The sequence below is a fragment of the Flavobacterium selenitireducens genome (assembly GCF_014748335.1).
In the GTDB taxonomy this organism is placed as follows: Bacteria; Bacteroidota; Bacteroidia; order Flavobacteriales; family Flavobacteriaceae; genus Flavobacterium; species Flavobacterium selenitireducens.
Genome location: NZ_JAAVIY010000005.1, coordinates 115,343 through 173,013, shown reverse-complemented (window position 1 = coordinate 173,013; position 57,671 = coordinate 115,343). Strand labels below are relative to the sequence as shown.

The following is a 57,671-nucleotide window of genomic DNA, read 5'->3' as shown; positions in this document are numbered from 1 at the left end:
TGCTGAGAACCTTGAGCTCCGAAACAGGGAAATGCATTTTGTTTTCGACACACGATGTAGAAATGGCGATCCAGCTCAGCGACGAAATGATCGTGATGAACCGCGGCAACGTGATCCAGGACACTCCCGAGAATTTGATAAAAATGGGTGCATTTGACCGTCTTTTTGATGACGAAACGATTGTTTTCGACAAACAGAAGCAACGGTTTGTTTTCCGCGGATTTTGAGCTATATTTGAGATAGACTCGCTTTTGCCATGAAAAAACACCTGATTGCATTGTTATTGTTGTGCGCCCTCCCGGCCTTTTCCCAAATAAACCTCGAACTCCAGCCTCAGGGATTTCCTTCGGTCACGATAAAGCGCCCGCCGGTTCCCGAGGACAAACTCATTGAAGCCGTCCGCAACTGGGTGGCAACCTATAACGAAAAGAATCAGTACGGATACGACATCACAGAAGTTTCCAGTGCGGGAATGACCATAGACGCTTACAAACGCAATGCATTCTACTACCGCAATCGAGGGGAATTATACCAGCACCGCATTCGGTATACGATGCGTCTCGAGTTCGGCGAAACGATCAAGACCCAGTTTTCGGTGAAGGAAATTTACGCCCAAAAAAACCTCACGACGCTTCAGGTCGCTGACTTTTTCCTGCCGGACGGACGCCTCAAGGATGACTATCGCGATGCGAAACCCTCTCTCGAAAAGACCGCCAATGCCATCCTGAACAATTTCGCCGAGTTCATGACAAGGGTTTCGGAGTAAGCAAATCCGGGACTTCGCTCACGTTTCCCGGTTGAAGGTCGCCCAGTTCCACTTCGCCTATCCTGACGCGTACCAAACGCAAAGTTGGAAACCCGACGGCAGCGGTCATTTTGCGCACTTGCCGAAACTTGCCTTCCGTCAGCGTAAGGGAAACCCAACTTGTCGGGCCGTGGCGTTCATCGCGTATTTTGCGGTGTGGCAAATCCGGAGTCTCAATGAGGCGCGCCTTACAGTTTTTGGTAACGTACTTTGTTCCTTTGACGCCGATTTCCACACCATTCTCCAATAAATTGACGGCACTTTGATCGATTATGCCGTCGACCTGGGCAAAATATTCCTTTTCGAGCTGCTTTCCGCGCACAATTTCACTCATCATGCCGTCTGTGGTCAGGAAAAGCAACCCTTCCGAATCTTCATCGAGACGTCCTATCGCCATTGTATTTTTCGGGAAATCGAATAATTCGCCGAGTAATTTCTTACTGCGTTTTTTCTCATAGATGAACTGGCTCAAAAAGCCGAACGGTTTGTAAACGATAAAATGACGGTGATCCATGCGCCAAAGATAAAGCAATGTTAAAGCACTCGCAATCGGCAGCCGAAAGGCGTACTTTTCTATAAAACACAAGTATCATGGACACGACCCACAACAAAGATCTAGGCGATAAGACCTGGAATAACGAACAGAAAAAAGGCGATCTCAACGAAGGCTTCAGCGGTGAAAACGTGCCGGAAGATTACAATCCGGCCAAGCATGTCAAGGAAACCGAGACGGACTCCGACGGCAACAAAAAAACCGTCGACCGCGCTCGCAACGCCGAACGCACGACAGATGACGAAGGGAAATGGAAAGAATCCGGATCGCTTAAAAAAAGTGATTTGTCAGAAGAAAAAATCGAAGGAAGAGAGGATCACAACTACGATTCCCCTAACCGGAAATAATGCATGGACAAAACCACTTACACCAACCAGTTTTCTGAGGATGATGCCGTTGGATGGCTAGCGATAGACGATGCGCTTGACACGCTTTACTCCGGTGCGGAGCCTCGCCATTACGGGCCACTTTGCGGACTTCATTTTGTCGCAGGAGGAACGGATCCGATAGATGGCACCAGCATTTATGACGTCGGCAATCCTGAATTTCACCGCCATATCGTGACGTACGGCATGTCCGAATTGTATTACGACGCAGAAAAAGACGGAGGAGAATTCAGCAAATGGGGCTTCGAATTTACGATGCGCATAAGACCGTTCGCCGAAGACGAAACCGATCCCCTTTGGGCCGTGCAATTGATGAACAATCTCGCGCGCTACGTGTACGACAGCGGGAATTGGTTCGAGGAAAATCATTTTATACCTGCAAACGGCCCGATTCGCCTGAATACCGATACCCAAATTACGGGCGTCGTGTTTGCGCTCGATCCCAAACTCGGAAAGATTGTGACGCCCCACGGAGAGGTTTCATTTTTGCAACTTGTCGGGATAACCGAATCTGAAGTGCAACGGCTCAAAGCCAATCCGACGGCTCCCGAGGTAGCAAAACTTATCGAAGAATTAAGGTCGGACAATCCTTTGCTTATCACCGATCTCAACCGAACCTAAACAAAAAAAGGAACCGATCACTTGGGTTCCCTTGGTGTTCGGTTCTTTACAAACTATTCCATCTTTACGAACTGGATGTTCGCCGCGATCTTGACTTCTTCGCCCAGGACGAGCCCGCCGCCTTCGGTAATTCCGTCGTATACGATATCGAAATCGTGCCGTTTTATCGATCCGTTGACTTCAAAGCCGGCGCGGTAACGGCCGAAGCCATCTTTAAGTTCGCCTCCGAACAGCACTTGCAACGCGATGTTTTTCGTGGTTCCTTTGAGCGTCAGGTCGCCGTGGAGCACGTATTCGTCTCCCGATTTGTGTTGAAAAGACGTTGACCTGAACATGATCTCAGGAAATTGGTCGGCATCGAAAAATTCAGGTGATTTCAAATGTTCGTCCCGGTCGGTTTCATTGGTATCGATGCTATAGGTATCAATTACCAGGTCGATTTTCGCGTCGTTGAAATTTTCCTTGTCACTTGTTTGCAACGTTCCCTTGAACAGGCGGAATGCCCCGGTCACGGTAGAAATGACGAGGTGCTTGATCTTGAAATGTATTTCGGAATGAGCGGGATCGATTTCCCAGAATGTCGTCTTCATAAAAAAAGTTTCGCCTAAAGTTAGCTTCATTTCGCATCGCCTGCAAGTCATTTTTATAAAATTTGGGCATTGGCTTTGTCGCGTTTGACCCGTTCTTTTAACGCGAATTGCCGCATATTGGAAGCAGCGCACTCCGTAATTTTGTGTACCGGACTCGTTTCCGGCTGTTTAGACCGATTAAAAATTTCAATAGCGGTTCACCCATTTTGGATAAAACGATTATTTTTGTCGCTTATGCTTCGGACTATGATTGTTTCAGCCGTCCTCGTTTTTTAGCAAATCGGGACAATCCATACAGGCGAATTTCTACCACATCGCACGTCTGCGAAAGCCGGTTATATCTCATTTTTACAATCAATACAAATGTCACAGAAGACTTTTTCAGGCAAACTATCTGCCTTTGTTTCCATAATAAAACGCTCGCTTAATGGCGAATATATCGATCTCACGACAGGCGGGATCCGCGTTTCCGTAGTGTTGCTCGCCATTCCGATGATGCTCGAGATGATGATGGAATCCGTGTTCGCGCTTGTCGATCTTTACTTCGTCGGACACCTCGAACACAGCAGTTTCGCGATCCAGGCCGTCGGTTTGACCGAATCGGTTTTGACGATCATCTATTCACTCGCCATCGGGATCAGTATGGCCGCAACGGCCGTCGTGGCGAGGCGCGTAGGCGAAAAGAACCCGGAAGCCGCCTCAAGAGCGGGGATCCAGGCCGTCCTGATCGCTTTCGGAATCAACCTGTTCATCAGCATTTTCGGGATTATTTTCGCTACGGATATCCTGAAATTCATGGGCGCATCCAACGAAGCCGCACTTTACGGAACGACGTTCGTGCGCATCATGATGGGTTCGAGCCTTATCATCATTTGCCTGTTCCTTTTCAACGGGATTTTCCGCGGGGCCGGAAACGCCGCGATCGCCATGAAGAGTTTGTGGGTGGCTAACATCGCCAATATAATCTTATGTCCGATATTGATCAACGGCCTTGGCCCTATCCCGGCTCTCGGTCTCAACGGAGCGGCGATCGCGACGACGATAGGGCGCAGCTTAGGCGTTTGCTACCAGTTGTATCATTTGTTCAACGGAAAGGGCGTGATCGTGGTTTACCTGTCGTATTTCAGGCCGCACTGGGAACAGATCAAACACATTGCGAAAATTTCGGCTCCGGCTGTCGGACAATTCGTGATCGCTTCGTGCAGCTGGATTTTTCTGGCCCAGCTGGTGGCCACTACCGGGGGCGACGTCGGCTCGGCGGGTTACCAAACATCCCTAAGGCTAATGATGTTCTTCATGCTTCCCGCCTGGGGATTGAGCGGAGCGGCCGCAACGTTGGTCGGGCAAAATCTCGGCGCCAAACAGGTTGAGCGCGCCGAGCGATCTGTGTTGGTCACTGCCCGTTTCAATGCGATTTACATGGGCGCGGTGATGATTTTGTCGCTTGTAGGTGCTGAATGGCTTGCGGGCGTGTTCAGCAACGATCCGGCCGTTCGTGAAATCGGGACGCAAGCAGTCAGGATCATGGCGTGCGGCTACATTTTTTACGGGATCGGGATGGTGATGATCAACGCATTCAACGGTTCCGGCGATACCAAAACACCGACGTGGATCAACCTTTTCGGGTTTTGGTTTTTCCAGATTCCTCTCGCCTATTTGCTGGCCAAGACGTTTGAAATGGGACCCACAGGCGTTTTTATCGCGATTCCCGTCGCCGAAACCGCCATTACGATCGCAGGTGTCATCCTGTTCAAGCGTGGTCGCTGGAAAACAATTCAAGTATAGGTTCAGGCGAGTTAAATCAAAATAAAAACGAGGCCAGGAAACACCGTTTGTTCCTGGCCTTGCGTTTTGAGGAAGTCGACCGCGATTATTCCGGTTTGAATTCAGGGTTGTAGATCAATCCTATGATATTGCCCCAGGCGTCTTTCACCGATGCCACGACAATTTCCCCACCTACGTTCGTTGGCGGCTCGTGTTCGGTAGCGCCGAGGTCGATAAACCGTTTGTATTCCGATTCGATGTCGTCTACGCCCCAATAGGTCAGGACGCTCTCGATTTTTTTCGCCGAGGCATTTTCTTCAGGCTGGAGCCCAAGTTCGTAACCGGCAACGTTGAAACCAACATGAAAAGGTTCGTTGAAGTAGGGCTCGATTTGAAACGCTTTCGAATACCATTCCGTAGCGGCTTTGAGGTTGTCGACTTTGTAGATCGTGGTGCGGAGGCCGAGGATTTTTGACATTTGGATGATTATGTATTAGACGATGAAACAATTGGATTTCGATGACGATAAACTAAAATAGGAACTTAATTCGATATGTGGAAATTTGATGGCGCGCTTTGGGACAACGTCAAATCGATAATGATGCAGCGATGCCGAATGACGATTGTCGAGTCGCGAATGACCGATGTTTGATGGTTAGCCCGGATGGAAGCGGCCAGCTTTTTGAGGTTCGGGCGCATTTTTTGCCGAAGGTGGACGGCGACCGAAGGAAGCCCGGCCGACGAGTTGCAAAAAAGCGCCCGAACCGCGAAAACTAGTAGCGGACAGCCGGATGAGCTCCTGATAATTAACAATTTAAATCCAATACAAAATGTTAAAGTCAATAATGTAACTCTATCTTAAAATTATGTAAAAATTCTCGAGGGCCGAAAAAGTAATTTAGCATCAAGGAAAATGAAATGCTCCTATTCACTCATCGATAACCTAAAAACAAAGAGTCATGAAATCAGTATCACTCCTCATATCTGCCCTGGCACTGGTCGCGTCAACGTATTTTTTCGCGGTTGATTTCAGATTATCTTCAGAAAGCAATTACCTTATTTACATGGGCATGCTGCTCACGCTGATCTTTATTTCGATACTGGGCATCGTGATCAATTTGCCGCTTGCCAAGTTCAAGAGACCAAAGGCGCGCAGTTTTATGTACAATAGCTATTCTCGCGAGAGAATCAGGAATAAGAGTTTTGATTCCCAGTTCGGGATGTCGTAACATATAGAAATCTACCTATACGAATGGTTCGCAATTGCGGGCCATTTTTTTTATGGACAAGAGACTGGTCACACAGGCACCCGGCGACTTTTTCATTACCTTTACTTTTTAATCCACCCAACATGAATCCTTACCTGATCACCGCAATCGTTTTTTGCGTCGCGCTTGGCGTTGGCTACCTTATCGGAAAAACGATGGCGGCCGCGGATTCAAAAACGGCGACTACCGCTCTCGGAGAAAAACTGTTGTCGGCCAATTCGCAATTGGAGCTCATCCGGCAGCAGCAACAGTCGGAACGCATCCATTCGGAAAAATCGATGGAACGCCAGTTGTCGGAAATCCAGAATCTCAGGATAGAAAAAGAAGCGCTTGCGATCCAACTCACGAAAAAAGAGGCCGATTACGCGAACCTCTACGAAAAACATCGGGAACAGCGATCGGAAGTCGAGCAATTGCAGGAAAAATTCACGAAGGAATTTGAAAACCTCGCCAATAAGATCCTCGACGAAAAGTCGCTCAAATTTACCGAGCAGAACAGAGCCAACCTCGCCAACATTCTTTCGCCTTTACAGGAAAAAATCCAATTGTTCGAAAAGAAAGTCGAAGACACGCATAAGGAATCGATCGACTACCACGCCGCGTTGCGTCAACAAATCCTGGGCTTGCGCGAAATGAACGAACAGATGAGCCGCGAGACGGTAAACCTGACCAAAGCGCTCAAAGGCGATTCGAAAATGCAGGGCAACTGGGGCGAGCTGGTTTTGGAACGCGTGCTCGAAAAATCAGGTTTGGAAAAAGGTCGGGAGTACGAAGTTCAGCAAAGTTTCACGAACGAATTCGGCCAACGCGTCTTCCCGGACGTCGTGGTGAACCTGCCGGACGGAAAGAAAATGGTCATCGATTCGAAAGTGTCGCTTGTCGCTTACGAGAAATTCTGCAATGACGAAGATGACATGACCAAGACGTTGCACCTAAAGGAACACGTATCGTCTATTAAGCGCCATGTCGAACAGCTCGGCGAGAAGAACTACCACGATTTGTACCAGATGGAAAGCCCTGACTTTGTTTTGCTTTTTATCCCGATAGAACCCGCATTCGCGATTGCGCTTAACGAAGACCAGACGTTGTACAACCGGGCGTTCGAAAAGAACATCGTAATCGTGACGCCTTCTACGTTGCTGGCGACGCTTCGCACGATCGATTCGATGTGGACGAACCAGAAACAACAGGAAAACGCTTATGAAATTGCGCGTCAGGCGGGCGCTTTATACGACAAATTCCATGGGTTTGTTGACGACTTGGTCAAAATCGGGAATAAGATCAAGGACTCGAAAAACGAATACGACAACGCAATGAACAAACTTGTCGACGGGAAAGGAAACCTCATCACGAGCGTAGAACGCCTCAAAAAAATGGGAGCAAAAGCCAAGAAAGCGCTTCCCGAAAACATCCTTAGGAGAGCCGATGCCGAAATGGACAAACTACTCGAAGAATGATGGAATATAAATCGATAGAATCGTCTTACGTGACGATTTCGGAACTCATGTTGCCGAGCCACTCCAACTTTTCAGGTAAAATTCACGGCGGCTACATTTTGTCGCTCATGGACCAGATCGCGTTTGCCTGCGCGAGCAAATTCTCCGGCCATTATTGCGTGACGGCCTCCGTCGATACGGTCGACTTCCTGAATCCGATAGAAATCGGGGAACTCGTCACGGCCTCGGTAAACTATGTCGGAAAAAGCTCTATGGTGGTGGGCATTCGCGTCGATTCCGAAAACATTACGACAGGTGTTTCCAAACATTGCAATTCGTCCTATTTTACGATGGTCGCCAAGAATAAGGCAGGCGAAAATGTAATCGTTCCCGGACTTGTGCTAACGTGCGACGATGACTTAAGACGGTTTTTTAAGGCGCTGAGGCGGATTTCGGACAAAAAAGCGCATAAAAACCACGAGGAAACGTTCGATTATAAATCAATGGAAGCGATAGCGGAACTGGAGCTTTATAACGTGAAAATTTTGCGTTGAACGCGTTAGCGGAAATGCCGCTTGTACCTATTACAACATCTATAATCCGATTTTGAAATCCAAATGACATGAAAAAAATATTCCTATTCCTTTTTACCCTTTCGGCACTGGCAGTCCTGGCGCAGGAAGCTCCCGAAAAACCGGATTACGCCAGGATTGAAACCGCAATTTCGGATCCGTCTTCCGATTACCATTATCCCAAACTCATGCAAAAATTCCAAAAAGGAGACACGACGATGACGTTGGGACAGAAGCGCCATCTCTATTACGGATTTCGCTATCAGAAGCGCTATAATCCGTACGGCATTCCAAAGCAGATGGAGGAATTGCGTCCGATCCTGCAAAAGAAACCACTCTCTGATGCCGATGCCCTAAAAGTAGTTTCGCTTGGCAAAGCGGTGCTCGCCGACAACCCTTTCGACCTGAGAATGATGAACGTCATGCTTTACGCGAGCGAGCAGATCAAGGATATAACGCTGTTTCATACGACGTTAGGCCAAATGAAGATCACGGTGGACGCGCTCATGAGCTCAGGAGACGGCAAGTCGACGGCGACCGCCTTTTACGTAACCAGCGTCGGGGACGAGTACCAGTTGTTGAACATCCTGGGCTACCAACCCGCCGGAAAGCAATCATTGGTCGACGGTCATTACGATTTTCTGGAGGTAACCGAAAATCCCGATAAGATAAAAGGCTTGTATTTCGATGTTTCCGCGAGTATGGATTTTATGGAAAAGCAATTCGGCAAATAACGCAATCCACCCGTTGATTGTCGTTTTACCGAACCTTACCGTCTGGAAGTCTGTCTTATCTTTGCTTCATAACCACAAAGAAAACAATTATGGAAACTGCAAACCAAGCCGTCACGATCAAAGCCAACGTCAAAGCACCGATAGAAAAAGTCTGGAAATACTGGAACGATCCTGAGCATGTTGTCAAATGGAACAATGCTTCGGACGACTGGCACACGCCAAAAGCCCAAAACGATTTGACCGTCGGTGGAAAATTCATCTACACCATGGCCGCGAAAGATGGCTCGTTCAGTTTCGATTTTGCCGGAACGTATTCCGACGTGACGCCCAACAAATCACTTGCTTACGAATTGGAAGACGGACGGAAGGTCACGATTGCCTTCGAGCAGGATCAAGCCGAAGTGAACATCGTCGAAACGTTTGAAGCCGAAAACCAAAATCCGATCGAAATGCAGCGCGACGGCTGGCAGTCGATACTCGACAATTTTAAGCGATACACAGAAAACAATTGATTCGAGCCCCGTTGATACGGGGCTTTTTTATGCCCGAAAAACCCGTACCCTAAGAATAATAACCCAAGTCTCGGGAATAATCAAACCGTTAACGTTGTCTAAATGCTTCCTCTATCTTTGTTTCCAGATAAACTAACCGAAGCGCCGTGAAGAGCAACATACACATTCTGACAACCGTATTGGCCATAAGCGCCTCGGGCCTTGTGCAGTCCCAGCACACCGCGGCCGACAGCTTAAAGCGCATTGTCCGCGATACGAAAGTAGACACGGTACGCATAAACGCCTACAACCACCTGGCAAACTTCTATCGCGAAAGCAACCCGGATTCCACGTTGTTTTTTGCCGCAGAGGCCCAGCGATTGGCCCAAAGTTCCGATTACGATTTCGGCCTGGCCTCGGCTTACCAGAACCAGGGAAATGCGATGATCATCTCGGGTGAGTATAAAAAAGCCTTGGCTGTCATCGGGCAATCCCAGCAACTTTTTGAGGATTTGCTTTCCGACGACACCCGAAACAATACCGTCAAAAACGCATTGGGACGCGCCTACGCCAGCTCTGCAGTGGTTTTTTCGGAAGAAAGCGATTATGCAAGAGCATTGGCCGATTACCAAAAAGCCCTGACGTTGTTCACGCAAACGGCCAATAAGCCAATGATGTCGCGCGCTTACAACAACATCGGCATCGTGTACAAATCACAGGGCAACCAAAACAAAGCCCTGGAATATCTTCAGAAAGCCTTCGCATTACAGCAGGAGACCGGGGAACAGTCTGCCGGTGTGACGTTGCTCAATATCGGAACGATCTTCTTCGAGAAAGGAGAAACCGAAAAAGCCCGGAATCACTACGATCGCGCACAGTCGATACTCGTCGACAGCGGCAACCAACGCGGCATCGGACTGTTGCACAACCAACTTGGCGATTATTACCGAAAACTGGGCAACCTCGCCAAGGCAGATTTTGAATATCAGGAATCGATAAAAATTTACGAGGCGATGGGAAATAAATTTGGGGCTTCCCTGGCCTATTTCAACCTCGGGTTGTTGTATCGCGACCAGAATCAGCCGGAAAAAGCGCTCGGTTTTGCACAAAAGTCGCTTGAATACGCAACGTCCATCAATGCATTGAACCAGCAATACCACGCCGAGGAACTGCTCAGCGGGCTTTTCGAAGACGCCGGACAGCCTGGCAAGGCGCTCGAATTCTACAAAAAATACATCGCCTCTCGCGACAAGATCATCAACGAGGAGAACACTCGCAAATTCGCGTTGGCCGAGATGAATTTCGAATATCAGAAGAAAGAGGCGTTGCTCAAGGAACAAAACAAACGGCAGACGCAACTTATTTTGCTTTCCGCTTTGGTGCTGTTGCTGCTCATCGGGCTGATAGTGGCCATTTACAACCGTCGCCAGGTCAAACGCCGACTGACGCTTCAAAAAGAAGTAGCCGAATACGAGCAGAAAGCTTTGCATTTGCAGATGAACCCGCATTTTGTATTCAACTGCCTCGGATCGATCTCGAGTTTTATCGTCCAGAACGGCACGGATTCGGCGTTGCGCTATCTGTCGAAATTCTCGAAACTGATGCGTTTGACGCTCGAATATTCAAAAGGTTCGCTGATTCCGATAGACAAGGAAATCGAAAGCCTGCAAAACTACCTTGAGCTCGAGCAGTTGCGCTTTCACAATAAGTTCGATTTCGAAATCCGCTCAAGCGAAAAGGTCGAATTCAACATGGGATTACCACCGCTTCTCGTGCAACCCTTCGTGGAGAACGCCATCTTGCACGGCATGGTTCCCAAAGAAGGTTTCGGACACATCCTCGTGGATTTCGATGTCGAAAACGGACAGCTGCTTTGCACGATAAAGGACGACGGCATCGGCATTGCCCAATCCCAGTCGCTCAAGGAAAATTCGATGACCGCCCATAAATCGATGGCGCTCGAGATCACGAAAAAACGATTGGAGATCATGGAATCGAAGACGGCGAAATCAGCCCAGATCGATATCTCGGAAACCAACGATTACGGAAAACCAGGTACGAAGGTGGTGTTGCGCTTGCCGGTTCAATATGTTTCGTGATTAGATGATTAGATAATTAGCGAATTAGCGAATTAGCGAATTAGCGAATGTGTCGATTAGTGAATTAGCGAATGTGTCGATTAGCGAATTAGCGAATGTGTCAATTAGCGAATTAGCGAATGTGTCAATAGCGAGTTAGCGAATGCGTGAATTAGCGAATGATAAGTGTGAATAACGAGCGGAGGCGCAGACGAATCCTCAAATGAACCAATAACAATCAACGAATAAACGATAAACATGATCAAAGCCATACTCATAGACGACGACCACCACCTGCGCACCGGGCTCAAGGCCTTGCTCGAGCGCTATACCGACGACATCGCGATAATCGGCGAAGCGGAAAGCGTCAAGACCGGGATCGAAGCCGTACAGAAATACAAGCCTCAGGTGATTTTCCTTGACATCCATCTGAGCGACGGAACGGGTTTCGACATGCTTGAAAAATTGTCCGACCAGGGCAAAATCAAGGCACACATTGTCTTTATCACCGCCCACGAGCAATATGCGGTCAAGGCGTTCAAGTTTTCGGCTCTTGATTTTATCCTCAAACCCGTCGATTTCGAGGAACTACAGCACACGATTGGAAAGATCAAGGAAGTCGTGAACCAGAACAGTTCGTTCGAGCACATCGATTTGTTGTTGGAGAATATCCGCAAGAAAGTCGACAATTTCAAAAGAATCGCGCTTTCGACGAGCGACGGCATCCATTTGTTTGACGTGGCCGACATCATCCGTTGCGAGGCCAAAGTGAATTACACCCAGTTTTACATCAAAAACCACAAACCGGTGCTGATTTCGAGAACGCTGAAGGAATACGAGGAAATCCTCAGCGAGCACGGGTTTGAGCGCGTCCATCAGTCGCATTTGATCAACCTGTCGTACCTCAAGTCGTATATCAGGTCAGACGGTGGATACGTGATCATGTCGGACAACACCACTATTCCGATCGCACAAAGCAAAAAGGAAAAATTGCAGGAACTCATACGAACGTTATAGCGGGCGAACAAGTCATCACACCTGGAAAAAAATCAAAAACCGAACATTAATAAACGAATCATGAAACAAATACTACTCTTTTTGCTGATGATTACCGCCATGGTAAACGCCCAGCTCGTAGATATCCCCGATCCTCAGTTCAAGGCAAACCTGCTGGAGGCGAGCCCTACGGAACAGATCGCCAAGAATTTCAACGACGATTGGATCGCGATCGATGCCAATAGCGACGGCCAGATCCAGGTTAGCGAAGCGCAAGCCGTTAAATATCTGATAATCAAAAATTACGCTGTTACCGGAATTACCGGGATAGGGAGTTTCAGCAATCTTGAAACGCTGCATATCAGGACAAATCAAATGGCATCGGCCGAATTTCCCGCTATGCCCAATCTTAAAACGCTGATTTTACTGGATCTGCAATACATGACCACGTTGGATATCGGCAGTTTGTCCGGTTTGACGACTTTCCAGTGCATCTCGATGTACAGCCTGACATCTATCGATTTTACCGCATTGACCAATCTTGAGCATATCTCATGCAGCTTTTCGTCGCTCACCAGCGTCAACGTAAACGGTCTTCAGAATCTATTGACACTGAACCTTTTCGGAAATTTGCTAAGCAATCTCGACGCATCGGGAGCGCCCAATCTTACGACGCTCAATTGCTCGATGAACCGAATCGTGAACCTCAACGTCAACGATCTCGTCCATTTGACGGAACTCAACTGTGCCACCAACCGTATTCTGAACCTCAACGGCGTCCCGAATTCCGTGACGAAACTCAATTGCAACGGCAACAGGCTGACTGATTTCTCGATCAACGGCCTCGTCAACCTCGTGGAGTTGGACTGTGCCAACAACGAAATCACGAGCCTGAATGTGAACAGTCTGTCTCAACTGACTAAATTGAGCTGCGGCAGCAACAAATTTTCAAGCCTGGTTGTAAATGGACTGACGAACCTTTCGGAAATCGAATGCAGCGGTAACCCGGAACTGACGAACCTTACGCTTTCGAACCTGCCGGCGCTTGAAAATTTAAAGGTGTTGTTTTCTACGGGTCTGACAAGCATGAACCTCAGCGGCTTGCCGAATCTGGAAAAACTACATTGCAGTTCCGGAGCCCTGACCTCGCTCAACCTGGCCAACCTTGCTTCGCTTACGGAACTGGATTGCTCGTACAACCAAATATCGTCGCTTAACCTGACGAACTTGCCGAACCTGGTCAAGCTCAACTGTTCGGTCAACCCGATGACCAGCCTTGACGCGTCGGGCTTGTCCAATCTCGAAGATCTGACTTGTGGCAGCGGCTACGTCGTCAATGGACTTGTGGAAGGACATTTGACGAACTTGAACGTGGCCGGGCTGTCAAACCTCAAAAACCTCAATTGTTCGTGGAGTTTGCTGGATGAACTTGACCTTACCGGATTGACAAGCCTCGAAACCCTTTCTTGCGATGGCATCGCCAACGATCTGGGCACGCTGACCTCGCTTGAGGTGAACCATCTGACAAACCTCAAATCCTTGAGCTGCAGTTTCCAGCAACTCACGAGCCTGAATGTGAGCAACCTGACGCATCTTGAAATATTGTACTGCGCCTATAATCACATTGCCAATCTCGACCTTACCGGCCTTGTGAGCCTCAAAACGCTGGATTACAATTACAATCAATTGGCGAACCTGAACCTGGTCAACCTTCCGAGCCTGGAAACCCTAACCTGTTCAAACAACCAATTGGTTACCCTGAACGTACTCGACCTTACCAACCTCAAATCGTTGAACTGTTCCAGCAACCAACTCACGACGCTCAACCTTAGCGGCTTGACAAGTCTGGAATCGCTCGATTATTCGTTCAACGAGCTTACGCTTTCCAATGTGAGCGGATTGTCGACAAACCTCAAATCCCTTTCATGCAAAGGAAACAACCTGACTAGCCTTGACGTTTCCGGCCTGACAAACCTCGAGACGCTGGGCTGCGGTTTCAACCAGCTCACGAGCCTTGATTTGTCTACGTTGGCCAACCTGAAATCACTCGACTGTTCACAAAATCAATTGGCGGCGCTTGAAGTAAGCCACATGAACGACCTCGAATTGTTGAACTGCTCTTCCAATTTGCTTACTGACCTCGACATTGCAGGACTGAACAACATCCGGATCTTGTTTTGCGGCAACAACCAATTGACAACTCTTGACCTGACCGGACACACGGCCCTGACGCACCTCGACTATTCGTTGAATGCGCTGCCCGATCTTGATGTGGCGCCGCTTACCAACCTTATTTTACTTACTTGCATGGGAACGCAAACTACGACTTTGGATGTCAGTAACATGCCGGATTTGCAATACTTCAATTGTTCGGACAACCAACTGACGACGCTGGATCTCAACAACGCCGGTGCGCTGCAGGAAGTTACTTGCCGTATGAACCTGTTGACTTCCCTTTTCATGAAAAACGGCAACACGACGCCCGTCGATTTCAGCGGTAACCCGACGCTCCAATACATTTGCGCCGATGCCGACGAGCTCGAAGCGGTCCAGACTACGCTCAACGACCTTGGAATGAATGCGACGGTTTCCAACACCTATTGTTCGTTTGCCCCTGGAGGCGACTTCAATACAATTGAGGGAATTGCGATTTTCGATGTGGATAACGATGGTTGCGAAGTTACCGACGAAGTCAATCCTTTCGTGCGATTCGACATCAACGACGGCACCACGACTGGCGCCACCGTTACCAATATCAACGGCGAATACTCGTTCTTTGCGAACGCCGGAAACTATACGGTTGCCCCGAACGTGGAGAATCCGACGTGGTTCCAGTTTACGCCAGCATCGGCAGCGTTCGAATTCGCCAATAACAACAACAATACCGCTATCCAGAACTTTTGCATTGCCGCGGTAGGCGCCCATCCCGACCTCGAAGTAGTCGTCGCGCCTTTGGAACCGGCCCGACCTGGATTCGACGCCCGCTATAAAATCGTGTATAAGAACAAAGGCAATCAAATGCTTTCTGGCATGGTTTCCCTTGCATTCGACGATACGAAATCAGACCTCGTCAACGCTTTGCCTGCTCCGGACAATACGGCGATAAACAATTTATCGTGGAACTACGTCAACCTGATGCCGTTCGAGAACCGCAGCATCACTTTAACGCTGAACATCAATACGCCGGTCGAGACGCCTCCGGTGAACAACGGCGACATCCTGACTTTCGCTGCATCCATCACGCCTGCTTCGGGAGATGAGATCCCATCTGACAACCAATTTACGCTTACCCAAACCGTGATTGGATCGTATGACCCTAACGCCAAGACCTGTCTCGAAGGCGATGTGGTTTCCTCGTCACAAATTGGGAACTACCTGCATTACAACATCCAATTTGAAAATTTAGGAACTGCCGAAGCCGTCAACGTCGTCATTCGGGACGTCATCGACACCACGAAGTTCGACATCAGTACGTTGCAGGTGCTGTACGCGTCACATGCGATGAGGGCGAACATCCAGGGCAACGTCGTCGAATTTATTTTTGCGGACATCGATCTTGCACCCGCTGCGGGAGATCCGCCGGTTGGAGGTCATGGAAACGTGCTGTTCAAGATCAAGACGTTGCCTACGTTGACTGAAGGTACGATTGTCGAAAATACCGCGAGCATCTTCTTTGACTACAATGCCCCTATAGACACAGATCCCGCGCGCACCACGTTCCAACTGCTCGGCACGCCGGACGTCGACCAGGACGACACGATAAGCGTTTATCCTAACCCTACCCAATCCATACTGAACATCAAAAGCGCTTTCCATATCTCTAAAGTCGAAGTGTTTGACATCCAGGGACGCATCTTGCAGACGAATATACTGGACGAGAATGCCGCTTCCGTAGATCTTTCGTCACGCGCGACCGGAATCTACTTTATCCGTATCCATACCGGGTCGGGTGAAAAAATAGTGAAAGCCGTAAAACAATAGTTCCCAATCATCGAAATCAGATATTATGAAAAAAATCACCATAATTGCTTCAATATTGCTGACGGCCGGTCTCGCCAAAGCCCAAAACATACCCATAACCGACGCGGTTTTGAAGGCTAAATTGCTGGAATCGGGGCCGTCGAACGCCATCGCCCAGGACAATATGGGAACCAACATCGCCATAGACGCCAACACAGACGGCGAAATAAGCTACGGCGAAGCACTGGCGGTCTACGGGTTGGACATCAGCAATCCCTACAATTGGACAGGGCCGCGTGTTACCAACCTCGACATCATTGACAATTTCCCTAACCTGCGCAATTTCAAGTGCGCCCACAACCAGATTTCGGAGATCGACTTCACGTTCCTTGGTTCGCTCTGGACGCTCGATTGCAGCTACAATATACTTACCGCTCTCGACATTCCTTTTGCGCCTCAATTGCAAAAACTGAATTGTTCGAACAACCAGATCGCGTTTATAGATCTCACCGATTTCACGATGCTGAACGAGATCAACCTCACCCAAAATGATTTGTCAGCGATCGATGTATCGCCTTTGACCGGGTTGCAGATTTTGATCGTCGGCGGGAATAACCTGACCAGCATTGATATTTCGGCTAACGTGAATTTGACCAACCTCGACTGCGCCGCAAACCAGTTGACGACAATCGATTTGACCGGGCACGCCACGCTGCAGAGCCTCAACATTGGCGGGAATCTTTTCACGTCTGTCGATTTGACGCCTGTCCCGAATTTGAAGCAATTGGACATCTACCACAACCAATTCGCGTCGATCGACCTGAGCCCCGTGCCCCTTCTGGAAGCTTTCAGCGCGTCGGACAACCAATTTGCATCGCTTGACTTCACGGGGCTTTCGCAACTTCGGTTCATGATCCTCGGATTCAACCAATTGACGACCATCGACCTGAGCCACACGCCGAACCTGCTCGCTTTGCTTTGTGAGGACAACCAGATCACGAACCTCGATTTGACCGGCGTTCCGAGACTTGGCGCGTTGATCTGCGAAAATAATTTGCTGACCACGATAGACGGTTCCCAATCGCAGCTTATTAACCTTGACTGCAGCAACAATCCGATGGAAACCATTTTCCTCAAGAACGGCTTCCTGACCATGCCCGTCCAGACGCTCGACCTGTCCGACATTCCAAATCTGCAATATATTTGTGCCGACGAAGGAGAAGAAGCGCTGTTCCTGCAAAAATTGATCGATTTGGGTTACGCCGATGCATCGGTAAGCACCTATTGCAGTTTTACTCCGGGAGGCGATTACAATACGATCACCGGTTCGATTTTATTCGATGGCGACAACAACGGCTGCGACGCTTCCGACATGCAACAACCGAACATCAAACTGGCCATTGCCGGTGGAGCGACTGCCGGAGCCACGTTTTCTACAGCGAACGGAAACTATAACTTTTATACGCAAATTGGCAATTTTACGGTTGCGCCACAAGTGGAGAATCCGACGTTTTTCACGTTCTCTCCTACAACTGCGACGTCGCTTTTCACCAATACGAACAACAATGTCGCCACCCATGATTTCTGCGTGTCGGCAAACGGGATCCATGCGGACGCTGAAGTCGTGATTGCACCTGTCGACCGCGCACGCCCTGGTTTCGACACCGAATATAAGATCGTCTACAAAAACAAGGGCAACCAGATTTTATCCGGCAACGTGACGTTCCAGTATGACGACTCCGTAATGGATCTCGAAAATGTTTCGGTTGCGCCGGACGTGCAAAGCGCCGGACAAATGCAATGGAATTACAGCAATTTGCTGCCGTTCGAGGTACGCGTGATCTTCGTGAAGCTCAACATCAACGGCCCGATGGAAACGCCGGCTGTGAACCTTGACGATATCCTTACTTATTCGGCCAGCATCGATCCGGTTTCCGGGGATGAAAACCCTTCGGACAACGCCTTTACATTGAATCACACCGTCACGAATGCGTTCGACCCGAACGAAATCCTTTGTCTTGAAGGCGAAAGTGTCGATCCCTCGGCGATAGGAAATTACCTGCATTATATGGTCAACTTTGAAAACCTCGGGAATGCGGAAGCTGAAAATGTCGTGGTACGCATCGACATCGATCCCGCGTTGTACGATGTCAACTCGCTCCAATTGTTGAGTACGTCTCATAATTCGTATTCGCGCGTGACCGGAAACCGAGTCGAATTCGTCTTCGAGACGATTGAACTTGCGCCGGCCCAAGGCGATCCCGCGGTTGGCGGACACGGCAATGTTCTGTTCAAGATCAAATCGAATTCCGCTCTCACAAATGGAGATTCGGTTAACAAACAGGCCAACATCTTCTTCGACTACAATTTCCCTATCGAAACCAACGATGCCGAAACGGTTTTCGAAGCGCTCAAAACGCCCGACGTCGCAGCAGAAGACAGTGTTTCGGTTTACCCGAACCCGTCTGCGGGACTGGTCGGCATAAAATCAGATTCGCCAGTAAAATCGCTTGAATTGTTCGACGTTCAGGGAAGGTTGCTGCAGCAATCCCTAAATTCGGGCACGATAGACCTATCCGCGAGAAGCACGGGCTTGTACTTTTTGAGGATACGGACAGAGAGTGGAGTTTCGGTACAGAAAGTAGCCCGGAAATAGCGATTTCCCAATATTCGGATGCTCCCGGCGACGAGCCTTTTGTCGCCAACGGGTCGATCCTAAACAATTGCCCTGTCACTGGTTGAAATAGTGACAGGGTTTGTCTTTTATCGGAATCGGTCGTCAACGCCAATACTGGCCACTCAAACCGGCACTCGGTCGCGAAAGTCATCCCCGGCTGGCTCTTCGAAAATCCGGAGCCCGAACTCGGGAACGATGGTCATCAAATGATCGAAAATGTCCGCGATGATGACTTCGTAATTTACCCAACGGATATCGTTCGTAAAGCAATAAATCTCGAGAGGAAGCCCCTGAGGCGTAGGCGAAAGCTGGCGCACCATCGTCGTCATGTTTTTGTGGAGACGCTTGTTCTCCTTGAGGTACGCTTCGGCATACACCCTGAAAACTCCGATATTGCTCATCCTGCGTATGTTGACCGAAATTGATTCGGCATCAATGTTTTTGTTGTGTTGCGCGATTTCGTTTTCCCTTTGCGTGATATAATCGCGGATGAGACGGTACTTTTTGAATTTTTCGATGTCGTCCGCGTCCAAAAATCGAAAACTGCTCATCTTGAGGTGTATCGACCTTTTGATGCGACGCCCGCCCGATTCCTGCATGCCGCGCCAGTTCTTGAAGGAATCGGAGATAAAAGCGTAGGTTGGGACCGTTGTAATCGTGCGATCGAAATTCCGGATTTTGACCGTCGCCAAATTGATCGACAGTACGTCTCCGTCGGCTCCGTATTTCGGCATTTCGACCCAATCGCCGACGCGCACCATGTCGTTGGCCGAAACCTGGATGCTGGCGACGAATCCGAGGATCGTGTCCTTAAAAATCAACAGCAGCACAGCCGAAGCCGCCCCGAGCGAAATCAGGAACGCATAAGGCGACTGACCCGTCAGCAGCGAAAAAATCATGATGCCGCAGACAAAAAAAATCAGGATGGTCAATACCTGGGCATAACTGTCGATCGGTTTGTCCTCGAACGCTTTTTTGGATTTGAGCCAATCCCTCAGCGATCTCTGGACGGCGTTGAGAAACATTCCGACGGCGGCGATCAGCAAAACGTCGGTAAGTTTGAGCGTGCCGTTGATGAGTCCCGGAAAACCGAGGAAAATCAACGGAAGGAATTGTTGGGCCACGACCACCGTGACAATGTGCATGAAATATTTGACGACGCGGTTGCGCAACAAGTAATCGTCGAGACGCGTCCGCGATTTCCGGACGGCCCTGATGATGAAATACAGCAAGATCTTTCGGAACAGATGATCGGCCAGGAACAATACGAGCCCCAGGCAAAGCAGCAGCAGAATGGCGTTTGCGATGTGGGCCGCATCTCTGGAAAGTCCCCAATCCAACAAAATTTCAAGGACTTCGTTATATACTTGCGATTGCGCTTTTGCTACGGTAGTTTCCATATGGCATACAGATTTTACACAAAAAAAACGAATCCCGACCGCAACGCCAAGATTTCGGACAAATAGGCAGACTGACGTTGGGATAAAGCAAAAGCCCCGGTTCTACACCAGGGCCTTTTTTATGTCATATAAAAATCGCTTTTTTACTTCGACAGATACATTTTGCGGCGCGAATACAACTCATAGAATTGGTCGTCCTTCAAATCGTCGATGAACAAAATGCTTTCGCCGGTAGACTTCATTTCCGGCCCGAGCGCTTTGTTGACGCCGTGAAATTTCGAAAAGGAGAATACTGGTTGCTTGATCGCGAATCCGTTGAGTTTAGGGTTGAAGGTAAAATCCTTGACCTTTTTCTCGCCCAACATCACCTTTGTCGCATAATTCACGTAAGGTTCGCCGTACGCTTTTGCGATAAAAGGAACCGTTCGCGATGCCCGCGGATTGGCTTCGATGATGTAGACCGTATCGTCTTTGATCGCAAATTGAATGTTGATCAATCCGACTGTTTTCAACGCAAGGGCGATTTTCTTCGTATGATCCTTGATTTGCTGCATCACGAATTCACCAAGGTTGAAAGGAGGCAATGTCGCGTTGGAATCACCCGAGTGTATGCCGCACGGTTCGATATGCTCCATGATCCCGATGATGTATACGTCTTCTCCGTCGCAAATCGCATCGGCTTCGGCTTCAATCGCCCCATCGAGATAATTGTCGAGCAATAATTTATTTCCGGGAATGCTTTTGAGAAGGTCGATGACGTGCTCCTCAAGTTCCTGTTTGTTGATGACGATCTTCATACCCTGTCCGCCGAGAACATAAGACGGGCGCACCAAAAGCGGGAAGTCGAGCACGTCGGCGAGTTGGGAGGCTTCTTCGGCAGATTCCGCGACACCGAATTTCGGGAACGGAATGTGAAGCGACTCCAAAAGCTCCGAAAAACGTCCGCGGTCTTCGGCCAGGTCGAGTGCGTCAAAACTTGTTCCGAGGATTTTGATACCGTAACGGTCGAGCTTTTCGGCCAGTTTCAAAGCGGTCTGTCCGCCAAGCTGGACGATGACGCCCACCGGATTTTCGTGTCGGATGATGTCGTAGATATGTTCCCAGAAAACCGGTTCGAAATACAATTTGTCGGCCGTGTCGAAATCTGTCGAAACCGTCTCCGGATTGCAGTTTATCATGATCGTTTCGTATCCGCACTCTTTCGCGGCCAAAACGCCGTGAACGCAGGAATAGTCGAATTCGATCCCTTGCCCGATGCGGTTCGGGCCTGAGCCCAGGACGACGACTTTCTTTTTGTCCGACACCACGCTTTCGTTGGAAACATAAGTTGTTCCGTCCCCACGTTGGATTTCAGCCTCGAAGGTCGAATAATAATATGGTGTTTTCGCCTTGAATTCCGCGGCGCACGTATCGACGAGCTTGTAGACGCGTTTGACGTCCATCTGTTCGCGCAGGTTGTAGACTTGGGATTCGAGACAACCCATCATGTGGGCGATCTGCCTGTCGGCGAAACCTTTTTGTTTGGCCTCTAGAAGCAATTCCTTCGGCAGATTGTCGATCTTGTAATTCGAAATTTCCTTTTCGAGCGCGTACAATTCCTCGTATTGCTTCAAAAACCACATATCGATCTTTGTGATTTCATGGATTCTCGAAAGCGGAATTCCCATCGCGATCGCGTCGTAAATCACAAACACGCGATCCCAACTTGCGAACGTCAATTTTTCGATGATCTGTTCGTAATTTTTATAGCCTTTCCCATCGGCTCCGAGACCGTTGCGTTTTATTTCGAGCGATTGCGTGGCTTTGTGGAGCGCCTCCTGGAACGAACGTCCGATGCCCATCACCTCGCCTACCGATTTCATCTGCAAGCCAAGCGTTCGGTCGGCGCCTTCGAATTTGTCGAAATTCCAGCGCGGGATTTTGACGATGACGTAATCGAGCGTCGGTTCGAAAAGTGCCGATGTAGATTTGGTGATTTGGTTTTGGAGCTCGTCGAGATTGTAGCCCAAAGCAAGTTTGGATGCGATTTTTGCGATCGGATAACCCGTTGCTTTTGATGCAAGAGCCGAGGAACGCGAAACCCGCGGGTTGATTTCAATGGCGACGATCTCTTCTTTTTCATCGGGAGACACGGCGAACTGCACGTTGCAACCGCCGGCGAAATTTCCGATCGATCGCATCATTTTGATCGCCATATCGCGCATTTTCTGGAACGTCGCGTCAGAGAGCGTCATCGCCGGAGCGACCGTGATCGAATCTCCGGTGTGGATTCCCATCGGATCCATATTCTCGATCGAACAGATGATCACGACATTGTCGTTCTTATCGCGCAAAAGTTCGAGTTCGTATTCCTTCCAGCCCAACAAGGCCTTGTCGATCAAGACTTCGTGGATCGGAGAAGCTTCGAGGCCGCGTGTCAAAAGTTCGTCGAATTCTTCTTTTTTGTGGACGAAAGCTGCGCCTGTTCCGCCAAGCGTAAACGATGGACGAATGACGAGCGGAAAACCGAATTCCTGTGCGATTTCCTTTCCTTTCAAAAACGAGGTCGCGGTTTTAGCGGGAGCAGCCGGAATGCCGATGCGCTCGAGCAATTGCTTGAACTGTTCGCGGTCTTCGGTAATGTTGATCGCGTTGATGTCGACACCGATCAATTTTACGTTGAAATCTTCCCAAATGCCTTTTTCTTCGGCCTCGAGACATAGGTTAAGCGCCGTTTGCCCGCCCATTGTAGGCAGGACCGCGTCGATTTGCGGATGCGCTTTCAGTATCTCGATGATCGATTTGGTCGTGAGCGGCTTGAGGTAAACGTGGTCGGCCATGCTCGGGTCGGTCATGATCGTGGCCGGATTCGAATTGATCAGGATGACTTCGATGCCCTCTTCGCGAATCGAGCGAGCCGATTGGGAACCGGCATAGTCGAATTCACAGGCCTGCCCGATTACGATTGGGCCGGATCCTATGATGAGGACAGATTTGATGGAGGTGTCTTTTGGCATGTAACTTTAGTTGTGTTGTTGTAGTTTTAAGTTATGGTTTAAAGTTAAGACGTTCGCCAACAACTTTAAACTTCAAACCGTAAACAAAATTTTTTGGGTATAAAAAAAGGCGTAACCACTTAAGATAACGCCTTTTGAAATGCTGTCTCCAACATTATTTTTTGTGTCTTGGCTCAGAAGAAACAGTCAGTTTGTGACGTCCTTTCGCACGACGACGGGCAAGTACCTTTCTACCATTGGCAGAGGCCATTCTATCCATGAAACCGTGCTTGTTTCTTCTCTTTCTCTTTGATGGTTGAAATGTTCTTTTGCTCATCGCTTAACTATCTTTAAATATCGTGTATAACTTTCGTTTGATTCGGCAGTGATCGGGTGTTTTCAAAACCGAGTGCAAATATATGGAGAATTTCTTTTTTACCAAGTGGTTTTGAAAAAATATTTTATTGGCCTTTACGGAGTTCGGACTTTATAGATCAGACGCTTTAGCAGTGACGCGAAAACCGTCTTTAATTTTTGTATCGCAACGGTGTAGTTTATAACAGGTACTTCTTCTGAAAGGCTTGCGTACCACCTGAAAATTTGCATTTGCCAGCCCCGTCTGTCGTGACCGTTCAGTTGAAGTGCTTTATGAAAAACGACGTCAGGGCCTCGTCACTCATCCTGTTGGAGGTGCTTTCGCTTGCTTTTGTGTTTTTGTATTGTGGCGTCTCGTTCAGGAAACTTGCGAATTGCTCCTGGATCTGCCCGGTTCCGGTAATGTGGATTTCGTCGGCATTTTGCATTTTGGAAGCAATCTCTTTGAAAAACTTTTTCGTCAGGCTGATTTCCTGATTGTTGGCGGCATTCTCGTTGGAATTCCCGTCTGCTCCGGCATTTCGGACGTTGTCGAGCACGATGAAAGCGCCGTCAAATCCTTTTTGGCCCACTATCGTCGCGCTTTGGGAATCCATCCAGACTCCGAATTGTTTTTTGCTCTTGTTTGACATGATTTTTTTTTAAAGGTAGTCGTTCCACAGCCCAAAGCACGCTGTTTGTATTAACATTGTGATTCTTTGTCGTCCGTTTTTGATCGTTTGTTATATGCTGACCTGAGTTCGTGCCTGACGCAGCAATCGTTTCCGCGATATCGAACGAAAGCATCTTCAATTATCTAATTATCTAATTAACTAATTCGCTAATTGACTAATTCGCTAATTCGCTAATTCGCTAATTGACCAATTCGCTAATTAACCCTATCTTTGCCGCGCTAAAAAACACACCATGTTCAATAAAAACATAAAAATCGGTATTGCTGTCGTGATTTTCGCTTTGGCGATCTGGCAATTCACGGAAGGCAACATCGGGAACGGGATCTTTTTGATTTTGCTGTCTTTGCTCCCGGTTTTGCTCTATTTCAAAAATGAGTTCATCATCCTCGCATTCCTCAAATTGAGAAAACAGGATTTTCCGGGCGCCCAAAAATGGTTGGCCCACATCAAAAACCCTGAAACGGCTTTGGTTCGCAAGCAGAAAGGATATTACAACTACCTTCAGGGCATCATGGTTTCCCAGACGAACCTGAACCAGGCCGAGAAATATTTCAAGAAGGCGGTCGAATACGGATTGACGATGGATATGGACATGGCGGTCGTAAAGTTGCAGCTCGCCGGGATCGCCGCAAGCCGACGTCGCAAGATCGAGGCCCAGAATTTGCTCGCTGAAGCCAAAAAACTCGACAAACAAAATATGCTTAAAGACCAGATAACGATGCTTAAAGAGCAATTGAAGCGAATCTGATACATTGAGATGAAGTTTCGGCTTCAGCTTTATCCAACAAAAAAAACCGTTCTAATTGGACGGTTTTTTTATTTTCTGACTAGGGAACAACGCTGCCAAATGCAATTTTTAGCCACGGTTCGCGAACTGGAATCACATCGCGCCAAACAAAATCCGGATTCCCACTACGCAAAGACAAACGGCAAGCGACCGGATTATTGCCTTTCCCTGTATCTTATGCGACAACCGTGCGCCAATCTGGGCCCCGGGAATGATACCGATGATCAGCCACAATACTAAATGTTGGACTTCAGCCGAAGCGTAACTTCCGTCTACATAGTGTGTAATTACCGTGGCCGACGCCATGATCGCAAGGATGAAGTGAGAGGTCGCGGTAGCGATATGAACCGGAAAACGCAGCCACTCTACCATTGCCGGGACGTGTATGATGCCGCCGCCGATTCCCAAAATCGGAGAAAGATAACCTACGACGACGCTCAAAAACGTACCTTTTCTCCAATCGTAACTGTATTCGTGGACAGTTCCGGAGCGATCGATAAGTTTGCGATGCGTCCAACCTTGGTGCTCCACCACGACTTTGCCTTGAGGCTTGGCCTTCCCGCCTTTTACGAAAAGAAATATTGCCAATCCGATGAGGATCACGCTGAATGCCACATCGAAGGTTCCTTTTTCCATTGATTTCGAAGTCATCACGCCCAAAATCGAGCCCGGAATCGTGCAAACCGCAAAAATAAGTCCTGCTTTATAGTCGACTTTTTTGTTGTACATATAAGCAGACGTCCCGGAAATGGAATTCGCCGCGACGACCGCCATCGAAATGGCCGTCACCGTCCCCGGATCGAATTCGGGATGAAAGACCAGCAACAACGGCACGAGGATAAAACCACCGCCGGCTCCGATGAGCGTGCCGATGGTCCCGATGCACAGTCCGATAAGGATGAGAATCCAGAAACTGTCCATCAATAACCGCTTGTCGGGATGTCGATCACGTATTTCTTGCGCGCCACGTTCGTCAATTTCCGGTCGCGCAGCCAAGGATTGTGGATCTTCAGTATTTTGTAATTGATGCCCTGGCCGTTCGCAAAGGCCGCAAGATCGTTTATCGTCGAATCAACTTCTACTTTTCGTACCGGAAGTAAGGGATATGTTTCCTCTGGCGCCACCGTGAACCCGTAAAGCGCAGGATTCTTCATGATTTCCTTTAGCGCAAGGATCCGGAATACATAGCGAGCGGTTTCTTCGGTCAACAGCAAATCATAATAATTTGTGACTTTCTGGAAATCGATCTGCTTGGTGACACCGGCCACGCCTCCGTTGTAGGAAGCCGCCGCCAGCGTCCAGCTGCCAAGCCGCGCCTTTGAATCGAGCAGATACCGGCATGCCGCCTCGGTCGATTTTTCGAGGTGGTAACGTTCGTCCACGACTTCGTTGACTTCCATGCCTTTCTCTTTTGCAGTGGCGGGCATGAATTGCCAGATGCCGCGCGCCCCGGCGGGAGAAACCGCGTTGACGAGGCCGCTTTCTATCACGGCGAGGTACTTGAAATCGTCAGGAACGCCGTTTTTTGCCAGGATGGGTTCGATTATCGGAAAGGCGCGGTTGGCACGTTTGAGAATGATCAACGTCGTCGCATCGAGATTGGCGTTGACCAGCAACTCTCGGTCGAGGCGTTCGCGAACGTCGGCAATTTGCAACGGCACCTGTTCGCCACAAAAATCGGCTTGCGTCGGAAAGTACATTGCCGTGCCCTCTTTAAGTATTTGTTTTTTGGTATCGGTGGAAACACCATATATAAGAAAACTGCTCGCCATCACGGCAGCGGAAATAATGCCTAATTTTTGTATCGGATTCATGAGAAATCTATTTTAATCTATTTGTAAAACTACGAATTTAAGCGAAAGGCGATCTGACTTCTTTCCCAGCGCCACTTCGTCATCCTTATTGACTGGTTACTGTTGTATCGGTTCACCCAAGATAATTTTCGGCAGATTCTCATTGAGCCATTTGTATTTATTGAGAATCATGATGTGTGTGCCGCCTTTTACGGGAATGTAATCGGTGGTGATGTATTTCGCCGGAAACACTTCGTCCGAATCGCCATGGATGTGAATCACGTTTTGGTCAGCGACCGATCGTTTCCACAAGATGATTTGTTCCAACGCCCAATCGAGGTAAATCTTGTCGCGCATGGCCAGAAATTTCTCGTAAAGCTTGAGGCGCTGGCGGAATTTCGATCCGAACGGCAATTTTTCAAACCGCCCGAAATCCGAAGCCAGATGAGTCGGAAAAATCTTGTAGAGCTTGGTATACTTGGTAAGCCGCATCCTCAGCGGAAACTGGAGATTGCTTTTCACACTCGAAATGATGATGACTTTTGACGGCTTGGCGAACTGCGCCATTTCCTGCACCAAAACGCCTCCGAAGGAAACGCCTATCAATACCGCATCTTCGTCCGTGACGTGAATGCACATGCGGCGCGCGTATTCCGTGAGGCTTTCCCCTGGTTCGGGCAGACTCCATTCAAGAAAGTGGGTCTCAAACTGATCTTCGGGCAATTGTATGCGTTCGAAAATCTCGGGACTGGCGGCAAGGCCTGGCATAAAATATACGGGAATTTTCCTCATAAATGTTTAACGGATTACTAACAGCTCGTCACCGATAAAATCGCGAAATTTGCATAAAAATACTCGTTTCGCCCCGAACGCGTCGTATCGTCAAAATCATTTTATCAAGAAATTGTGATTATGGAGGCCGCTTTCGCCCTCATCGGGCAGCAGCCGATTCGGGTTGTGTTTCCCGACGACCGGCTATCGGCTTTCCCGGATCCTGATCAACGAACCGCTTCCCATATCAATCGTGGAGCGCAAAAGAAATTTTACTATGGAAATAAAGGACAATACTTTTCAACGGCAATTTGAGGCTGATGCCAACGGCAAACTTGTAACGGTCGAATATTCGCATCAGGAACGCAAGATTTTCCTGACGCGCATCGTATCGCCTGAAGGTTTCGAAGACGAGGAATTCATTGGTGGGATGTTGCGCCAAATCCTCGACGGTGCCCGCGAACGCAATCTTAAAGTGGTTCCGACGTTTCCCAAAATCGCGGCTTTCTTCCGGAAAAATCCTGCCTATAAAGATTTGTTGCCGCCGGGAATCAAGATCTAGCGCCCAACCAAGGGCGTTTTTATTGCTTCACCAGCTTTTGTACTACAACGCTCGTCGGTGTTTTGATTCTTAGCAGATACACACCGCGGTTCAACTTGGAAACATTCAATTCGCCTTGAGACAATCTACCCTGGTCAACCTGTTTGCCGTCAAGCGCATGAAGGGAAAATTCACAACCCTTTGCCGTTTCGTCGAGATAGAGTACCTCCGAAACCGGGTTGGGATACATTCCAATCTTATTTGAGCCAATTGGATTCAACGACAGCGCAACATCTGGATCGAGATAATCGGGTGTTCCGTCAGAATTCGTGTCGTCATCTGCAGGATTGCCATTGCCGTTGTAATCTTCGTCTATCGTTGGCACTCCGTCGTCGTCGTCATCTTGATCCGAATAGTCGAAATTCCCGTCACCATCGCTATCGTCGTGTAAGACGCCGTCCTGGTCAAGGTCTTCGTCTGCGTTGAGAATGCCGTCTGAATCTTCATCACCGGAAGGATCGAAGCCCATTACGACAAAACAGCTTAAATATCCGAACGACTCGTAATAAACGGCGGGCACGTATTCTGGTCCGGGTCCGGTGTAGTTGAAGACAATATCCATGGAATAGGAACCGGGTTCATTATGGGTGTAATTTCCGGTAATTATATGGGACGCGCTTACCTCATTCACGTTTACGGTGAATGTGTAATTTGCCGCCAGATCGTAGTCTATCCTTTCTGAAAGAAATGGAATGGCGATTTCGAGGAAGCGGTCGACGTTGATCGTGTAGACGCCGTCCATATCGTAGTCGAGCACATCATAGGACGAACATCCCGGCGGATGGGGCTCTTGGGCCATAACGACAACACCGCTTACCATCAACCACAGAAGTAATAATTTTCTCATATCTTGCGTTTGTACAAAACTACTAATTCCGCTGGACGGACAAGCCTGGAATTTATGATCTCAAACGAACTTCGCGAACAAGTTGTCGATTTCTTCGAAAGCATCCAAAAGTATTATGGCGACCTTACTGAAATTACCGAAGGTTTGTATTCGCATGGCGATACGTTCGACGCGAATCTGACCACCTGGAACTTGTCTGAATTTACGCTACTGCGTTCGGCTTATCGCAACAACGGTGCGCGTTTGATGATGGAAGGCGAGAAAATGTACTATGAGATTTCAGCTGAGCGGTTGGTCGATTTCAAGCATCCGGGGCGACACACGTATGAGTTTATCGAATTGTACGGGATAAATGTGTACCGGATTACGAAAGTGCGGTTTCATTCGCGGTATTAGGGACGCGGTTGGAAGATTTAAGAATTTGTACAGTTTTTCTGTATTGGAGGTATGTGGGATTCCGATATTTTTACGGGTGGGTGGTGGCGGCTTTTTTTGGAAGTCAAAAATTAAGAAAAAACCTACACCTCTTAAACCCAGCCTTATAATTCAACCCGGTTCGGACGCCATCCCTAACCCTTATTTCAACCGGTTGCCAAGACAGTATCAAACGCCATCCTCACCGATCCGTCCTCATCAATCTTCGTAAGGGTAACTTCGTGTAACGTATTGGCCAACTCAGGATTCCACGGCGCTTTTACCTTTACGTAATTTTCGGTAAACCCGTAAATGTACCCTTCCTTGTTTTCATCCTCGAACAAAACCGTGCGCGATGAACCCAACTGGCTTTCGTAAAATGCCCGTCTTTTCTTGACCGACAATCCACGTAACATTTTACTGCGCTTGGCCCTGACGTTCGCCTCGACGACGCCGTCAAATTGGGCAGCTTCCGTATTATCTCTTTCAGAATACGTAAAGACGTGCAGGTAGGAGATCTCCAATTCGTGCAAAAAGTTATACGTGTCGAGGAAATGCTCGTCTGTTTCTCCCGGAAACCCGACGATCACATCAACACCAATGCACGCGTGCGGCATCACTTCGCGAATCTTGGCAACGCGTTCCGTATAAAGTTCGCGCATATAGCGCCGTTTCATCTTTTTGAGAATGTCGTTGCTTCCCGATTGCAGCGGAATATGAAAATGAGGAACGAAAGTCCGCGACTGGGAAACGAACTCGATCGTTTCGTTTTTTAGCAGATTCGGTTCTATCGAAGAAATCCGCAAACGCTCGATCCCTTCGATCTTGTCCAGGTTTTGCACCAGCTCGAAAAATGTGTGCTCGTGTTTTTTGTTGCCGAACTCGCCTTTGCCGTAATCGCCGATATTGACTCCGGTTAGCACGATTTCCTTTATTCCCTTTTCGGAAATTTCCTTCGCGTTGCGCAACACATTTTCCATTGTGTCCGATCTCGAAATCCCACGCGCCAACGGAATCGTGCAATAAGTGCATTTGTAGTCGCAGCCGTCCTGGACTTTCAGGAACGCGCGTGTGCGGTCGCCTATCGAATACGACCCTACATAAAAATCAGCCTCCTGTATCTCGCAGGAATGCACTTCGCCCATGTCGTTCTTGGACAAGTCGTTGATATAATCGGTAATCTTGAATTTCTCGGTAGCACCCAAAACCAGGTCGACACCGTCAACGGCAGCCAACTCTCCCGGTTTTAGTTGCGCATAACAGCCCACGGCGGCGACAAACGCTTTGTCGTTAAGCTTCATCGCCTTGCGCACGACCTGCTTGAACTGTTTGTCGGCATTTTCGGTAACCGAGCACGTATTGATCACGTAAATGTCCGCGACGTCCTCGAATTCAACCCGATCAAAGCCTTCGTCCTGGAAACTGCGCGCGATCGTCGAAGTCTCAGAAAAATTGAGCTTGCAGCCAAGAGTGTAGAATGCGACTTTTTTCCTTTCCATTTTTTGGGCGTTACCTTCGGCCGGGCTTTTCGCTTCAATCTTTCAAACCTCAAAGTTTTAATTCCGCAGCCCTCGTTAAAAATTCGGCCGGGCTCCGGGTTGCAAACCTTTGAGGTTTTCAAGGATTTCCGCTTCAATCCCTAACGCGGCCCGGTCAAAAAGCGGCAGCCGACGTCCGAAATAAGGGCGCAAATTTACGACAAAAATCGGAGCGAAAAAAAACTTGTACCAGTTTATCTTTCGCTATACTTTTCTGGAAAGAAAACAGTTATATAATAAATTCCAATACATGAAACGCCTGATTGTAACCCTCTGCCTGATTCTTACATTATCGGCTTCGGCCCAAAAGAAAAAGATCCAACCGTCCCAACTTCCTGAGAAAGCGATCACGTTCATCGAAAGCAATTTTACCAGCATCGCATTGCGCCATTGCATGCAATTCACCGAAGGCGACAATGTGCGCTACAAAGCCGTGCTCGCGGACGACACCGAAATCGACTTCAACGTCGACGGCCAATGGAAGGAAATTGACGGGAAAGTGCACTCGATCCAACCCACGTTTCTAGGGCAGACCATCATCGGATACCTCAAGAAAAACGCTCCCGGCCAACGCCTGCTCAAAGCCACGACCGACGGAAAGACCATTACGGCCACGCTCGTAAACAGCCAGCAATTTACGTTTGACAATTCAGGAAAATTTTTAAAGTAAACATTCCCCAAAGCTTTATTAACATCGACGAACGGATTGCACTATGTCGTATATTGTAAAGTAATTAACAACGACACAGCTATGAAAACGATTTTTAGATTTGGATTTTTGATACTTTGCGCTTTCTGTGCCAAAGCGCAATCGGCAAAGATTTCGGTCGCGGAACTCCCCACTGCGGCACGTACTTTTTTGAACCAGCATTACAAATACCGTCCCATCGAATACGTCCGGAAAAAGGAACAGGGCGGGTTTCCCTACACGGTAAAATTGGCTCAGGGCACCCAGATTTGCTTCGGGGAAAACGGGGACTGGTGCAAAATAGACGGCGATGGCGCCTCTTTGCCAAAAGCACTTGTCCCTACTCAGATTGCTTCTTACGTAAAGGAAAAATATCCGAAGAAACGCATCACCTATATCGAGAAAGATAACGACAAGATTGACATCAACCTCAACAACAACGTCGGGCTCGAATTCGACGCGATGGGCAATCTTTCGGAATAATCCTAAAGACATATTAAAGAAATTGTTTCCAGCCGGCACGCGTCGTAACTTAATGCTACTAAATCGACACGACCATGAAAACAACATTCATTTTGGCGATAGTGCTAAGTGCATTAAGCGCAAACGCCCAGCTCAACAAAATCAAGGTTTCGGAACTGCCACAGCCGGCCCAGGCATTTCTCAGCGAACATTTCAAAGAATACAAAATTGCGCAAGCATACAAGGAAAGCCAAATCGGCGAGAAAGGTTTTGAAGTCAAAATGACCGACGGAACCGAAGTGGAATTTACCAAAGACGGAAAATGGCGCGAAGTGGACGGAAACGACAAACCCATTCCGACCGCGTTTATCGACAAAAAAATAACTTCCTATATAGCCAAGGCCTATCCGGGAAAGAAAATTACCCACATCGACTACGGCCACAAAGACATCGATGTCGATCTCGAAGGAAAACTGGACCTGGAATTCGACAAGAACGGAAATTTCCTCAAAGGAGAAATTGACGACTAAAAAAAATCCCTCGGCTGAGGGATTTTTTTATTCTTTTCGATAGTGTTTCGTCTCTTCGAAAATATGCTCGAGAATGCGGGCTTCCTGTTCGTCAAATTCCAGGTTGCGGCGTGACATCACGATCCTGGCGGTCTCGAATGCTTTGTTGGTCAGATACGTCGTAAAGCCCGAAGCGCCTCCCCAGCTGAAACTTGGAACGAAATTGCGCGGAAAGCCGGAACCGAAAATATTGGCACTGACGCCTACGACCGTTCCGGTATTGAACATCGTATTGATGCCACATTTCGAGTGATCGCCCATCATCAGCCCGCAAAACTGCAATCCGGTCTTTACGAAACCACCTTTCTCGTAGCTCCACAGTTTGACTTCTTCGTAATTGTTTTTCAGGTTGGAATTGTTCGTGTCGGCGCCCAAATTGCACCATTCGCCAAGAACGGAATTCCCAAGGAAACCGTCGTGCCCTTTGTTCGAGTAGCCAAACAGCACGGAATTGGAAACTTCCCCTCCAATCCTCGAATGCGGGCCTACCGTCGTGGCGCCGTAAACCTTCGTCGCGAGTTTGACCTGGCCGCCTTCGCATAACGCAAATGGTCCGCGGATCACGGAATTCTCCATAATCTCTGAGTTCCTACCTATATAAATCGGGCCTGTCGAGGCATTGAGCGTGACGAATTCCAGCTTCGCCCCTTCTTCGATAAAGATATTTTCGGCTGCGATCACATTGACGCTCGACGGAATCGGTTGGGAGACGCGGTCTTCGGTCAAAAGCTCAAAATCCTCACGCAAAGCGGCGTCGTTCTTGGCAAAAATGTCCCAAGGATTTGAAACCGTAATGCAATCGTCTTCGAATTCCAGTATCTCATAGGAATCAAAATCGACTTCCTCCTGCGTATCCTGGGTAAAAAAGGCGATGATCTCACCGTTTTTAGCGATCGCCTGCTTCGGTTCGAGGCTTTTGACCATTTCGGCAAGCACCTCGTTCGGGCAGTACGATGCGTAAATCATCACGTTTTCTTCCATTTCCACCATCGGATATTTTTCCGAGAGATATTCCTCGGTCAAGGTAGTCGTGGTATTGCCGAGATACCGTTCCCATTTTTCGCGGATGGTCAATATTCCGATGCGGATATCGGCCACGGGGCGCGTGAACGTAAAAGGAAGCAAGGCGTTGCGGACGGGGCCGTCGAAGAGGATGTAGTTCATGAAATTAGCGAATTAGCGAATTAACGAATTAGCGAATTTTGCGCTGACCCGTAATTCTTCCCGAAAGTACAAACTTCCAACCAATTCAAAAAGCGAAACTCCTGACAAACGCGAACCTTAACGACAAGATCATTCCTTCGCTAATTTATCATTCGCTAATTCGCTAATTGACACATTCGCTAATTAAACAAAAAAGCCCTCCGTTTCGGGAAGGCTTTTCGTAATTTTGAACACTAATTTGCGATTCGCGATTACTTGCTGAATTTCGCGTATTTGTTTTTGAACTTGTCGATACGGCCAGCGGTATCGATAAGTTTTGATTTACCAGTGTAAAAAGGGTGTGAAGTTCTTGAGATCTCCATTTTCACCACAGGATATTCCACTCCTTCGTGTGTGATGGTTTCTTTTGTGTCAGCAGTTGACTTGGTGATGAAAACCTCATCGTTAGACATGTCTTTGAATGCGACGAGTCTGTAATTTTCAGGGTGAATTCCTTTTTTCATGGTGTATCCTTTTAATGAGCCGCTTTCGTCCTGAAGCTTCGCGATGAAGGTATGGCCTACGGACAGCTTTTGATTTACTGTTTAATTTTGAGTGTGCAAATGTACGATTATTTTTTAAAAACCAAACAACTACAACTTATTTTTGCATCGTTTTTTTCGTAAAAGCGTTAGTTCGGATTTACTATATTTGTTAACCAAAAATAAACAACAATCATTATGGATCAAGCTATCAAGAAAAACGGAACTACCTACGGTATCATTTTGGGCGTCATCGGCATTTTGACCACCACCCTAATTTACGTCTTCCAATTGTACACGGCCTGGTGGGTCTCACTTTTGAGCTTCGTGATTTCCATCGTTATGTATTGCATGATGCTGTCCAAGACCAAAAAAGAAATGGGTGGTGTTTATTCGTTCAAAGATGCTTTCACCACTTTTTTCATCGCCGCCGTCATTGCGGTCCTCATCGGAACCATTTACAATGTCGTGCTTTACAATTTCGTCGATCCGGGCGCTAAGGAAGTCGTTAAGGAAGAGTCGATCAAGGCCACGGTAAGCATTTTGGAGAAACTGGGCACACCGAATTCCGAAATCAACAAAGCCGTAGAAAAACTCGAAGGCGAAGATCAATTTTCGATCGGTGCATTGATTACGAACGCAGCGATCATAACTGCCATCAGCTGTATTCTCGGCCTCATCCTGGCGCTCATTTTCAAAAGCCGCCCCACCTACAAGGAATAAATGAATTTATCTATCGTTATCCCACTGCTCAACGAAGAAGAATCGCTTCGGGAGCTTCACGACTGGATTGTATCGGTCATGCAGAAAAACGCCTACACCTATGAAGTGATTTTCATAGACGACGGCAGCACCGACAATTCCTGGCAAATCATACAAACCCTTTCGCATGAAAACGAACATGTGAAAGGGATTCGTTTTATGAAGAACTTCGGAAAATCCCAGGCCTTGCACGCCGGTTTTTCCGCGGCCAAAGGCGACGTGGTCATCACCATGGACGCCGATCTTCAGGACAACCCGGACGAGATTCCGGAACTTTTTGCGATGATCACAAACGATCGCTTCGACCTGGTCTCGGGCTGGAAAAAGAAGCGGTACGACAACGTGGTGATGAAAAACCTGCCGTCTAAATTGTTTAACTGGGCGGCTCGGATGACTTCGGGTGTTCGCCTGCACGATTTCAATTGCGGATTGAAGGCTTACCAGAACCGGGTCGTGAAAAACGTGGAGGTTTCGGGCGAAATGCACCGATACATTCCGGTTTTGGCCAAAAACGCCGGCTTCAAGAAAATCGGCGAAAAAGTGGTGAAACACCAAGCCCGTAAATACGGGGAAACCAAGTTCGGGATGAATAGATTCGTCAACGGTTTCCTGGATTTGATCACGATTTGGTTCCTGTCCCGATTCGGAAAGCAGCCGATGCATTTGTTCGGCGCCCTGGGTTCGGTCATGTTCGTTATCGGATTTTGTGCTGCGGGCTACATTGGCATCGCAAAACTGATACGCCTTTACGACGGCCAACCGACGATACTCGTAACCCAAAACCCGTGGTTTTACATCTCACTCGCAACGATGATCATCGGCACACAATTGTTCCTTGCCGGATTTTTGGGCGAAATCATACTGCGCGCCAAAAGCAGCAATGATCGTTATAAAATTACGGATACGGTGAATCTGGAGGTTTGAAGTTTAAAGTTTAAAGTTTGAGGTTTAAAGTATACGACCTGACGGGAAATTACCTTTGACCTTTGTTACGGCTTCGGCTCAAAGATTTATAAACGCCTTAACAAATACGGTCGCGAATTTTAAGGAAATTTAGCGATCGGAACCAAAAGCCTAGCCCCGATTGCAGTGAAAATCCTTTTTTCGCTTTCTTTAAGCGGAAAAGATTGTAGCGAAAAGCGGGAAAAAGCTGCTAATAAAAAACATCAGAATGCATATTGAAAAAGCGATACTCGACCGCGTAAACGAATGGCTTACGCCCGATTTTGACCGCGAAACACGCGAAAAAATCGAAGACTTGATGACGTCGAACCCAAAAGAACTCGAGGAGAGTTTTTACAAAAACCTCGAATTCGGGACAGGCGGAATGCGCGGCGTGATGGGCGTCGGGACGAACCGCATCAACCAATACACACTTGGCAAAAACACCCAGGGACTCAGCGATTACCTGCACAAGTCGTTTCCGAACCAGCCAATCAAGGTTGTGATCGCTTACGATTGCCGACACAACTCGAATACGCTGGCCAAGGTCGTTGCCGATGTCTTTTCGGCAAACGGGATCCAGGTTTATCTGTTCTCGGATCTGCGTCCGACGCCGGAACTGTCGTTTGCGCTCAAACACCTCAAATGCCAGTGCGGAATCGTCCTGACGGCTTCACACAACCCTCCTGAATACAACGGTTACAAAGTGTATTGGGAAGACGGCGGGCAGCTCGTTCCGCCTCAGGACAAGGAAATCATCGAAATGATTGAATCGCTTTCGTACGACCAGGTCAAATTCACGCCCAATGAAAAGCTGATTGCGATGATCGATAAGGACGTCGATGCGGCTTTCGTGGCTTCAACTGTGGAAAACGCGAGTTTCGACACGCCTCAGGCTGCGAAAGACCAGCTGAGCATCGTTTATACCTCGCTTCACGGCACGTCGATCAAGTCGATTCCGGCGGTTTTGGAAAAAGCCGGTTACAAGAACCTGCACATCGTTCCCGAACAGGCGACTCCGGATGGTGATTTCCCAACCGTCAAATCGCCGAATCCAGAAGAGCCCGAAGCGCTTTCGATGGCGGTTTCGCTTGCAGATAAACTCAATGCGGACATCGTCATAGGAACCGACCCAGACGCCGACCGACTCGGCATCGCCGTTCGCGACAACGACAACAAGCTCGTGCTTTTGAACGGCAACCAGACGATGGTGCTGATGACACATTTCCTTTTGGAACAATGGCGCAAAAAAGGCAAACTCAACGGCAACCAATTCATAGGATCGACAATCGTTTCGACGCCGATGATGCACGAACTGGCATCGGCTTACGGAGTCGAATGCAAGGTCGGATTGACGGGTTTTAAGTGGATCGCAAAATTCATAAAGGATTTCCCGAACCAGCAATTTATCGGCGGAGGAGAAGAAAGCTTCGGATTCATGGTAGGCGACAAAGTGCGCGACAAGGACGCTGTTGGCGCGACGCTGTTGATTTGCGAAGTCGCGGCCCAGGCGAAAGCCAACGGAAGTTCGGTTTACAAAGAGCTTCAAAAAATGTATGTCGATTTCGGATTTTACAAGGAACATTTGGTATCGCTGACCAAAAAGGGAATTGAGGGCGCCCAGGAAATCAGGCAAATGATGATCGACCAGCGCCAAAACCCGATTGCGGAAATTGCCGGCGAACGCGTGGTTTTGGTAGAGGATTACCAATCATCCGTGGCGAAAAACTTGCTGACGGGAGAAGAGGAAAAACTGTCGATCCCAAAATCGGATGTGTTGATTTACTATACCGAGGACGGTGCCAAAATAGCGGCGCGACCAAGCGGGACCGAACCAAAAATCAAGTTTTACGTCAGCGTGAATGCGGCGATCGATTCGGTTGACGACATTCCTTCTGCAACAAAACAATTGGACGATAAGATCAAAGCGATCATCCGCGACCTCAAAATCGATTAATGAGCAGTTTAAAAAAGATCGTTCCGTTCGCGAAACCGTATAAAAAATACGCCTTCCTGAATATTTTCTTCAACGTGTTATATGCGTTGTTCAGCACGTTGTCGTTCGTGGCGCTGATGCCGATGCTCGACGTCTTGTTCGGGACCGACAAAAAGGTGTTGGTCCGGCCCGTTTATACCGAAGAATTGGGTTGGAAAGACTATGCGTCGGAACTGCTTGCTTACCATACGACACAATATACGGAAGCGCACGGCATCGGGAACACGTTGACGATACTCGTGATTTGCATCATCGCGATTTTTTTGCTCAAGAATCTTTGCGACTACCTGGCGATGTATTTTATCACGTTCTTAAAAAACGGCGTCCTGCGCGACCTGCGCGTGGCGATGTACGAAAAGATCCTGCATTTGCCGATCGCTTTTTTTTCCGAGAAGCGAAAAGGAGACACAATAGCGCGTATTTCCAACGATGTGAACGAGGTGCAGAATTCGTTGCTCGCGATTCTCGAACTCATCGTAAAAGAACCGCTCACGATCGTGTTCACCATTGTGACGATGTTTACGATAAGTGTGGAATTGACTGCGTTTGTCTTTGTCTTTATCCCGATTTCGGGTTATATCATTTCGCTCGTCGGGAAACAGCTCAAGAAAAAGTCGTCCATGGCGCAAAAGGAACAGGGCAACTTTCTATCGACGCTTGAAGAAACGCTTGGCGGACTCAAGGTCGTCAAATCCTATAACGCCGAGACGCATTTTGGAAACGCGTTCCGCAACAGCACCAATCGCTTTTTCAGGCTATCCAACAGCATCGTGAACCGCCAGAACCTTGCCTCTCCTTTGAGCGAATTCATGGGAATCGCCGTAATCGCTTTCCTTCTGATTTACGGCGGACAAATGGTGCTGGTCGACAAGACGCTTGCGGCGAGTTCGTTCATTACCTATATGGGATTGGCCTACAATATCCTGACGCCGGCCAAAGCGATTTCAAAAGCATCGTATGGCGTGAAACGCGGTGCCGCTGCCGCAGATCGCGTACTGGAAATCCTGCACGAGCACAATCCGATTGTCACAAAGGCAGGCGCAATCCACAAGGAAACGCTGGAAACCGGCATCCAAATACAGGATATCACGTTCGGGTATCTCGACGACAAGGTTCTCAAAAATTACTCACTGACGGTCAAAAAAGGCGAAACCGTGGCGTTGGTCGGACAGTCGGGAAGCGGAAAAAGCACGATCGCAAACTTACTGACGCGGTTTTACGATGTCGATTCGGGAGAAATCCTCGTCGACGGAACCGACATACGCGATCTTGACATGCAGTCGCTGCGCGGGCTTATCGGATTAGTGACCCAGGATTCGATTTTGTTCAACGATACCATCAAGGCGAACGTTTCGCTCGGACGCCCGAACGCAACCGATGACGAAGTGATTGAGGCGTTGAAAGTCGCAAACGCATACGAATTTGTAAAAGATTTGCCCGATGGCATCATGACGAACATAGGCGATGCAGGCAACAAACTGTCTGGCGGGCAAAAACAACGTTTGAGCATTGCGCGCGCCGTGCTTAAAAACCCGCCGATCATGATCCTTGACGAGGCCACCTCGGCACTGGATACCGAAAGCGAACGACTGGTTCAGCAAGCGCTCGAGAACATGATGCAGAACCGGACGTCGGTTGTGATCGCACACAGATTGTCCACGATACAAAAAGCCGATCGCATCGTGGTCATGCAGAAAGGCCAGATCATGGAGCAAGGCACTCATGACGAATTGATCGCGCGCGACGGCGTTTACCGCAAGCTGGTCAACATGCAGTCATTCGAATAATATAAGATTTTGTAAACGGCCCGGTATTATTCGGGTCGTTTTTGTTTGGTAGCTTTGTCGTAACGATGAATTGTTGGGCCGGCTGGCTTGTGCCGAAACGGTCCGTGATTTGGAGGCCGGCGGAATTTATGACCCGAACGTCTAACGGAGAAGACTGGTCGTCGTGAAAAGCAAACCGGTTTGGAAAAGCCAGCGTTAGGGATTGAAGCATCTGTTTGAGCTCGCGGCGCAGTGGCAACGGAGCCGCAGCGAGTGCGCAAAGCCCGGCCGCGGCCGACTGTTTTTGTTTCGGAACCAATTGTTGAGCCGCGGCAACGCCCATCAGTCATCGTTCATTATTAATTACTTAACACCGATTCCAGTGTATATCCACGACAATTCCATCAAACTCCCTCCAAACGCCGACACTGTCGTTTGGAAGTACATGGATTTGTCCAAGCTGATCGACGTTTTGCTCTCGGGAAAGATGTTCATGTCGCGTTCGGACAAGTTCGAAGACCAATACGAAGGGACTTTTTCTGAACCGACGTTCGAGGAGATCAAGAAATTGTCGGCGGACAATCCCGAATTTTTGCATTACTACAAACAGCATCGCGAGCAGGTCGTGATCTCGTCCTGGCATCTCAACGAGTATGAGTCGTTCGCGATGTGGCAGATTTTTACCCAAAAGCAGGAAGGTTTGGCGATACAATCGACGATTGGGCGTTTGCAGCAAGCGCTGGCTCCGGAAAAACAATTCAGTCAGTATATAGGCGAAGTGAACTACATTGACTATAAAAAAGAGCACATTCCGTTCGACAACGCGTTCTTCCCGTTCCTGTTCAAGCGCAAGAGTTTCCAATATGAACGCGAGGTACGCATCATTACCGATGTCTCGGACTTTGGGATCAGGATCGACAACGGGCTCAAGATCGATGTGGACATTTGCCGGATGATCGAGAAAATTTACATTCACCCGAAGTCTGAAAACTGGTACAAAAACCTGGTAATTGAGCTTGTGAAGCGGTTGGGATTTGATTTTGAAATCGAGAAATCAGATCTTGAAAGCGACATCCTGATTTAATCGAGTCGTAAGATCGCGCCATTATTTTCCGGCTTTTTAGTATACTTGCGCAAACAAACGCCAATGACGACCTGTAAGAATTGCAACACAACTTTCGAAGGAAATTTTTGTAACCATTGCGGACAAAAGGCCAAGACCGCCCGCCTCGACTGGAATTACGTTGCCGATGAGGCGAAGTATACGTTCCTGCATTTTAACGGAGGTGCGACCTATACGCTTAAACAGCTCGTGACGCGTCCCGGGCATGCGGCTCGAGAGTTCATCGAAGGCAAACGCGTGAAGCACTATAAACCGCTGTTGCTGATTTTCGTGCTCGCAGGGTTTTACAGTTTGCTCATGCACTATGTTGACGTGACGCGTTATTTCGAGGGAGTAGCGGAAGAAGAGAAATTGAAGATGTACGTTTCGTTTAATGACTGGATAATCAGCCATTATTCGCTCGTGGAAATCGGCATGTTGCCCATTGCCGCGTTTGCGTCCTGGTTACTGTTCAGGAACAGCGGCTACAATTTCATTGAAAACCTCATCCTTAATGCATTCGCTTCTTCGCTGAAAATACTTTTCGGATTGGCGACGGTACCGATCCTATTGCTGTTGGCGCACCATCCGTCATTCCAACTGGTTTATAATCTGGTTTTTCTGATACAATTCGCGCTGATCTTTGTAGTATACATTCAGGCGTTCGATCGGTACAATGCAGCGAAAGTCGCTTTAAAGACATTGGTCGCCATTGTGATCCAATATTCGATTGTCATGTTGATCGTGGTGGTTTGGGTAGTGGTTACGCTGATCCTGAATCCGGGAAAATATCCGATGGTGAAATGATCAAACCGGCTTGTATTCGACCACTTTCCAATCTGCCGACAATAAATCGATAAAATTGTAGTGAATGACGTCGTCCTTGTCGAATTCCCCGCTTTTGTTGGTGTCTTCAATAGTCCGGAAGTACAACCTGTTTTTAGAATCGACGAAGTTCCAGTCGATGAGTTCCTGATAGTCAGGCGACACTTTTACCATTCTACCGCCACCGACTTCGCTGAGATACAACGTACGGATATCGTTCGCATCGAGCTTGCTGTCCTGGTTCGTGTCCATATCGGCGAGCGAATACACCATGAGCTGGTGTTTGGTCTTGTCGGCGAATGCCTTGAGAAACGTAGCGGTTTGAAGCAAGACTGGCTTTTCGAACACCGGCTTGATCGAATCCGATTCGACTTGCTGGACCATCAGGTTCTTCAGGTATCCCGTGATCTCGAATTCCCCGTAATTGGAAACGGTAAAACTTCCTCTTTCATAGCTGTAGCCTGATTTTCGCGTTCCGTCCATCACGCGGTACTGCCCGACGGGATGAATGAGATAGGACGTCCCTGAAATATGGATCGGCAAATCGGCTATCTCGATCTCGGACGTATCGGCAGCGTTCTCAGCCTTCGCCTCTCTGGTCTTATAGGTCACTTTCGGCTTTTCGGTTTCTTCATTCTTGCAGGAAATCGCAAGCAAAGCCAAGGACATCGAGAGCAACAACGCTTTTTTCATGAGACTGGAATTCGGGTTACACATCAAATATAATCAAATTTAAAAAGGACACTTTGCGTTAGTTCAACCTTGCGGAAAGTTTAACGTTAAACACGCGTGTCGTCATATAGTTCGGGATGCCGTACTGATTTTTGGTGTAGACATCGCGCACCCACGTATTGGTGATCGCATTCTGGTTGTTGAACATGTTGAAGATTTCAAAGCCGAGCGACAAATCCTGGAATTTCCTTAGCCAGTGGCCCTCGGCACGCTTGTCGTTGTTTTCTGTAAAAACGTATGAAAAACCGACGTCCGCACGACGGTAATCACGCAAACGGCTTTGGTACACATAAGGATCGGCGTACGAAGGCGAACCTCCCGGCAAACCGGTATTGTAGACCATGTTGATGTACACTTTTACGTTCGGGAGCGCCGGCATGTAATCCTGGAACAGCACGCCGAATTTGAGTCGCTGATCTGTCGGACGGGCGATGTAACCGCGGTCGTTGAGATTTTCCTCCGTTTTCATATAACTGAAACTGAACCACGATTCCGTTCCCGGTACAAATTCCCCGTTGAGCCTCATGTCAAGGCCGGTCACAAACGCTTTGGCGTCGTTGTTGGCTCGATACCGGATCCGGACGTTGTCGAGCGTATACGTGTTGACATCCGACAGCGACTTGTAATATGCCTCGGCCGTAAATTTGAACGGACGGTCCCAAAGCTTGAAACTGTAATCCCCTCCCAGCACGTAATGGATCGAACGCTGCGCCTTCACGTCGGGATTGACCGTTCCGGAAGAATCGCGCAATTCCCTGTACATCGGCGGCTGATGGTACAAACCTCCCGAAACGCGGAACAACACGTCGCGCTGCCAGGCCGGCTTTATCGTAAACTGGGCGCGCGGGCTAAACGTCGTCTGGCTTTTTCCGTCCTGTCCGAATTCGTTTTTCACGCTCCAGTTATGGGCGCGTGTCCCAACATTTAGCCAAATGTCGCTGGTTCCCAATTTTGCCTTCTTGCTCCATTGAACGAATCCTGAAAGCCGGTCGATCTTGGTAAAGTTGAGCGCCCTGACATTCTGGTAAGGCACTAGCGGCCCGGTATACGGATTATATGGTTGGTCGTTTATCGGCAAATCGACAATAGGCGGATTGAGCGAAAATCCCGCGGAATCGATGACTTCCCATTCCACAAGGCGGTCGCGTATGTCTTCTCTTGAATATCTGAATCCCCACTCGATCGTGGTTTCCTTCGGAAGCTTGTGCGAACCTTTGATCTCGGCGTTTGCGATGAATGCGTCGAGATCGTTTCGCGCGTGGTTGAGCTGCTCGCCTATCCCGCGGCTAAAAACGACGTCGCCAAAGGTTTCGGATCCTATGTTCGCATCGACTTCGCCGAGAAAGTAAGCCGCGTTGATGTCGAAGTGCTCCTGTTCTATGGCGTGATATGCCGACCCGATGAACTTTAGCGTGAAATTGTCTGAAACTTTGTAAGCGGTTTTGAACGCCCCGAAATAAGTCTCGTATTTGTCTTTTTCCTGCCCGTCATAAAATACTTGGAGCGCGATCGGCTCGTCTATCGTACCAAAATTAGTTTGGCGCGTCAACGGTTGGTAATTATAGCGATTCTGGGAAATGTTGCCCAGGAAGCTGAACGTCCATCTTGGAGAAGGCTGGAAGTTGATATTCGTCTGTATGTCGAAGAAACGCGGCCTGAAATTGGTCTCCGTTTCCTGGCTGTTCACGAAAAGGCTGTTATCGCGATAACGGGCGCCTATCAATCCGCTCCATTTGTTGTTCTTTGACACGAGGTCTGCCGAAACGCTTCCGCCAAGCAGACTCGCCTGTGCCGACGCACCGAACTTGGTCGGGACGCGATAGGTAATGTCAAGCACGGAAGACAATTTGTCGCCATACTTCGACTGGAATCCGCCAGACGAAAAGTTGACGTCCTGGACCAGATCGGTATTCGTGAAACTCAACCCTTCCTGTTGTCCCGATCGTATCAAAAACGGGCGATACACTTCGATCTCATTAACATACACAAGGTTTTCGTCATAGTTTCCTCCACGCACCGAATAGGCCGTGCTCAATTCGTTGTTGCTCGTGACGCCCTGAAGCAGTTTTACGATATTTTCAACACCGGCGTTCGCACCGGGGATATTGCGGACGACTTCCGGCTTTATGTTGATGACGCCTTCCACCTGTCCTCTATTGGCCATTGTGATCACCACGTCTTTCAATTGCTCGAACTTGGTATTCATCACCGGATTGAACTGCAACGTTTCGCCCGCTTTGAGCTCGAACGGTTGGGAAATCGCCTTATAAGCAGGATGCGTAATGGAAAGCGTCACCGGTTGGTTGGCCCGGACGTCGATGGCGAAAAATCCCGACTCGTCCGTGATTACCGAGTTTTCGTCCACTTTGACCGTGGCTCCGTCTATGGCTTTGTTGTCTTCGTCCAAAAGGACTCCGGTGATTCTCGCGTTCTGGGCAAATGCCACCATTCCGAACAATAGGAAAAATAGCGAAAATAAAAGTTTGTTGGTCTTCAAATGGTTTGGTTTTACGGAGTTTGGCTCCTCAAAAAATACGTTTCAAATATAGCGGAATTTCCCACATTGTCAGTCACGACGAGTTTTAAATCATTTCGCCCATCCACCGCATGATCACTAGTCGAAAACCAATGCGTGATGCGACGGCTCTTGTAGTCGAATTCAAAAAGCACCCATTTTCCGTTGAGATAGCCTTTGTAGTCCTTGATTCCGGAAAGCGCGTCCGATATCGTAAACGAAATGCTGCCTTCCTTCACCAGTTTGCCTTCGATCTTTTTCGGGCTTGTGATCTTGGGTGCGTCGACATCCTTGGCAAGCTTGAATGCGCCCATATTTTTGGTATAAGTCGAAAACGTAGAGCCTTTGCGCTTCGTGGAGTTATAGCCGAGGCGCGAACCGTTTACCGAAGCGACGAACGTTTTTTCGCGATCCTGTTCCGCAATCGATCTGTCATCTATCGTCACGTTGAAACTGGAATGTACCGGAATATCGTCGTTCCCGAACGTCATCACATTCCCATCTACCTCAAAATTTACGAACGTATCTTCATAAAACGATTTCGCCGGGACGAATACTGAAAAACCGCCTTTTTCGAGATTGGTGTCCCGCGTAGCCGAAACCAGATAACCGGACGACTTGGCTTCCGCAGCCGCAGCCGTCGCCGGCAGTGCGTATTCTATCGGGATGTTGATGACGATGTTGTTTCCGTAAAAATCAGAGATCTCCAAACGGGACACTTTGTTCATGTTCGGATCCATGAGAATCGCACCGTTCGATTCATCGGTCCTGATCAGGCTGAAATCGTTCGACTGCCGCCTGAAAAGCCGTTGCACGCGCTGGCCGGTCTTGCGATACCGCGGATAATCGATCAAGGCGTTGATGTAACGCGACTCGTCGAACGCGAACGTATTGAATTCGTAGCCGTACGACAATTGGCCGTTGACGTAATTCTCCACTTTGTAGACGCCGTTTTTCCCGGGCGAATAATCACATTTGTCATAGGCGCTGATGCCGAATCCGATGCGGCCGTTGGCGGTGATCTTCTCCGCAATATAGCTTCCGTCTTCCGCAAGCCGGATGTCGACCATCACGGGAACTTTCGCACCGTTGATCTCCGAATTCGCGTCGATCGGATACGCCAATAAATTTTGCAATACCGGTTTCTTGTTGTCGAGTATGATCTTGTCGAAGCCGAAAAACAACGGATTGATGATCTTCTCCGATTTGGTGTCCCGTATCTCGAAGTGCAGATGCGGCCCTTCCGAACCGCCCGTATTCCCGGAAAGCGCGATGATGTCGCCCTTTGCAACCTTGAGCTCGTCCGGTTTCGGAAACAATTCGACCTCGAACGATTCCTGTTTGTACTGCGCCTCACGAATATACTTCTCAACGGTAGCCGAACCCATTTTGAGGTGGCCGTAAACCGTCGTAAAACCGTTCGGATGATCGATATAGATGGCTTTCCCGTAGCCGTAAGGCGAAATCTTGATACGGGAAATGTAGCCGTCGCCGGAAGCGTAAATGTTCAAGCCTTCCTTTTGCTGCGTCCTGAAGTCGAAGCCCGCATGAAAGTGGTTGGAGCGCAACTCTCCAAAATTCCCTGACAATTGCAGCGGAATGTCGAGCGGAGATCGAAAAAAATCTTTTGGGTAAACGTCCTGGGCATAGATAGGCGCATACAAAAACGAAAGGAGTAGAAAAAATCGCATGGCGTAAAATTTTGAGTGATCACGGGCATTCCCCGTTTTGCTAAGATAAAAAAGCCCAACCGAACTCGGGTGTATTTTTTCTGTATAACGCCGTTTTTTAAGGTAAAATTTCGAATGGAAGCCAAATTGTTCGTTTTCAGACTTTTTTCGCGGCGTTTCCCGCTGTACGCTATAGTCCTCCCAAAAAAGCGTTTTTCCATCGGGCCAAAACGCGCTTCCTTCGGTCGCGGTTTCAGCCCGTGTCAAAATCGCTTTTGTCGCTGCGGGCTGCCGCTTCCATCGGGGCCGGAACCTCCGCAAAGAACCGCCTGTAGTGTCCCGATTTCACGGCTCGAACGACCTCCCTAAATGAAGATCCCATTCTTTTCCTGAAAAAAATTTCCGTAATTAATGTGAAATACTACCTTTGTGATTCAGCTAATGACAAGGTTTCCGTATGAGTGAAATAGCAGGAATTATTGACACTCTCGAAGGCAGGATCAAAAAACTGCTCCAAAAGATCGACGCCCTCGAGGCAGAGAACAAAGGACTTCGGGACGAGGCGATAAAAGCTGCAGGAACGTTTGACAGCCAGTCGAGGGAAATCGACGGGCTGAAATCGGCAAACGAAACACTCCGGATGGCCAATTCATTGCTGGGCAGTGACGACAACAAAAGAGATACGAAGCTCAAGATAAATTCATTGATACGGGAAATAGATTACTGTATCGCCCAGCTCGCGGACTAATGGACGAAAAGCTCAAGATCAAACTCTCGATAGCCGACCGCGTTTATCCGTTAACGGTAAACATGTCGCAGGAAGAAGGCCTGAGAAGCGCGGCCCGCAAGATCGAAGTCATGATCAAGCAGTTCGAGGAAAGTTATGCCGTACGCGACAAACAGGACGTCCTGGCCATGTGTGCGTTGCAGTTTGCTTCACAGTTGGAGCAAAAACAGCTTGACAACGCCATAGACGGGACCGAAACCTTGCAGCGTTTGAGCGAGATCAATGAAATGCTCGCCGAATATCTCAACCGATAAACACGTTCTTTACATAGACAACGATACTGCCTACATTAGTTACCATTTGATAAACTCAACATTAAACAATTCAAATGGGTGAATCTCCGCTCCTAAAGCACGCCGGCTTGTCCCGGATCCTTGAACCGCGGGTTAGCCCAAAACTTGTCATAACGAGTTTATGCAAGCGCCTAATGTAGGCTTTTTTTATAGCCATTTTTCAATGGTTTGCAGCAATAACCACGAGGCGACAAATCCTCAAAACACTTAATTTAACCAACATGGACACCATTTTATTTATAATCATCGGCGCGGTAATCGGAATCGGGGGAGGTTTCGCCATTGCCAAGATGCTCGAGAAAAAGAGCGCGGCGGCCTTGCTCAAAACAGCAAAGAGAGATGCCTCGCTCATCATAAAAGACGCCAATCAGGAAGCTGAAAACATAAAAAAGGACAAGATCCTCCAAGCCAAAGAAAAATTCATCGAACTCAAGGCAGAGCACGAACAGGTAATCCTTTCGCGCGACAAAAAGACGGCCGAAGCTGAAAAACGCATACGCGACAAGGAGTCCCAGGTATCCAACGAACTTTCCAAAACAAAAAAGCTAAACGACGATTTCGAAGCCAAAGCCGCGGAATACACGTCCAAACTCGAAATGCTCGAGCGCAAGACACAGGAAGTCGAAAAAATGCACAAGAGCCAACTCAACCAGCTTGAGGTGATTTCCGGCCTTTCTGCAGAAGATGCCCGCGAACAGCTCGTGGAAGGATTGCGCGCTGAAGCCAAGACAAAGGCGATGGCCCACATCCAGGATACCATCGAGGAAGCAAAACTGACGGCCCAGCAAGAGGCCAAGAAAATCATCATCAACACGATCCAGCGCGTAGGAACAGAGGAAGCCGTCGAAAATTGCGTTTCGGTGTTCAACATCGAGTCGGACGACGTTAAGGGTCGCATCATTGGTCGCGAAGGACGTAACATTCGCGCCATCGAAGCTGCGACAGGAGTTGAAATCATCGTTGACGACACGCCGGAAGCCATCATCCTTTCGTGTTTCGATCCGGTTCGCCGTGAAATCGCGCGCCTGTCACTCCACAAATTGGTCACGGACGGACGCATCCATCCGGCCCGTATCGAAGAAGTCGTCGCCAAGACGTCCAAACAAATTGAAGAAGAAATCGCCGAGGTCGGTAAACGCACCGTGATCGATCTTGGAATCCACGGTCTGCATCCGGAATTGATCAAGATCGTCGGACGCATGAAATACCGCTCGTCTTACGGCCAAAACCTTTTGCAGCACTCCCGCGAAGTCTCGAAACTTTGCGGCATCATGGCTGCGGAACTCGGCTTGAACGTAAAACTCGCCAAGCGCGCCGGTCTTTTGCACGATATCGGTAAAGTGCCTGATACGGAAAGCGACCTTCCACACGCATTGCTTGGTATGCAGTGGGCGGAGAAATACGGGGAGAAAGAAGAAGTGTGCAACGCCATCGGGGCGCACCACGACGAGATCGAGATGAAATCGTTGCTTTCGCCTATCGTACAGGTTTGCGATGCGATCTCAGGAGCGCGTCCGGGCGCACGTCGCCAGGTTTTGGATTCTTACATTCAGCGTCTGAAAGACCTCGAGCAAATCGCCTTCGGATTCCAGGGCGTCAAAAATGCCTACGCTATCCAGGCCGGGCGCGAACTTCGCGTAATCGTGGAAAGCGAAAAGGTATCAGATGAAATGGCGGGAACGCTTTCTTTCGAGATTTCCCAGAAAATCCAGACCGAAATGACGTATCCGGGCCAGGTGAAAATCACCGTGATCCGGGAAACCAGGGCGGTCAATATCGCAAAATAAACTTCGAGAAAGTTCAGCAAGCATCCCATCCGTTACGGTGGGATGTTTTTTTTACGGCCGCTTGACGCGTTTGTTTTTTGTCTTCTTTTCTTTTACGCCACCTTTTCCGACCAGGACGGCCACGGTTTTTCCTCTTTTGTCCGACACGAATTCGAACGTTCGGTCCGGGTTGTCTTTTCGAAAAAACAGCGTAGGCGATTCCGCGACCAGTTCAGCCTTTGTTTCGCCCAGGTAGAGTTTTCCGTTTTCAAGAACGATTTTCACCGATCCGTATTCGCCGGCAAAACGTTCGAGTTTGGTTGGTTGTTCCGACGCCGCGAGGTGCACATACGGAAGGTCGACGGGCAGTCCAAAAACAATGGCGGACAGCGCATATCCGACAATATGGGATTCCGAGCCGTTATTGGAAAGCACCGCCACAAACACGTCGTCATCCGGATAACGGTCAAAAGTAGTCATGACGCCGATAAAACCGCCGCTGTGCGTACGCAAGGAATGGCCGTGGTTATAATAAGGGTCGACAAAAATCCCATATCCATATGTGTCGAAAAAGCCGCCGTCAGGCAATTTTTTAGTGTAGGCCGTCTCCATAAGCTTCTTTGACGATTTTGTCAGCACAGCTTCTCCATAAAGTGCGCGATCCAAACGATACAGGTCGCGTGCGGTCGCGTAGGCGCCGTCGTGCCCCACGTTGAGATTCCAGTCGATAAACGGATTTTTGAGATATATCCCGTTCTCTTTATAGTAAATTTCCGCCTTTCGATTGACGATCGAATCATTGTTGCAAACGCCACTGTCAGTCATTCCTGCCGGATCGAAAACAGTGCGCTTCAAAAACGCGGCATACGTCGTTCCTGAGGCTTTTTCAATGATCTGCCCAAGCAGGTAATAACCGATATTGCTATACGCGCGTGAGGATCCGGGCTCGAAAAGATAGGGCTTTCGCATCATCGCCGACAAAGCGGAATCTCCTGAGACGCCTCCGGAATTCACGTAGAGCTCATCAAAATCGAGAGGCAACCCGGCGGTATGCGTCAGCATCATATGGATGTTGACCTTGTCTGACTTCGGATAACCCGGAAAGAAGCGCTCCAATTTGTCCTCGACCGAAAGCTTACCCTGCTCCACCAATTTCATGATTGCGATCGCGGTAAAATACTTGGTTATCGAGGCCAGGACGAACTTCGTGTCGGGCGTGTTGGCGACGTTCCATTCCTGGTTCGCATGTCCAAAGGCTTTTTCGAGCAACACGTTGTCCTTTTTCATCACGAGCACCGATCCGCTGAAACCGTTGATTGCCGATTGCCTGTCCATGTAATCGAGCAACCTGGATTCGATTTGGCAGAAGCCGATCAACGGAAGTAAAAATATGGCGACGGTATATTTCATAGTGCTTATTGTTTGCGCGGATGGAACGCGTTCATTACTTGAGTAAGATGCTTGCGGTCCAAATGGACGTAAATTTCCGTAGTCGTGATCGACTCATGGCCCAACATCAATTGAATGGACCGCAAATCGGCACCGTTTTCGAGCAAATGCGTGGCAAACGAGTGCCGGAACGTGTGTGGGCTGATTTTTTTGCCAAGATCGATCTTGTCGGCCAAATCCCTGATAATCGTAAACACCATAGCGCGTGTCAGACCTTTGCCGCGACGGTTGAGGAAAAGCGTATCCTCGTGACCTTTTTGTATCGCCAGGCGGTTGCGCACGGAACCCGTGTAGATCTCGATGTATCGGCGCGTCACATCACCAATCGGGACGAACCGCTGCTTGCTTCCTTTTCCCGTCACGCGAATGAAACCTTCGTCGAAAAAGAGGTCGGACAATTTCAACGCAATGAGTTCCGATACGCGAAGACCACATCCGTAAAGGGTTTCAAGCATGGTGCGGTTGCGTTCGCCTTCATTTGACGAGAGATCGATCGCCCCGATGAGTCGGTCAATGTCGGAGAGCGACAACGTATCGGGCAATTTACGTCCGATTTTGGGCGTTTCGAGCAATTCCATCGGACTCGTATCCCGGAAATCCTCGAAGATAAGGTAGCCGAAAAAGCTTTTAAGACCCGATATGATGCGTGCCTGCGACCTTGCGTTGACTTGTTTTGAAATGTCGTAAATAAATTGCTGGACGACCTCCTCGCCTATCTTGACGGGACTCACGTCGATTTTGCTGCTTTCGAGAAACGCGGAAAGGCGGTTAATGTCGAAAACGTAATTGGCGATGGTATTGTCTGACAAGCCGCGCTCGATCTTAAGATAAGATCGAAAGTTTTTGATATAGGGCGCCCAGTTCTGCATCATCAAATAAACAAAAACAAATGCAATGTGAAGAAACGGATGTAAGCATAATCCGCCAATTATCATTTATTCAATATTTACTTACAGAATTCCCACATCGATAAATAATTGTTACACAATAACTTTATTTGTTGCAAAATTGTCACGTTTTCGACAAAATCGCACCGTTAAAAAAATGTGAATTAAGAGTTTGTTAGGTATCACAGAAAGACAAGCCGTCTAATTTTGGCATCAAATAACCCATTAAACTCAACAGTCATGAAATCATTGAAAATCTTAGTAACTGGCCTACTATTCTTTGGAGCGTCTGCCGTGCATGCGCAAAACGAAGCTGACAACTCAACCGACAGAACGCCGAGCATCGGTATCAAAGGTGGTGTGAATTTTGCCAACCTTATCGGAAACGACCTTGACGACCAACGTTCAAGAACGAACTTCCACGCTGGTATCGTCGGAGAACTTCCGGTAGCCGACATCTTCTCGCTACAAGCCGAGGTCCTTTATTCAGGACAAGGTGTTAAAGCCAAAATCCCGGCGGGTGGAATCCTTGGAGGATCTGACGATGTGGAATACCAATTGGACTACATCAACGTACCGGTACTTGCGAAATTCTACATCACGAAAGGGCTAAGTGTTGAAGCTGGTCCTCAGTTTGACTTCCTTGTCAACGAAGAGTATGACTTCAACCCGGATTCAGATCCAGGAGACGTCGAAACTGACAATGCCGAAAAATTCGGATTTGGCGTAGCAGGTGGTCTTACCTTCCAAACTGAAATGGGATTGTTCGCCTCAGGTCGTTACACTTACGGATTTACTGATGTAATCGAAGATGCCGATATCCACAACTCCGTGTTCCAGATCAGTATCGGTTATAAGTTCTAACCAGATAACGAAACACCAAAACAACAAAAAGCCTCCCAACATGGGGGGCTTTTCGCATTCTACTCAACTCTTAACTTTAAAAGCGGTAACCCGCCCCGACCATAAAGCTAGCCGTATGCCAGTCAATACCGTTGATGTCGCTTATGTTGACCAAACCAGCATTGAAGCGGGCATCTACGAAAAGTCCGAACGGAAACTCGTAGGCCGCACCTCCGGTAAGCGCAACGTCAATTTTCTTGAAAGCATCTTCTGCATCGTCTTCTGCGGCAAGCATCGCCCCGAACGTAGGACCTGCCTCCAACGCAAGATTCTGTATGATGTAATATTTCGCCAGCACAGGAATTCTCGCATATACGAGGTTAACCTCATCGGCACCTTCGCTGGTAAACAACAATTCCGGTTGCAGGTGGAAGTTTCCGGCGATCGGCAAATCTACGGCTCCGCCTATATATCCGCCAATTTTGGAATCAAAGCCGTATTCGTCTACGCCGTCTCCATAATCATCTCCGGAAATCGTACTGTGCAGCAATCCGGCTTTCACGCCAAACTTAATCTGGTCCGATTGTGCGCTTGCGAAACCAAATGTGAGCATCGCGGCGCCAAGAAGAATTTTTTTCATTTCGTTCTGTTTTAAGTTAGTACAGTAAAGTTAGAACGCAGGCTGTTGCGATTGTCCGGCGCTTTTTTCACTTATCAACAATTTTATGAACTTAGAATGCAACAATTGTTAATAAGCAAAAAAAAAAGCCTCCCGTGTGGAAGGCCTTTGTTGATCGTTGGGGAACGCTTAGAATTTGTAAACCAATCCGAGGTTGATTTCTCTAAGGTTAACACCGATTTCAAACGTATCGGTAGATTCGCCTCCGTCAGGTTCAACCGTCGTAAAGCCCAAAGCTCCGATTGAAGCTTCCAAAGCAAAGTTTTTCGAGATAAAGTAGCTCACACCCGGACGCAATGCCACGTTGAAACCGTCCACTTTGTTCTCAGGCGCACCTTCCGGCTCCTGTTTTCCCGTCGCATAATCGAAGCCCAACTGACCGAAGAACGAGAAATCGTTAGCCGGAGTAGCATAGTAACGGGCGAACGCGCCAATAGTGAATAGGTTTGTGTCGACATCGCCATCTACAGGATTTTCTTCCTTGGTCGTCATATAACCGACGTTAAGCCCAACTGCGATGTTGTTGGACACGAAATAACCCGCCGACGGAGCGATCGTAAACTCATTTGTCTTGAAGTCGCCAGTTTTCTCGCTTGAGAAACCAACAGTTCCCGTCATAAAGACATCTCCTTTGGAAAAACCTTTTCCATCGGTAGTCGTAGCGTCTTGGGCAGATGCGATTCCGAAAGCCATTAGAGCCGCAACTGAGAACAATACTTTTTTCATCTTCTTGTTTGTTTTAAGTTATGACCGCAAAGTTAAACAGTCATTTTTGTAGGCTTTTTTGCCATAAATCGCACTTATAAACAACTTTATCAACATTTTCGTTAAGAATTGTTTATCGAGTCACCGAAGTAAAATGCAACATTTGAGAAAAGCTGTATAAAATAGCCTGACCGACTGAGCGTTACATTTACCAACCTAAACAACCTTATCATGAAAAGCAAAATCGTATTCGCGCTGGTCTTTTTCGCCGGCATGTTCAGTGGTCAGGCGCAGTTCCTGAAATTCGGTATCAAGGCCGGGCCCAACTTCGCTAATTTCAGCGGAGGCGTGAGCGGCATCGACTACACTTCGCGTACAAGTTTTCACGCAGGTGTCCTGCTACAGATCAAACCTTTTGAAAACCTTGCCATCCAGCCTGAGGTACTTTATTCGTCCCAGGGGGCGGATGTTGAAGGCGTGGGTGATTTCAATCTCGACTACATATCTGTGCCGATCATGGCGCGCTTTTTTGTTGTTTCAGACCGGTTGAGCATCGACGTAGGCCCGCAATTCTCGTTTCTTGTCGACGATGCCGAGTTGGTGTTTGACGAGGTTTCCGGCGATGCAGACTCGGAATCTTTTGACTTTGCCGCAGCCGGTGGCGTTACGCTCAACATTTACGAAGGCCTTTTCGTTTCCGGCCGCTACTCGATCGGTTTGACCGAAGCTTCCAAAGAGGCAGAAGTCAAGAATGCCGTTTTCCAGCTGTCGCTAGGTTACACTTTCTGATAAATCGCACGAACCAACAGCCATCTTCTTTTTGCGGATGGCTTTTTTATTGGCCGACTATTGCTAATTTTACGATTACAGCCCAAAGGGCGAATTGAACGCAAGTCAAATTCCACGCATGAAAATCATCGTAATAAATGGCCCGAACCTTAATCTGTTGGGCAAGCGCGAAACCGATATTTACGGCCACCACAGTTTCGAAGACTATTTTGAGGTGCTCAAAGGCAAGTTTACCGACGTCGACCTGACCTATTTCCAAAGCAACCTTGAAGGCGAAATCATCGGCAAAATCCAGGAAACTGGCTTTTCCTATGACGGCATCGTGTTGAACGCCGCCGCTTACACCCATACTTCGGTAGGGATCGGGGACGCGGTCAAGGCCGTCACGACACCCGTTGTGGAAGTGCATATATCGAACACTATCGCCCGTGAAGCATTCCGCCACCATTCGTTCATAGCGCCGAACGCAAAAGGCGTCGTTTTGGGCTTCGGTCTCAAAAGCTACGATTTGGCCATCCAATCTTTTATTTTAGAATGAGACTGTTTTTTACGCTGTTTTTAGCGTTCGCCGGATGCATGTCGTTCGCCCAGATTCGCGGCACGATCACAGACGACAAAGGCGCAACACTACCTCTTGTCAACATTTATGTAGAAAACACTTACAACAGCACAACATCCAACGACCAGGGAAAATACGAGCTCAACATCCGCAAACCCGGGAAATACAGTATTTTGTTTCAATTTTTGGGATTCAAGACCCAAAGGCGCGAGATAACGATCGACACATTTCCGTATGAATTGAACGTGTCGATGCCGGAAGAAAGTTTCGCGCTCCAGGAAGTCGTAATCAATTCCAAGGACAATCCGGCAGACCGCATCATCCGCAGCGCTATCGCTAACAAGAAGGCCAATTCCGCAAAAACGGCCCGCTACAAAGCCGATTTTTATTCCCGTGGTATTTTCCGAATCAAAGACGCGCCAAAAGCGGTGTTAGGCCAAAAATTGGACATGTTCGACGAAGTGCTCGACTCCACGCGCAGCGGCATTTTGTATTTGTCGGAAACCGTTTCAAAGGTCGTCTACCAAAAACCGGATAAACTAAAAGAAACGATCATCGCATCCAAAGTCAGCGGGAACGACAATGGGTTTAGCTTCAACAACGCGGCTTCGGCCAATTTTGACGTTTACGACAACAATCTCCCGTTTTACATCAACATCGTCTCCCCGATTTCTGACGCCGCTTTCGGATACTACAAATTCAAGCTCGAAGCCACTTTCGTGGACGAGAATAACCATCTGATCAACAAAATCAAAGTAACGCCGCGACGTCCGTTGGAACCCGTGGCCGAGGGTTATATCTACATCGTCGACGACAGTTACGCCGTCTATGCCTGCGAGCTCAACATCACCGGCCAAAGCATGCAGAATCCCGCCGTAAACCTGCTGACGCTCAAACAGACGTTTACGTTCAATACGCAAAACAATCTTTGGGTCAAGACGGCCCAGACGATCGACCTCAAAGCGGGACTTCTCGGAATCAACGTCGACGGACGTTTTACCTACGTGTTCAACAATTTCGAATTCCAGGAAAAGTTTGAAAAAAACACGTTCACGCGCGAGGTATTGACTGTTGTGGAAGGCGCCAATAAAAAAGACGATTCGTTTTGGGAAAACATACGCCCTATCCCGTTGACGGTCGAAGAAACCAACGATTACATCAAAAAAGACGCGCTCCAGGCGAAAAAAAAATCGCGGTCCTATCTCGATTCCATTGACGCAAAGTCGAATAAATTCAAGCCTTGGAACGCATTGACGGGTTACACCTATAAAAACTCATATCGCGAATGGCAACTCGGTTACGAAGGCGTCCTGAAAGGTTTCAGTTTCAATACCGTCCAGGGTTATACGCTCAAAACAGGATTGAACTGGCTCCGGAATCGCGAAGAGAAGCGCACGTTCACATCGGCCTCGGTCAATGTCACCTACGGAATTTCCGAAGACAAACCCAGGGCGACAGCCACCTTTACCCATCTTTTCAACCGGATGACCGACGCCACGATCCGGGTTTCCGGCGGAAGCCTCGCGGCCCAGTTCAATCCGTCAAATCCGATCGGTCCGCTCGTAAATACGATCAGTTCGCTTTTGTTCACGGACAATTATATGAAGCTCTACGAACGGGATTTCGTCAACGTGAGCTATTCCCAGGAAATCGTCAACGGAATTACGATGACGGCCGCAATCGATTATTCCGAACGCAAACCGCTCTGGAACAACGCCAACCATGTTTATGTGGATGAAAATCGCGATCATTACACGTCGAACAATCCGTTGCTACCAGATGATTTTACGACTCCGGCCATTGTCAAACACAACGTTTTCAAGACGGGCTTGTATGCCCGGATCGTATTTGCCCAGGAATATTGGACGCGGCCCGATGGGAAGGTCAAAATCGGGAATGATAAATATCCTACGGTAAATCTCGGTTGGGAAAAAGGCATCGGAAATGAAAGCCGTTATGGGTTCGACCATGTTTTCGGAAACATCCGCTACGAAAAAACGCTGGGCAACAAAGGGAGTTTCGAGACGATTATAAAGGCCGGGAAATTTTTCGATGCCGAAGGTATTTCGTTCGTCGATTACAAGCACTTCAACG

General features: G+C 48.4%; 54 protein-coding genes and 1 other RNA gene (2 of these 55 running past the window's edge). 34 read left to right on the top strand and 21 right to left on the bottom strand.

The window, feature by feature from the left end; all coding sequences use genetic code 11:
- Both HC229_RS09915 and HC229_RS09910 read left to right on the top strand, forming a co-directional pair.
- Nucleotides 1-227, top strand: partial view of an ABC transporter ATP-binding protein gene (locus HC229_RS09915; RefSeq protein ID WP_191020327.1) — the end only. The gene continues 559 nt to the left of window position 1, outside the view; the window shows 227 of its 786 coding nt (coding positions 560-786); the start codon falls outside the window, past its left edge; its stop codon occupies nt 225-227.
- A 29-nt stretch (nt 228-256) separates the two neighbouring features.
- Nucleotides 257-766 (top strand): hypothetical protein, encoded by a 510-nt coding sequence (locus HC229_RS09910; RefSeq protein ID WP_191020326.1) that lies wholly within the window; start codon nt 257-259, stop codon nt 764-766.
- Here HC229_RS09910 and HC229_RS09905 read toward each other — a convergent pair.
- Nucleotides 744-1,319 carry a pseudouridine synthase gene (locus HC229_RS09905; RefSeq protein WP_191020325.1) on the bottom strand — a complete coding sequence of 192 codons (576 nt, stop codon included), beginning with the start codon at nt 1,317-1,319 and terminating at the stop codon, nt 744-746. The two genes, HC229_RS09910 and HC229_RS09905, sit on opposite strands and share 23 nt — an antisense overlap.
- 77 nt (nt 1,320-1,396) lie before the next feature.
- On the opposite strand from HC229_RS09905, the gene HC229_RS09900 reads away from it, so the two are divergent.
- Nucleotides 1,397-1,705 carry a hypothetical protein gene (locus tag HC229_RS09900; RefSeq protein ID WP_191020324.1) on the top strand — a complete coding sequence of 103 codons (309 nt, stop codon included), beginning with the start codon at nt 1,397-1,399 and terminating at the stop codon, nt 1,703-1,705.
- A 3-nt stretch (nt 1,706-1,708) separates the two neighbouring features.
- Nucleotides 1,709-2,365 (top strand): suppressor of fused domain protein, encoded by a 657-nt coding sequence (locus HC229_RS09895; protein WP_191020323.1) that lies wholly within the window; start codon nt 1,709-1,711, stop codon nt 2,363-2,365.
- A gap of 53 nt (nt 2,366-2,418) precedes the next feature.
- Here the strand turns inward: HC229_RS09895 and HC229_RS09890 are convergent, their stop codons facing one another.
- Nucleotides 2,419-2,955, bottom strand: a complete 537-nt coding sequence (locus HC229_RS09890) for a YceI family protein (RefSeq protein ID WP_191020322.1) — start codon at nt 2,953-2,955, stop codon at nt 2,419-2,421.
- Nucleotides 2,956-3,318: 363 nt separating this feature from the next.
- On the opposite strand from HC229_RS09890, the gene HC229_RS09885 reads away from it, so the two are divergent.
- Nucleotides 3,319-4,740, top strand: coding sequence for an MATE family efflux transporter (locus HC229_RS09885; RefSeq protein ID WP_191020321.1), 1,422 nt, complete (start codon nt 3,319-3,321; stop codon nt 4,738-4,740).
- Nucleotides 4,741-4,825: 85 nt separating this feature from the next.
- On the opposite strand, the gene HC229_RS09880 is transcribed toward HC229_RS09885, so the two are convergent.
- Nucleotides 4,826-5,197: a VOC family protein gene (locus HC229_RS09880; protein WP_191020320.1), complete on the bottom strand. Its 372-nt coding sequence runs from the start codon at nt 5,195-5,197 to the stop codon at nt 4,826-4,828.
- 481 nt (nt 5,198-5,678) lie between these two features.
- On the opposite strand from HC229_RS09880, the gene HC229_RS09875 reads away from it, so the two are divergent.
- The 9 genes from HC229_RS09875 to HC229_RS09835 all read left to right on the top strand — a co-directional run bounded on the left by HC229_RS09875 (nt 5,679) and on the right by HC229_RS09835 (nt 18,910).
- Nucleotides 5,679-5,948 carry a hypothetical protein gene (locus HC229_RS09875; RefSeq protein WP_191020319.1) on the top strand — a complete coding sequence of 90 codons (270 nt, stop codon included), beginning with the start codon at nt 5,679-5,681 and terminating at the stop codon, nt 5,946-5,948.
- 122 nt (nt 5,949-6,070) lie between these two features.
- Nucleotides 6,071-7,444: a DNA recombination protein RmuC gene (gene rmuC / locus HC229_RS09870; RefSeq protein WP_191020318.1), complete on the top strand. Its 1,374-nt coding sequence runs from the start codon at nt 6,071-6,073 to the stop codon at nt 7,442-7,444.
- Nucleotides 7,441-7,977, top strand: a complete 537-nt coding sequence (locus tag HC229_RS09865; protein WP_223845577.1) for an acyl-CoA thioesterase — start codon at nt 7,441-7,443, stop codon at nt 7,975-7,977. Before rmuC ends, HC229_RS09865 begins: the two co-directional genes overlap by 4 nt.
- Before the next feature lie 68 nt (nt 7,978-8,045).
- Complete coding sequence (locus HC229_RS09860; protein ID WP_191020317.1) at nt 8,046-8,729, top strand: DUF4919 domain-containing protein; 684 nt, start codon at nt 8,046-8,048, stop codon at nt 8,727-8,729.
- Nucleotides 8,730-8,818: 89 nt separating this feature from the next.
- Entirely contained in the window at nt 8,819-9,241 is a 423-nt protein-coding gene (locus HC229_RS09855) for an SRPBCC family protein (RefSeq protein ID WP_191020316.1), read from the top strand.
- Nucleotides 9,242-9,387: 146 nt separating this feature from the next.
- Entirely contained in the window at nt 9,388-11,319 is a 1,932-nt protein-coding gene (locus HC229_RS09850; RefSeq protein WP_191020315.1) for a tetratricopeptide repeat-containing sensor histidine kinase, read from the top strand.
- A gap of 237 nt (nt 11,320-11,556) precedes the next feature.
- The gene (locus tag HC229_RS09845) at nt 11,557-12,315 is read left to right on the top strand and encodes a LytR/AlgR family response regulator transcription factor (RefSeq protein ID WP_191020314.1); all 759 of its coding nucleotides are present in this window, start codon (nt 11,557-11,559) and stop codon (nt 12,313-12,315) included.
- 60 nt (nt 12,316-12,375) lie between these two features.
- Nucleotides 12,376-16,275, top strand: coding sequence for a leucine-rich repeat domain-containing protein (locus tag HC229_RS09840; protein ID WP_191020313.1), 3,900 nt, complete (start codon nt 12,376-12,378; stop codon nt 16,273-16,275).
- A gap of 25 nt (nt 16,276-16,300) precedes the next feature.
- Entirely contained in the window at nt 16,301-18,910 is a 2,610-nt protein-coding gene (locus tag HC229_RS09835) for a DUF7619 domain-containing protein (protein ID WP_191020312.1), read from the top strand.
- Between the two features lie 143 nt (nt 18,911-19,053).
- On the opposite strand, the gene HC229_RS09830 is transcribed toward HC229_RS09835, so the two are convergent.
- From HC229_RS09830 to HC229_RS09815, 4 genes are all read right to left on the bottom strand, one after another.
- A complete protein-coding gene (locus HC229_RS09830; protein ID WP_191020311.1) occupies nt 19,054-20,331 on the bottom strand; it encodes a mechanosensitive ion channel family protein in 1,278 nt (425 codons plus the stop codon).
- A 143-nt stretch (nt 20,332-20,474) separates the two neighbouring features.
- Nucleotides 20,475-23,327 (bottom strand): carbamoyl-phosphate synthase large subunit, encoded by a 2,853-nt coding sequence (carB, locus tag HC229_RS09825; RefSeq protein WP_191020310.1) that lies wholly within the window; start codon nt 23,325-23,327, stop codon nt 20,475-20,477.
- A gap of 154 nt (nt 23,328-23,481) precedes the next feature.
- Nucleotides 23,482-23,643 carry a 50S ribosomal protein L34 gene (gene rpmH, locus HC229_RS09820; protein WP_008464848.1) on the bottom strand — a complete coding sequence of 54 codons (162 nt, stop codon included), beginning with the start codon at nt 23,641-23,643 and terminating at the stop codon, nt 23,482-23,484.
- A 295-nt stretch (nt 23,644-23,938) separates the two neighbouring features.
- On the bottom strand, nt 23,939-24,313 hold the full coding sequence (locus tag HC229_RS09815) for a hypothetical protein (RefSeq protein ID WP_191020309.1): 375 nt from the start codon (nt 24,311-24,313) through the stop codon (nt 23,939-23,941).
- A gap of 274 nt (nt 24,314-24,587) precedes the next feature.
- Here HC229_RS09815 and HC229_RS09810 point away from each other — a divergent pair, with 274 nt between their 5' ends.
- A complete protein-coding gene (locus tag HC229_RS09810) occupies nt 24,588-25,103 on the top strand; it encodes a DUF2892 domain-containing protein (protein WP_191020308.1) in 516 nt (171 codons plus the stop codon).
- Between the two features lie 132 nt (nt 25,104-25,235).
- Here the strand turns inward: HC229_RS09810 and HC229_RS09805 are convergent, their stop codons facing one another.
- The 3 genes from HC229_RS09805 to HC229_RS09795 form a co-directional block, all read right to left on the bottom strand.
- Complete coding sequence (locus HC229_RS09805; RefSeq protein WP_223845576.1) at nt 25,236-26,063, bottom strand: sulfite exporter TauE/SafE family protein; 828 nt, start codon at nt 26,061-26,063, stop codon at nt 25,236-25,238.
- Nucleotides 26,063-26,956 carry a lytic transglycosylase domain-containing protein gene (locus HC229_RS09800; RefSeq protein ID WP_191020306.1) on the bottom strand — a complete coding sequence of 298 codons (894 nt, stop codon included), beginning with the start codon at nt 26,954-26,956 and terminating at the stop codon, nt 26,063-26,065. Before HC229_RS09800 ends, HC229_RS09805 begins: the two co-directional genes overlap by 1 nt.
- A 96-nt stretch (nt 26,957-27,052) precedes the next feature.
- Nucleotides 27,053-27,727: a lipase family protein gene (locus HC229_RS09795; protein WP_191020305.1), complete on the bottom strand. Its 675-nt coding sequence runs from the start codon at nt 27,725-27,727 to the stop codon at nt 27,053-27,055.
- Between the two features lie 256 nt (nt 27,728-27,983).
- Here HC229_RS09795 and HC229_RS09790 point away from each other — a divergent pair, with 256 nt between their 5' ends.
- Nucleotides 27,984-28,268, top strand: coding sequence for a GNAT family N-acetyltransferase (locus HC229_RS09790; protein ID WP_191020304.1), 285 nt, complete (start codon nt 27,984-27,986; stop codon nt 28,266-28,268).
- 19 nt (nt 28,269-28,287) lie between these two features.
- Here HC229_RS09790 and HC229_RS09785 read toward each other — a convergent pair whose 3' ends face one another.
- A complete protein-coding gene (locus HC229_RS09785) occupies nt 28,288-29,154 on the bottom strand; it encodes a T9SS type A sorting domain-containing protein (protein ID WP_191020303.1) in 867 nt (288 codons plus the stop codon).
- Between the two features lie 54 nt (nt 29,155-29,208).
- Between HC229_RS09785 and HC229_RS09780 the strand changes: the two genes are divergently transcribed.
- Nucleotides 29,209-29,550 (top strand): hypothetical protein, encoded by a 342-nt coding sequence (locus HC229_RS09780; RefSeq protein WP_191020302.1) that lies wholly within the window; start codon nt 29,209-29,211, stop codon nt 29,548-29,550.
- Between the two features lie 185 nt (nt 29,551-29,735).
- Here the strand turns inward: HC229_RS09780 and mtaB are convergent, their stop codons facing one another.
- Entirely contained in the window at nt 29,736-31,067 is a 1,332-nt protein-coding gene (gene mtaB, locus HC229_RS09775) for a tRNA (N(6)-L-threonylcarbamoyladenosine(37)-C(2))-methylthiotransferase MtaB (RefSeq protein WP_191020301.1), read from the bottom strand.
- Between the two features lie 289 nt (nt 31,068-31,356).
- Between mtaB and HC229_RS09770 the strand changes: the two genes are divergently transcribed.
- The 3 genes from HC229_RS09770 (at nt 31,357) to HC229_RS09760 (ending at nt 32,786) form a co-directional block, all read left to right on the top strand.
- Complete coding sequence (locus tag HC229_RS09770; RefSeq protein WP_191020300.1) at nt 31,357-31,776, top strand: PepSY-like domain-containing protein; 420 nt, start codon at nt 31,357-31,359, stop codon at nt 31,774-31,776.
- A gap of 81 nt (nt 31,777-31,857) precedes the next feature.
- On the top strand, nt 31,858-32,277 hold the full coding sequence (locus HC229_RS09765; protein ID WP_191020299.1) for a PepSY-like domain-containing protein: 420 nt from the start codon (nt 31,858-31,860) through the stop codon (nt 32,275-32,277).
- 74 nt (nt 32,278-32,351) lie between these two features.
- Complete coding sequence (locus HC229_RS09760; RefSeq protein ID WP_191020298.1) at nt 32,352-32,786, top strand: PepSY-like domain-containing protein; 435 nt, start codon at nt 32,352-32,354, stop codon at nt 32,784-32,786.
- A gap of 27 nt (nt 32,787-32,813) precedes the next feature.
- On the opposite strand, the gene HC229_RS09755 is transcribed toward HC229_RS09760, so the two are convergent.
- Both HC229_RS09755 and HC229_RS09750 read right to left on the bottom strand, forming a co-directional pair.
- Complete coding sequence (locus HC229_RS09755; protein WP_191020297.1) at nt 32,814-33,989, bottom strand: GlmU family protein; 1,176 nt, start codon at nt 33,987-33,989, stop codon at nt 32,814-32,816.
- 251 nt (nt 33,990-34,240) lie between these two features.
- On the bottom strand, nt 34,241-34,492 hold the full coding sequence (locus HC229_RS09750) for a type B 50S ribosomal protein L31 (RefSeq protein WP_191020296.1): 252 nt from the start codon (nt 34,490-34,492) through the stop codon (nt 34,241-34,243).
- A 216-nt stretch (nt 34,493-34,708) separates the two neighbouring features.
- Here HC229_RS09750 and HC229_RS09745 point away from each other — a divergent pair, with 216 nt between their 5' ends.
- The 6 genes from HC229_RS09745 (at nt 34,709) to HC229_RS09720 (ending at nt 41,885) form a co-directional block, all read left to right on the top strand.
- Nucleotides 34,709-35,233: a DUF4199 domain-containing protein gene (locus HC229_RS09745; protein ID WP_191020295.1), complete on the top strand. Its 525-nt coding sequence runs from the start codon at nt 34,709-34,711 to the stop codon at nt 35,231-35,233.
- Nucleotides 35,234-36,196, top strand: a complete 963-nt coding sequence (locus HC229_RS09740; protein WP_191020294.1) for a glycosyltransferase family 2 protein — start codon at nt 35,234-35,236, stop codon at nt 36,194-36,196.
- 247 nt (nt 36,197-36,443) lie between these two features.
- A complete protein-coding gene (locus HC229_RS09735) occupies nt 36,444-38,171 on the top strand; it encodes a phospho-sugar mutase (protein WP_191020293.1) in 1,728 nt (575 codons plus the stop codon).
- Nucleotides 38,171-39,997 (top strand): ABC transporter ATP-binding protein, encoded by a 1,827-nt coding sequence (locus HC229_RS09730; protein ID WP_191020292.1) that lies wholly within the window; start codon nt 38,171-38,173, stop codon nt 39,995-39,997. Before HC229_RS09735 ends, HC229_RS09730 begins: the two co-directional genes overlap by 1 nt.
- Before the next feature lie 361 nt (nt 39,998-40,358).
- Nucleotides 40,359-41,060: a hypothetical protein gene (locus HC229_RS09725; protein ID WP_191020291.1), complete on the top strand. Its 702-nt coding sequence runs from the start codon at nt 40,359-40,361 to the stop codon at nt 41,058-41,060.
- Nucleotides 41,061-41,123: 63 nt separating this feature from the next.
- Nucleotides 41,124-41,885, top strand: coding sequence for a DUF3667 domain-containing protein (locus HC229_RS09720; RefSeq protein WP_191020290.1), 762 nt, complete (start codon nt 41,124-41,126; stop codon nt 41,883-41,885).
- On the opposite strand, the gene HC229_RS09715 is transcribed toward HC229_RS09720, so the two are convergent.
- From HC229_RS09715 to HC229_RS09705, 3 genes are read right to left on the bottom strand one after another with little or no spacing between them, the layout of a single operon-like run.
- Entirely contained in the window at nt 41,886-42,596 is a 711-nt protein-coding gene (locus HC229_RS09715) for a hypothetical protein (RefSeq protein WP_191020289.1), read from the bottom strand. It abuts the gene before it with no gap.
- Nucleotides 42,597-42,654: 58 nt separating this feature from the next.
- Nucleotides 42,655-45,132: a TonB-dependent receptor gene (locus HC229_RS09710; RefSeq protein ID WP_408610267.1), complete on the bottom strand. Its 2,478-nt coding sequence runs from the start codon at nt 45,130-45,132 to the stop codon at nt 42,655-42,657.
- Nucleotides 45,133-45,143: 11 nt separating this feature from the next.
- Nucleotides 45,144-46,841 carry a M23 family metallopeptidase gene (locus HC229_RS09705; RefSeq protein ID WP_191020288.1) on the bottom strand — a complete coding sequence of 566 codons (1,698 nt, stop codon included), beginning with the start codon at nt 46,839-46,841 and terminating at the stop codon, nt 45,144-45,146.
- A gap of 436 nt (nt 46,842-47,277) precedes the next feature.
- On the opposite strand from HC229_RS09705, the gene HC229_RS09700 reads away from it, so the two are divergent.
- From HC229_RS09700 to rny, 4 genes are all read left to right on the top strand, one after another.
- Nucleotides 47,278-47,568, top strand: coding sequence for a hypothetical protein (locus HC229_RS09700; RefSeq protein ID WP_191020287.1), 291 nt, complete (start codon nt 47,278-47,280; stop codon nt 47,566-47,568).
- Nucleotides 47,568-47,861, top strand: a complete 294-nt coding sequence (locus tag HC229_RS09695; protein WP_191020286.1) for a cell division protein ZapA — start codon at nt 47,568-47,570, stop codon at nt 47,859-47,861. The genes HC229_RS09700 and HC229_RS09695 overlap by 1 nt, the downstream gene beginning before the upstream one ends.
- Before the next feature lie 53 nt (nt 47,862-47,914).
- A non-coding RNA gene (gene ssrS / locus HC229_RS09690) (6S RNA) lies at nt 47,915-48,021 on the top strand.
- A 100-nt stretch (nt 48,022-48,121) separates the two neighbouring features.
- On the top strand, nt 48,122-49,687 hold the full coding sequence (gene rny / locus HC229_RS09685) for a ribonuclease Y (RefSeq protein WP_191020285.1): 1,566 nt from the start codon (nt 48,122-48,124) through the stop codon (nt 49,685-49,687).
- Nucleotides 49,688-49,738: 51 nt separating this feature from the next.
- Here rny and HC229_RS09680 read toward each other — a convergent pair whose 3' ends face one another.
- Both HC229_RS09680 and HC229_RS09675 read right to left on the bottom strand, forming a co-directional pair.
- A complete protein-coding gene (locus HC229_RS09680) occupies nt 49,739-51,076 on the bottom strand; it encodes a serine hydrolase domain-containing protein (RefSeq protein WP_191020284.1) in 1,338 nt (445 codons plus the stop codon).
- A 5-nt stretch (nt 51,077-51,081) separates the two neighbouring features.
- On the bottom strand, nt 51,082-51,984 hold the full coding sequence (locus HC229_RS09675) for a site-specific tyrosine recombinase (RefSeq protein WP_191020393.1): 903 nt from the start codon (nt 51,982-51,984) through the stop codon (nt 51,082-51,084).
- A gap of 258 nt (nt 51,985-52,242) precedes the next feature.
- Between HC229_RS09675 and HC229_RS09670 the strand changes: the two genes are divergently transcribed.
- Nucleotides 52,243-52,866, top strand: a complete 624-nt coding sequence (locus HC229_RS09670) for a porin family protein (RefSeq protein ID WP_191020283.1) — start codon at nt 52,243-52,245, stop codon at nt 52,864-52,866.
- A gap of 76 nt (nt 52,867-52,942) precedes the next feature.
- Here HC229_RS09670 and HC229_RS09665 read toward each other — a convergent pair whose 3' ends face one another.
- Together HC229_RS09665 and HC229_RS09660 are read right to left on the bottom strand one after the other, a co-directional pair.
- Nucleotides 52,943-53,485: a porin family protein gene (locus HC229_RS09665; protein WP_191020282.1), complete on the bottom strand. Its 543-nt coding sequence runs from the start codon at nt 53,483-53,485 to the stop codon at nt 52,943-52,945.
- A 168-nt stretch (nt 53,486-53,653) separates the two neighbouring features.
- The gene (locus HC229_RS09660; protein ID WP_191020281.1) at nt 53,654-54,250 is read right to left on the bottom strand and encodes an outer membrane beta-barrel protein; all 597 of its coding nucleotides are present in this window, start codon (nt 54,248-54,250) and stop codon (nt 53,654-53,656) included.
- Between the two features lie 210 nt (nt 54,251-54,460).
- On the opposite strand from HC229_RS09660, the gene HC229_RS09655 reads away from it, so the two are divergent.
- The 3 genes from HC229_RS09655 to HC229_RS09645 all read left to right on the top strand — a co-directional run.
- Nucleotides 54,461-55,018, top strand: coding sequence for a porin family protein (locus HC229_RS09655; RefSeq protein ID WP_191020280.1), 558 nt, complete (start codon nt 54,461-54,463; stop codon nt 55,016-55,018).
- A 118-nt stretch (nt 55,019-55,136) separates the two neighbouring features.
- Complete coding sequence (gene aroQ, locus HC229_RS09650; protein WP_191020279.1) at nt 55,137-55,556, top strand: type II 3-dehydroquinate dehydratase; 420 nt, start codon at nt 55,137-55,139, stop codon at nt 55,554-55,556.
- Nucleotides 55,553-57,671: the 5' portion of a DUF5686 and carboxypeptidase regulatory-like domain-containing protein gene (locus tag HC229_RS09645; RefSeq protein ID WP_191020278.1), read on the top strand. It continues 356 nt past the right edge of the window; only the first 2,119 of its 2,475 coding nucleotides appear in the window; it begins with the start codon at nt 55,553-55,555; its stop codon lies off the right edge, out of view. Before aroQ ends, HC229_RS09645 begins: the two co-directional genes overlap by 4 nt.

Coding starts and splice junctions, on each gene's coding strand:
- HC229_RS09770 (WP_191020300.1), top strand. CDS start 31,357: ATGAAACGCCTGATTGTAACCCTCTGCCTGATTCTTACATTATCGGCT.
- HC229_RS09875 (WP_191020319.1), top strand. CDS start 5,679: ATGAAATCAGTATCACTCCTCATATCTGCCCTGGCACTGGTCGCGTCA.
- rpmH (WP_008464848.1), bottom strand. CDS start 23,643: ATGAGCAAAAGAACATTTCAACCATCAAAGAGAAAGAGAAGAAACAAG.
- HC229_RS09735 (WP_191020293.1), top strand. CDS start 36,444: ATGCATATTGAAAAAGCGATACTCGACCGCGTAAACGAATGGCTTACG.
- HC229_RS09910 (WP_191020326.1), top strand. CDS start 257: ATGAAAAAACACCTGATTGCATTGTTATTGTTGTGCGCCCTCCCGGCC.
- HC229_RS09885 (WP_191020321.1), top strand. CDS start 3,319: ATGTCACAGAAGACTTTTTCAGGCAAACTATCTGCCTTTGTTTCCATA.
- HC229_RS09670 (WP_191020283.1), top strand. CDS start 52,243: ATGAAATCATTGAAAATCTTAGTAACTGGCCTACTATTCTTTGGAGCG.
- HC229_RS09660 (WP_191020281.1), bottom strand. CDS start 54,250: ATGAAAAAAGTATTGTTCTCAGTTGCGGCTCTAATGGCTTTCGGAATC.
- HC229_RS09835 (WP_191020312.1), top strand. CDS start 16,301: ATGAAAAAAATCACCATAATTGCTTCAATATTGCTGACGGCCGGTCTC.
- HC229_RS09675 (WP_191020393.1), bottom strand. CDS start 51,984: ATGCAGAACTGGGCGCCCTATATCAAAAACTTTCGATCTTATCTTAAG.
- HC229_RS09730 (WP_191020292.1), top strand. CDS start 38,171: ATGAGCAGTTTAAAAAAGATCGTTCCGTTCGCGAAACCGTATAAAAAA.
- HC229_RS09900 (WP_191020324.1), top strand. CDS start 1,397: ATGGACACGACCCACAACAAAGATCTAGGCGATAAGACCTGGAATAAC.
- HC229_RS09880 (WP_191020320.1), bottom strand. CDS start 5,197: ATGTCAAAAATCCTCGGCCTCCGCACCACGATCTACAAAGTCGACAAC.
- HC229_RS09830 (WP_191020311.1), bottom strand. CDS start 20,331: ATGGAAACTACCGTAGCAAAAGCGCAATCGCAAGTATATAACGAAGTC.
- HC229_RS09755 (WP_191020297.1), bottom strand. CDS start 33,989: ATGAACTACATCCTCTTCGACGGCCCCGTCCGCAACGCCTTGCTTCCT.
- HC229_RS09765 (WP_191020299.1), top strand. CDS start 31,858: ATGAAAACGATTTTTAGATTTGGATTTTTGATACTTTGCGCTTTCTGT.
- HC229_RS09845 (WP_191020314.1), top strand. CDS start 11,557: ATGATCAAAGCCATACTCATAGACGACGACCACCACCTGCGCACCGGG.
- HC229_RS09805 (WP_223845576.1), bottom strand. CDS start 26,063: ATGGACAGTTTCTGGATTCTCATCCTTATCGGACTGTGCATCGGGACC.
- HC229_RS09790 (WP_191020304.1), top strand. CDS start 27,984: ATGGAAATAAAGGACAATACTTTTCAACGGCAATTTGAGGCTGATGCC.
- rny (WP_191020285.1), top strand. CDS start 48,122: ATGGACACCATTTTATTTATAATCATCGGCGCGGTAATCGGAATCGGG.
- HC229_RS09860 (WP_191020317.1), top strand. CDS start 8,046: ATGAAAAAAATATTCCTATTCCTTTTTACCCTTTCGGCACTGGCAGTC.
- mtaB (WP_191020301.1), bottom strand. CDS start 31,067: ATGGAAAGGAAAAAAGTCGCATTCTACACTCTTGGCTGCAAGCTCAAT.
- HC229_RS09700 (WP_191020287.1), top strand. CDS start 47,278: ATGAGTGAAATAGCAGGAATTATTGACACTCTCGAAGGCAGGATCAAA.
- HC229_RS09785 (WP_191020303.1), bottom strand. CDS start 29,154: ATGAGAAAATTATTACTTCTGTGGTTGATGGTAAGCGGTGTTGTCGTT.
- HC229_RS09855 (WP_191020316.1), top strand. CDS start 8,819: ATGGAAACTGCAAACCAAGCCGTCACGATCAAAGCCAACGTCAAAGCA.
- HC229_RS09815 (WP_191020309.1), bottom strand. CDS start 24,313: ATGTCAAACAAGAGCAAAAAACAATTCGGAGTCTGGATGGATTCCCAA.
- HC229_RS09750 (WP_191020296.1), bottom strand. CDS start 34,492: ATGAAAAAAGGAATTCACCCTGAAAATTACAGACTCGTCGCATTCAAA.
- HC229_RS09865 (WP_223845577.1), top strand. CDS start 7,441: ATGATGGAATATAAATCGATAGAATCGTCTTACGTGACGATTTCGGAA.
- HC229_RS09680 (WP_191020284.1), bottom strand. CDS start 51,076: ATGAAATATACCGTCGCCATATTTTTACTTCCGTTGATCGGCTTCTGC.
- HC229_RS09760 (WP_191020298.1), top strand. CDS start 32,352: ATGAAAACAACATTCATTTTGGCGATAGTGCTAAGTGCATTAAGCGCA.
- HC229_RS09665 (WP_191020282.1), bottom strand. CDS start 53,485: ATGAAAAAAATTCTTCTTGGCGCCGCGATGCTCACATTTGGTTTCGCA.
- HC229_RS09895 (WP_191020323.1), top strand. CDS start 1,709: ATGGACAAAACCACTTACACCAACCAGTTTTCTGAGGATGATGCCGTT.
- HC229_RS09810 (WP_191020308.1), top strand. CDS start 24,588: ATGTTCAATAAAAACATAAAAATCGGTATTGCTGTCGTGATTTTCGCT.
- HC229_RS09695 (WP_191020286.1), top strand. CDS start 47,568: ATGGACGAAAAGCTCAAGATCAAACTCTCGATAGCCGACCGCGTTTAT.
- carB (WP_191020310.1), bottom strand. CDS start 23,327: ATGCCAAAAGACACCTCCATCAAATCTGTCCTCATCATAGGATCCGGC.
- aroQ (WP_191020279.1), top strand. CDS start 55,137: ATGAAAATCATCGTAATAAATGGCCCGAACCTTAATCTGTTGGGCAAG.
- HC229_RS09905 (WP_191020325.1), bottom strand. CDS start 1,319: ATGGATCACCGTCATTTTATCGTTTACAAACCGTTCGGCTTTTTGAGC.
- HC229_RS09840 (WP_191020313.1), top strand. CDS start 12,376: ATGAAACAAATACTACTCTTTTTGCTGATGATTACCGCCATGGTAAAC.
- HC229_RS09740 (WP_191020294.1), top strand. CDS start 35,234: ATGAATTTATCTATCGTTATCCCACTGCTCAACGAAGAAGAATCGCTT.
- HC229_RS09780 (WP_191020302.1), top strand. CDS start 29,209: ATGATCTCAAACGAACTTCGCGAACAAGTTGTCGATTTCTTCGAAAGC.
- HC229_RS09800 (WP_191020306.1), bottom strand. CDS start 26,956: ATGAATCCGATACAAAAATTAGGCATTATTTCCGCTGCCGTGATGGCG.
- HC229_RS09655 (WP_191020280.1), top strand. CDS start 54,461: ATGAAAAGCAAAATCGTATTCGCGCTGGTCTTTTTCGCCGGCATGTTC.
- HC229_RS09705 (WP_191020288.1), bottom strand. CDS start 46,841: ATGCGATTTTTTCTACTCCTTTCGTTTTTGTATGCGCCTATCTATGCC.
- rmuC (WP_191020318.1), top strand. CDS start 6,071: ATGAATCCTTACCTGATCACCGCAATCGTTTTTTGCGTCGCGCTTGGC.
- HC229_RS09890 (WP_191020322.1), bottom strand. CDS start 2,955: ATGAAGACGACATTCTGGGAAATCGATCCCGCTCATTCCGAAATACAT.
- HC229_RS09745 (WP_191020295.1), top strand. CDS start 34,709: ATGGATCAAGCTATCAAGAAAAACGGAACTACCTACGGTATCATTTTG.
- HC229_RS09715 (WP_191020289.1), bottom strand. CDS start 42,596: ATGAAAAAAGCGTTGTTGCTCTCGATGTCCTTGGCTTTGCTTGCGATT.
- HC229_RS09795 (WP_191020305.1), bottom strand. CDS start 27,727: ATGAGGAAAATTCCCGTATATTTTATGCCAGGCCTTGCCGCCAGTCCC.
- HC229_RS09720 (WP_191020290.1), top strand. CDS start 41,124: ATGACGACCTGTAAGAATTGCAACACAACTTTCGAAGGAAATTTTTGT.